54 protein-coding genes, 7 tRNA genes, 1 other RNA gene and 2 pseudogenes (2 of these 64 cut by a window edge) are annotated in these 55221 nt (G+C 63.3%); 52 read left to right on the top strand and 12 right to left on the bottom strand.

The annotated features are described in order from the left end of the window. The 25 genes from ACCQ07_RS05385 to ACCQ07_RS05505 all read left to right on the top strand — a co-directional run. Positions 1–1223, top strand: partial view of a phage portal protein gene (locus ACCQ07_RS05385; protein ID WP_372165350.1) — the 3' portion only. The gene continues 334 nt to the left of window position 1, outside the view; the window shows 1223 of its 1557 coding nt (coding positions 335–1557); its start codon lies beyond the left edge, outside the window; the stop codon is at positions 1221–1223. A 2-nt stretch (positions 1224–1225) separates the two neighbouring features. Beyond that, on the top strand, positions 1226–3433 hold the full coding sequence (locus ACCQ07_RS05390; protein ID WP_372363864.1) for a ClpP-like prohead protease/major capsid protein fusion protein: 2208 nt from the start codon (positions 1226–1228) through the stop codon (positions 3431–3433). Positions 3434–3490: 57 nt separating this feature from the next. Next, entirely contained in the window at positions 3491–3847 is a 357-nt protein-coding gene (locus ACCQ07_RS05395) for a DUF2190 family protein (RefSeq protein ID WP_372165354.1), read from the top strand. An 81-nt stretch (positions 3848–3928) separates the two neighbouring features. Then, positions 3929–4357, top strand: a complete 429-nt coding sequence (locus tag ACCQ07_RS05400) for a structural protein P5 (protein WP_372363865.1) — start codon at positions 3929–3931, stop codon at positions 4355–4357. Beyond that, positions 4357–4818, top strand: coding sequence for a hypothetical protein (locus tag ACCQ07_RS05405; protein WP_372363866.1), 462 nt, complete (start codon positions 4357–4359; stop codon positions 4816–4818). Before ACCQ07_RS05400 ends, ACCQ07_RS05405 begins: the two co-directional genes overlap by 1 nt. Positions 4819–4829: 11 nt before the next feature. Then, positions 4830–5093 carry a hypothetical protein gene (locus tag ACCQ07_RS05410; protein WP_372363867.1) on the top strand — a complete coding sequence of 88 codons (264 nt, stop codon included), beginning with the start codon at positions 4830–4832 and terminating at the stop codon, positions 5091–5093. Further along, complete coding sequence (locus tag ACCQ07_RS05415) at positions 5090–5590, top strand: hypothetical protein (RefSeq protein ID WP_372363868.1); 501 nt, start codon at positions 5090–5092, stop codon at positions 5588–5590. The genes ACCQ07_RS05410 and ACCQ07_RS05415 overlap by 4 nt, the downstream gene beginning before the upstream one ends. Further along, positions 5590–5901 carry a lipoprotein gene (locus ACCQ07_RS05420; RefSeq protein ID WP_372363869.1) on the top strand — a complete coding sequence of 104 codons (312 nt, stop codon included), beginning with the start codon at positions 5590–5592 and terminating at the stop codon, positions 5899–5901. Before ACCQ07_RS05415 ends, ACCQ07_RS05420 begins: the two co-directional genes overlap by 1 nt. Continuing rightward, positions 5898–6728 carry a hypothetical protein gene (locus ACCQ07_RS05425; protein WP_372363870.1) on the top strand — a complete coding sequence of 277 codons (831 nt, stop codon included), beginning with the start codon at positions 5898–5900 and terminating at the stop codon, positions 6726–6728. The genes ACCQ07_RS05420 and ACCQ07_RS05425 overlap by 4 nt, the downstream gene beginning before the upstream one ends. Further along, positions 6725–7048: a head-tail joining protein gene (locus ACCQ07_RS05430; RefSeq protein ID WP_372363871.1), complete on the top strand. Its 324-nt coding sequence runs from the start codon at positions 6725–6727 to the stop codon at positions 7046–7048. The genes ACCQ07_RS05425 and ACCQ07_RS05430 overlap by 4 nt, the downstream gene beginning before the upstream one ends. After that, positions 7041–7475 (top strand): hypothetical protein, encoded by a 435-nt coding sequence (locus ACCQ07_RS05435; protein WP_184420270.1) that lies wholly within the window; start codon positions 7041–7043, stop codon positions 7473–7475. Before ACCQ07_RS05430 ends, ACCQ07_RS05435 begins: the two co-directional genes overlap by 8 nt. A 30-nt stretch (positions 7476–7505) precedes the next feature. After that, on the top strand, positions 7506–8261 hold the full coding sequence (locus ACCQ07_RS05440) for a phage tail tube protein (protein ID WP_218551411.1): 756 nt from the start codon (positions 7506–7508) through the stop codon (positions 8259–8261). Then, a complete protein-coding gene (locus ACCQ07_RS05445; RefSeq protein ID WP_372363873.1) occupies positions 8261–8734 on the top strand; it encodes a hypothetical protein in 474 nt (157 codons plus the stop codon). Before ACCQ07_RS05440 ends, ACCQ07_RS05445 begins: the two co-directional genes overlap by 1 nt. After that, the gene (locus ACCQ07_RS05450; protein ID WP_167382237.1) at positions 8731–8895 is read left to right on the top strand and encodes a hypothetical protein; all 165 of its coding nucleotides are present in this window, start codon (positions 8731–8733) and stop codon (positions 8893–8895) included. Before ACCQ07_RS05445 ends, ACCQ07_RS05450 begins: the two co-directional genes overlap by 4 nt. Beyond that, positions 8896–11613, top strand: coding sequence for a phage tail tape measure protein (locus tag ACCQ07_RS05455; protein WP_372363874.1), 2718 nt, complete (start codon positions 8896–8898; stop codon positions 11611–11613). Next, positions 11613–11969, top strand: coding sequence for a hypothetical protein (locus ACCQ07_RS05460; protein WP_372165373.1), 357 nt, complete (start codon positions 11613–11615; stop codon positions 11967–11969). The genes ACCQ07_RS05455 and ACCQ07_RS05460 overlap by 1 nt, the downstream gene beginning before the upstream one ends. Beyond that, positions 11966–12433: a DUF1833 family protein gene (locus tag ACCQ07_RS05465; protein ID WP_372165375.1), complete on the top strand. Its 468-nt coding sequence runs from the start codon at positions 11966–11968 to the stop codon at positions 12431–12433. The genes ACCQ07_RS05460 and ACCQ07_RS05465 overlap by 4 nt, the downstream gene beginning before the upstream one ends. Then, positions 12433–12825, top strand: a complete 393-nt coding sequence (locus tag ACCQ07_RS05470) for an NlpC/P60 family protein (protein ID WP_372165377.1) — start codon at positions 12433–12435, stop codon at positions 12823–12825. The genes ACCQ07_RS05465 and ACCQ07_RS05470 overlap by 1 nt, the downstream gene beginning before the upstream one ends. Continuing rightward, positions 12816–17228, top strand: coding sequence for a host specificity factor TipJ family phage tail protein (locus tag ACCQ07_RS05475; protein WP_372363875.1), 4413 nt, complete (start codon positions 12816–12818; stop codon positions 17226–17228). Before ACCQ07_RS05470 ends, ACCQ07_RS05475 begins: the two co-directional genes overlap by 10 nt. Further along, positions 17225–17536 (top strand): hypothetical protein, encoded by a 312-nt coding sequence (locus ACCQ07_RS05480; RefSeq protein ID WP_371887098.1) that lies wholly within the window; start codon positions 17225–17227, stop codon positions 17534–17536. Before ACCQ07_RS05475 ends, ACCQ07_RS05480 begins: the two co-directional genes overlap by 4 nt. A 1-nt stretch (position 17537) precedes the next feature. After that, on the top strand, positions 17538–18215 hold the full coding sequence (locus ACCQ07_RS05485; protein WP_029996269.1) for a hypothetical protein: 678 nt from the start codon (positions 17538–17540) through the stop codon (positions 18213–18215). Positions 18216–18217: 2 nt separating this feature from the next. Then, positions 18218–18868 (top strand): hypothetical protein, encoded by a 651-nt coding sequence (locus ACCQ07_RS05490; RefSeq protein WP_372363876.1) that lies wholly within the window; start codon positions 18218–18220, stop codon positions 18866–18868. Positions 18869–18917: 49 nt separating this feature from the next. After that, positions 18918–19469, top strand: a complete 552-nt coding sequence (locus ACCQ07_RS05495) for a hypothetical protein (protein WP_371887101.1) — start codon at positions 18918–18920, stop codon at positions 19467–19469. Between the two features lie 911 nt (positions 19470–20380). Beyond that, on the top strand, positions 20381–21175 hold the full coding sequence (locus ACCQ07_RS05500) for a DNA adenine methylase (RefSeq protein WP_371887102.1): 795 nt from the start codon (positions 20381–20383) through the stop codon (positions 21173–21175). A gap of 281 nt (positions 21176–21456) precedes the next feature. Continuing rightward, a complete protein-coding gene (locus ACCQ07_RS05505) occupies positions 21457–22731 on the top strand; it encodes a ricin-type beta-trefoil lectin domain protein (RefSeq protein WP_372363877.1) in 1275 nt (424 codons plus the stop codon). Positions 22732–22807: 76 nt separating this feature from the next. Here the strand turns inward: ACCQ07_RS05505 and ACCQ07_RS05510 are convergent, their stop codons facing one another. From ACCQ07_RS05510 to ACCQ07_RS05525, 4 genes are all read right to left on the bottom strand, one after another. Further along, positions 22808–24094 carry a Y-family DNA polymerase gene (locus ACCQ07_RS05510; protein WP_372363878.1) on the bottom strand — a complete coding sequence of 429 codons (1287 nt, stop codon included), beginning with the start codon at positions 24092–24094 and terminating at the stop codon, positions 22808–22810. After that, positions 24094–24573, bottom strand: coding sequence for a LexA family protein (locus ACCQ07_RS05515; protein ID WP_371887105.1), 480 nt, complete (start codon positions 24571–24573; stop codon positions 24094–24096). Before ACCQ07_RS05515 ends, ACCQ07_RS05510 begins: the two co-directional genes overlap by 1 nt. Positions 24574–24856: 283 nt before the next feature. Continuing rightward, on the bottom strand, positions 24857–25063 hold the full coding sequence (locus ACCQ07_RS05520; protein ID WP_371887106.1) for a hypothetical protein: 207 nt from the start codon (positions 25061–25063) through the stop codon (positions 24857–24859). 87 nt (positions 25064–25150) lie between these two features. Next, complete coding sequence (locus ACCQ07_RS05525; RefSeq protein ID WP_372363879.1) at positions 25151–25279, bottom strand: hypothetical protein; 129 nt, start codon at positions 25277–25279, stop codon at positions 25151–25153. Positions 25280–25659: 380 nt separating this feature from the next. On the opposite strand from ACCQ07_RS05525, the gene ACCQ07_RS05530 reads away from it, so the two are divergent. Both ACCQ07_RS05530 and ACCQ07_RS05535 read left to right on the top strand, forming a co-directional pair. Then, positions 25660–25736 (top strand) — tRNA-His (locus tag ACCQ07_RS05530). Between the two features lie 93 nt (positions 25737–25829). After that, positions 25830–25905 (top strand) — tRNA-Lys (locus ACCQ07_RS05535). Positions 25906–26300: 395 nt separating this feature from the next. Here ACCQ07_RS05535 and ACCQ07_RS05540 read toward each other — a convergent pair. After that, entirely contained in the window at positions 26301–27569 is a 1269-nt protein-coding gene (locus ACCQ07_RS05540; RefSeq protein ID WP_372165455.1) for a PAS domain-containing sensor histidine kinase, read from the bottom strand. 247 nt (positions 27570–27816) lie between these two features. Between ACCQ07_RS05540 and ACCQ07_RS05545 the strand changes: the two genes are divergently transcribed. The 10 genes from ACCQ07_RS05545 to ACCQ07_RS05590 all read left to right on the top strand — a co-directional run bounded on the left by ACCQ07_RS05545 (position 27817) and on the right by ACCQ07_RS05590 (position 37237). Next, positions 27817–27901, top strand: a tRNA-Leu gene (locus ACCQ07_RS05545). Positions 27902–28102: 201 nt separating this feature from the next. After that, on the top strand, positions 28103–29395 hold the full coding sequence (gene tig, locus ACCQ07_RS05550; RefSeq protein WP_005913863.1) for a trigger factor: 1293 nt from the start codon (positions 28103–28105) through the stop codon (positions 29393–29395). Positions 29396–29487: 92 nt separating this feature from the next. Further along, positions 29488–30114 carry an ATP-dependent Clp endopeptidase proteolytic subunit ClpP gene (gene clpP / locus ACCQ07_RS05555; protein ID WP_002806026.1) on the top strand — a complete coding sequence of 209 codons (627 nt, stop codon included), beginning with the start codon at positions 29488–29490 and terminating at the stop codon, positions 30112–30114. A gap of 125 nt (positions 30115–30239) precedes the next feature. After that, positions 30240–31526, top strand: coding sequence for an ATP-dependent Clp protease ATP-binding subunit ClpX (gene clpX / locus ACCQ07_RS05560; protein WP_003483788.1), 1287 nt, complete (start codon positions 30240–30242; stop codon positions 31524–31526). A 144-nt stretch (positions 31527–31670) separates the two neighbouring features. Next, entirely contained in the window at positions 31671–34142 is a 2472-nt protein-coding gene (lon, locus tag ACCQ07_RS05565) for an endopeptidase La (RefSeq protein ID WP_014089513.1), read from the top strand. A gap of 213 nt (positions 34143–34355) precedes the next feature. Next, complete coding sequence (gene hbs, locus ACCQ07_RS05570) at positions 34356–34628, top strand: non-specific DNA-binding protein Hbs (RefSeq protein ID WP_002806049.1); 273 nt, start codon at positions 34356–34358, stop codon at positions 34626–34628. An 11-nt stretch (positions 34629–34639) separates the two neighbouring features. Continuing rightward, positions 34640–34714: transfer RNA gene (locus tag ACCQ07_RS05575), tRNA-Val, on the top strand. Between the two features lie 28 nt (positions 34715–34742). Next, positions 34743–34819: transfer RNA gene (locus ACCQ07_RS05580), tRNA-Asp, on the top strand. A 94-nt stretch (positions 34820–34913) separates the two neighbouring features. Then, positions 34914–34990, top strand: a tRNA-Asp gene (locus tag ACCQ07_RS05585). Positions 34991–35266: 276 nt separating this feature from the next. Further along, a complete protein-coding gene (locus ACCQ07_RS05590; protein ID WP_372363880.1) occupies positions 35267–37237 on the top strand; it encodes a peptidyl-prolyl cis-trans isomerase in 1971 nt (656 codons plus the stop codon). A 669-nt stretch (positions 37238–37906) separates the two neighbouring features. Here the strand turns inward: ACCQ07_RS05590 and ACCQ07_RS05595 are convergent. Continuing rightward, positions 37907–39085, bottom strand: a complete 1179-nt coding sequence (locus ACCQ07_RS05595; protein ID WP_008575009.1) for a lytic transglycosylase domain-containing protein — start codon at positions 39083–39085, stop codon at positions 37907–37909. Next, the gene (gene gloB, locus ACCQ07_RS05600; protein ID WP_008575010.1) at positions 39082–39849 is read right to left on the bottom strand and encodes a hydroxyacylglutathione hydrolase; all 768 of its coding nucleotides are present in this window, start codon (positions 39847–39849) and stop codon (positions 39082–39084) included. Before gloB ends, ACCQ07_RS05595 begins: the two co-directional genes overlap by 4 nt. A gap of 12 nt (positions 39850–39861) precedes the next feature. Here gloB and ACCQ07_RS05605 point away from each other — a divergent pair, with 12 nt between their 5' ends. From ACCQ07_RS05605 to dnaQ, 3 genes are read left to right on the top strand one after another with little or no spacing between them, the layout of a single operon-like run. Beyond that, entirely contained in the window at positions 39862–40518 is a 657-nt protein-coding gene (locus ACCQ07_RS05605; protein WP_003483816.1) for a class I SAM-dependent methyltransferase, read from the top strand. Positions 40519–40545: 27 nt separating this feature from the next. Then, positions 40546–40998: a ribonuclease HI gene (rnhA, locus tag ACCQ07_RS05610; protein ID WP_008571574.1), complete on the top strand. Its 453-nt coding sequence runs from the start codon at positions 40546–40548 to the stop codon at positions 40996–40998. 8 nt (positions 40999–41006) lie between these two features. Continuing rightward, positions 41007–41741 (top strand): DNA polymerase III subunit epsilon, encoded by a 735-nt coding sequence (gene dnaQ, locus ACCQ07_RS05615; protein ID WP_008571573.1) that lies wholly within the window; start codon positions 41007–41009, stop codon positions 41739–41741. Between the two features lie 41 nt (positions 41742–41782). Here dnaQ and ACCQ07_RS05620 read toward each other — a convergent pair whose 3' ends face one another. After that, positions 41783–42487, bottom strand: coding sequence for a PP2C family protein-serine/threonine phosphatase (locus tag ACCQ07_RS05620; RefSeq protein WP_003483822.1), 705 nt, complete (start codon positions 42485–42487; stop codon positions 41783–41785). A gap of 196 nt (positions 42488–42683) precedes the next feature. Between ACCQ07_RS05620 and ACCQ07_RS05625 the strand changes: the two genes are divergently transcribed. Both ACCQ07_RS05625 and ACCQ07_RS05630 read left to right on the top strand, forming a co-directional pair. After that, positions 42684–42774: transfer RNA gene (locus ACCQ07_RS05625), tRNA-Ser, on the top strand. Between the two features lie 256 nt (positions 42775–43030). Next, positions 43031–43435, top strand: coding sequence for a DUF6165 family protein (locus ACCQ07_RS05630; protein ID WP_008571564.1), 405 nt, complete (start codon positions 43031–43033; stop codon positions 43433–43435). Between the two features lie 371 nt (positions 43436–43806). On the opposite strand, the gene ACCQ07_RS05635 is transcribed toward ACCQ07_RS05630, so the two are convergent. Next, entirely contained in the window at positions 43807–44856 is a 1050-nt protein-coding gene (locus ACCQ07_RS05635; RefSeq protein WP_218555758.1) for a glycosyltransferase family 9 protein, read from the bottom strand. Positions 44857–44876: 20 nt separating this feature from the next. On the opposite strand from ACCQ07_RS05635, the gene ACCQ07_RS05640 reads away from it, so the two are divergent. From ACCQ07_RS05640 to ACCQ07_RS05670, 7 genes are read left to right on the top strand one after another with little or no spacing between them, the layout of a single operon-like run. Beyond that, entirely contained in the window at positions 44877–45626 is a 750-nt protein-coding gene (locus tag ACCQ07_RS05640) for a 3-deoxy-D-manno-octulosonic acid kinase (RefSeq protein WP_008571294.1), read from the top strand. Further along, positions 45626–46375: an MBL fold metallo-hydrolase gene (locus ACCQ07_RS05645; protein WP_014089519.1), complete on the top strand. Its 750-nt coding sequence runs from the start codon at positions 45626–45628 to the stop codon at positions 46373–46375. Before ACCQ07_RS05640 ends, ACCQ07_RS05645 begins: the two co-directional genes overlap by 1 nt. Then, positions 46375–47406 carry a GTP 3',8-cyclase MoaA gene (moaA, locus tag ACCQ07_RS05650; RefSeq protein ID WP_218495979.1) on the top strand — a complete coding sequence of 344 codons (1032 nt, stop codon included), beginning with the start codon at positions 46375–46377 and terminating at the stop codon, positions 47404–47406. The genes ACCQ07_RS05645 and moaA overlap by 1 nt, the downstream gene beginning before the upstream one ends. Further along, positions 47403–47783, top strand: a complete 381-nt coding sequence (locus ACCQ07_RS05655) for a nuclear transport factor 2 family protein (RefSeq protein WP_033837258.1) — start codon at positions 47403–47405, stop codon at positions 47781–47783. The genes moaA and ACCQ07_RS05655 overlap by 4 nt, the downstream gene beginning before the upstream one ends. Positions 47784–47807: 24 nt before the next feature. Further along, positions 47808–48305 (top strand): cyclic pyranopterin monophosphate synthase MoaC, encoded by a 498-nt coding sequence (moaC, locus tag ACCQ07_RS05660; RefSeq protein WP_008571290.1) that lies wholly within the window; start codon positions 47808–47810, stop codon positions 48303–48305. After that, entirely contained in the window at positions 48302–48547 is a 246-nt protein-coding gene (gene moaD, locus ACCQ07_RS05665) for a molybdopterin converting factor subunit 1 (protein WP_008571288.1), read from the top strand. Before moaC ends, moaD begins: the two co-directional genes overlap by 4 nt. Then, entirely contained in the window at positions 48544–48990 is a 447-nt protein-coding gene (locus tag ACCQ07_RS05670; RefSeq protein ID WP_029818813.1) for a molybdenum cofactor biosynthesis protein MoaE, read from the top strand. The genes moaD and ACCQ07_RS05670 overlap by 4 nt, the downstream gene beginning before the upstream one ends. Before the next feature lie 386 nt (positions 48991–49376). Here the strand turns inward: ACCQ07_RS05670 and ffs are convergent. After that, an RNA gene (gene ffs / locus ACCQ07_RS05675) (signal recognition particle sRNA small type) lies at positions 49377–49473 on the bottom strand. A gap of 391 nt (positions 49474–49864) precedes the next feature. Between ffs and ACCQ07_RS05680 the strand changes: the two genes are divergently transcribed. From ACCQ07_RS05680 to ACCQ07_RS05690, 3 genes and pseudogenes are all read left to right on the top strand, one after another. Next, positions 49865–50973, top strand: a protein-coding gene (locus ACCQ07_RS05680; RefSeq protein ID WP_087944180.1) for an IS3-like element ISXca2 family transposase whose coding sequence is annotated in 2 segments (ribosomal slippage) — positions 49865–50117 and positions 50117–50973 — 1110 coding nt in all. Because the reading frame shifts where the segments join, the coding sequence is not laid out codon by codon here. A 5-nt stretch (positions 50974–50978) separates the two neighbouring features. Continuing rightward, a pseudogene (locus ACCQ07_RS05685) lies at positions 50979–51512 on the top strand (RHS repeat-associated core domain-containing protein); the annotation flags it as partial. A 455-nt stretch (positions 51513–51967) separates the two neighbouring features. Continuing rightward, complete coding sequence (locus tag ACCQ07_RS05690) at positions 51968–52180, top strand: hypothetical protein (RefSeq protein WP_144080866.1); 213 nt, start codon at positions 51968–51970, stop codon at positions 52178–52180. Between the two features lie 339 nt (positions 52181–52519). On the opposite strand, the pseudogene ACCQ07_RS05695 reads toward ACCQ07_RS05690, so the two are convergent. Together ACCQ07_RS05695 and ACCQ07_RS05700 are read right to left on the bottom strand one after the other, a co-directional pair. Then, positions 52520–53482: pseudogene (locus ACCQ07_RS05695) on the bottom strand (IS1595-like element IS1595 family transposase). Positions 53483–53711: 229 nt separating this feature from the next. Beyond that, positions 53712–55221 carry the 3' portion of a site-specific integrase gene (locus ACCQ07_RS05700; protein ID WP_071118309.1) on the bottom strand. The gene runs 11 nt beyond the window's last position, so the window shows 1510 of its 1521 coding nt (coding positions 12–1521); the start codon falls outside the window, past its right edge; the stop codon is at positions 53712–53714.

Genomic DNA, 55221 nt, shown 5'->3' on the forward strand with positions numbered 1-55221 from the left:
AGCCCATCAACCGCGATCTCGCTCTGCAGCTGGATGAGCTGTGGGACGTATGGTGGGATGCGCCCGAAGTCACCCGCGCGCATGACTACGGCGCCTGCCAGCAGCTGCTGGCACGCAGCTGGCTGCGTGATGGCGAGGCGTTCTACCAAGACCTAAGCGGCGTTGTGCCATACCTGGAGCACGGCGGCGGCGTGCCCTACAGCATCGAAATGCTGGAGGCCGACCTGGTGCCGTTGGACTTCAACGACCCGGCCCGCAACATCTTGCAGGGCGTGGAGCGCAACGCGTGGGGCCGCCCGGTGGCCTACCACGTGTACAAGCAGCACCCCGGCGACCCGCTGGGCTGGACCACCGACACCAAGCGCGTGAGCGCCGAGGTGATGCACTGCATCGCCAACCTCAAGCGCCTGCACCAGGTGCGTGGCCTGAGCGTGTTTGCCAGCGCGATGTCGCGCTTTGAAGACGTGAAGGATTACGAAGAATCCGAGCGCATCGCGGCCAAAGTGGCGGCGTCGATGACGTTTCAGATCAAGAAAGGCTCGGGCGAGCTTTACCAACCGTCGGGCGAGGGACTTGGCGGCGTAGCCCTGGTGCAGGAGGGTGTGCCGAGGCGCGATCTTCGTATGGCGCCTGGCGCGATTTTCGACGACCTGCTGCCCGGCGAATCGATCGAGAGCCTGGGCAGCGATCGCCCGAACCCGAACGCAGCGACCTGGCGCAAAGAGCAGCTGCGCGCCGCGGCCGGCGGCATCGGCGTGAGCTACTCCAGCCTGTCGCTGGACTACAACGGCACGTACTCCGCACAGCGTCAGGAGCTGGTGGAGAAGTGGGGCAGCTACCTGATGCTGGCCGAGCGCTTTATTGCGCTGTTCGTGCGGCCAACGCGCCAGCGCTTTATTGAGGCGGCGGTGCTGTCCGGCAAGGTACGTATGCCGCGCGGGTGGACGCTGCGGCATCTGGCCGCCTCCACCTACGTGCGGCCGATCATGCCGTGGATCGACCCGCTCAAAGAGGCTTACGCCAAGGGCGAGGCCGAGGACCGCGGCTGGGTGAGCCCGCAGCAGAACACGCTGCAGTACGGCAACAACCCTGACGAAGTGCTGCGCCAGCGCCAGGACTGGCAGCAACAGCAGCAGCAATTGCAGCCGGCCGCGCCGGCACCTGTGGAAGCCCGCGCGCAGCTGCGCGCCGAGCTTTCGCGCGACATGTTGAGGGACATCTGACTATGCGAACCCACGCACTGACCGCGACGTTGGGCCGCGTGCTTGCCGATGCCGGCCCGGCGCTCGGCCCGTGCCTGCTCAAGATCGAAGCCCGTGCCGCCGATGTGGCCGAGGTCATGATCTACGGGACCATTGGCGACAGCCTGTGGTCTGAATCTGTCTCTCCGCTGCAGCTCGCGGAGCAGATTGGCCAGGTCACCGCCGGCACGATCCACGTGCGCATCAACAGCGGTGGCGGCGTGGTGGCCGATGGGATGGCCATCTACAACGCGCTCAAGCAGCACGCCGCGCACAAGGTGGTCTTCGTGGACGGCCAGGCCGCATCAATTGCCTCGCTGATCGCCATGGCCGGCGATGAGCTGGTGATGTACGCCAGCTCGCTGCTGATGGTGCATGCGCCGCACACGGTTGCTGCCGGCAATGCGTCCGCTTTCCGCCAATACGCGACCGCGCTGGATGCACATGCCGGTGCAATGTTGGAGGCGTACGCCACCAAGACCGGCAAGCGCTCGGAGGTTGAGCAACTGCTAACCGATGGCGCCGACCATTGGTACACCGGCGTGCAGGCGGTGGAGTTCGGCTTTGCAGACCGAGTCGCCGACACCCCTGCCATTGCCCGCGCCGAGGCCGCATCTGTCGTCGCGCTGACCGGCTACCTGCAGGCCATCACCCAAGCGCCGGCGCCGGTCGCCGCGCAGCTGCGCGGCCATATCGCCGCTGCGCTCAGCCCCAGCGTTTTTGCCTCACTTCCCGAGGTCACCCAAACGGCCGTCGTTGGCCACATCGAGGATCCTATGACCCAACAAACCTATCTTCGCATCCTCGCCAACGCCGGTGGCGGGCAGGGTGCTTCCACCACCACGGCTACGCCGCCTGCGCCGGCTCCGGCGCCGGTTGTCGCTGCTGCACCGGATGCCGCGGCCGCCGTGCAAGCGGCGCTGGTCGCCATGCGCGGCCGCAATGCGGACATCATGGCGATGGCCGAGCCGCACATGGGCAATGCGGAGATCCGCGCTTATGTGGACGGTGTCATCGCCGCTGCCGACCCTTCGGTGACCCCCGACAACGTGGGCCGCCACATCCTGGCGCTGATGGGCCGCAACGGCGAGCCGCTCAATGGCCGCGCTGGGGTTGTTGCTGGCGGCGACCAGCGCGACAACGTGCGCGCAGCGATGACCAACGCAATCGAGGCCCGCGTGGGCCTGGCCCAGGCCACCGGTGACAACCCGTACCGCGGCCACTCGCTCGCCGAGATGGCGCGCGAGTGCTTGGTGCAGGCTGGCGTCAATCCGCGCGGCATGGACCGGCGCGAGATCGTGGGCATGGCGTTCACCCATTCCGCCTCCGACTTCCCGGCGCTGCTGGGCGATGCCGCGCGCCGCTCGGTGTTGCAGGGCTACCAGGAAGTGGAAGAGCGCTTTAGCGAGTTCACCCGCGCGGTGAGCGTGCCGGATTTCAAGCCGACCAACCTGGTGGGTCTGGGCGCGTTCTCGGATTTGCTGCCGGTGCGGGAGGGCGGTGAGTACAAGCAGGGCACCTTCAGCGAGCAATCGCAGTCGATGCAGATCGTCACTTGGGGCCGACTGTTCACGATTACCCGCCAGGCCATCATCAATGACGATCTGGGCATCTTCAGCGATGTGCCGCGCAAGATGGGCCAGGCCGCCAAGCGCACGTTGGCCAAGGCGGTATTCGAGCTGATCATCAAGAACCCGCGGCTTGCCGATGGCAAGACGCTGTTCCACGCCGACCACGGCAACCTGCTGCCGGCCGCGACCATCACCACCGAGAGCGTCAGCGCCATGCAGGCGCGGATGGCGCTGCAGAAGGATGCGGACGGCAACGTGATCCGCGTGCCGATGAAAACGCTGCTGACGCCGGTGGCGCTTTCCGGCGCGGCGCTCACCGTGCGCGCTGCCGAGTTTGCCGTGGGTGGTGCCAACAACCAGACCACACCCAACATCGTGCGCAACACCTTCGAGGTGGAGAGCGATGGCCGTCTGGATGGTGCAGACCCGAAGGCGTGGTACGGCCTGGCTAATTCGGCCTACGTGGATGCGCTGGTGGTGGGCTACCTGGATGGCAACCAGACGCCGTATCTGGAGCAGCACGAGGGGTTCACCGTGGACGGTGTGGCCTGGAAGGTGCGCATGGACGCGGCACCGGCCATCGCCGACTACCGCGGCATCTACAAGAACCCCGGCCAGTAAGCCGCCTGCCGCACCGCGGGCGCGGTGCGGCGTCTCTTCGCATCTGGAGTACTCCCCATGAAAAACGGATATCAAGACGGCCGCGTGCTGGACGTGACCTTGACCACCGCTGTGACTAGCGGCGGTGTGATCGCTGACGGCAAATTGGTGGCTGTCGCCGTCACCGACGGCGCAGTTGGCGAAACGATTGCTGCGCACGTCGAAGGCGTGTTTGCACTGCCCAAGTTGGCGGCCGCGGTGTTCGCGCGTGGCGCCTCGGTCAACTGGGATACCGACACCAAGCAGGCCATCTCGGCTTCTGGTGGCGCTGGCGACATCAACAACATCGGCTACGCCATCGAAGCGTCCGGAAACGGCGCCGCAACGGTGCTGGTGCGCCTGACGCCTGGCACCGCCACCCCGGTGGCCGCCTAAGCCTTACCCATCATCGCACGCAGATGCCCGGGTGGCGCGTGCGGTGGTGGCTCTCTTCAACCTGACCTCAAGGATCAGCACATGGCCCCGCCGCGCGGCGTCCGCAACAACAATCCAGGCAACATCGATCGTACCGGCGTGGCTTGGCAGGGCGAAGACCGCACCGCCGCCGCACGCGCACGCGAGGCCCGCTTTGCGGTGTTCGATACGCCCGAATACGGCTTTCGTGCCCTGGTCAAAACGCTGCTGACCTACCAGCGCAAGCATGACCTGCGCACAGTGCGCGGGATCATCAACCGCTGGGCGCCGCCGGTGGAGAACGACACCGGCGCCTATGTGCGCGAAGTCGCCAAGGCACTGGGTGTGGAGCTGGACCAGCGCATCAATGTCGAAGCGCCGGCAACCGCATTTCAGCTGGCCAAGGCGATTGCCAAACACGAGAACGGCGGCAACTTCTGGGGCGATGCGGTCATCTGGGATGGCGTGGAGCTGGCGGGGATTGCCCGGTGATGGACGGCGGCGCCACGGTGGTGCTCAAGTCGGCCGCACTGCTGGTGGCGACCAGCGCGGGTAGTGCGGTGGTCACTGAGGTGATCACCGGCAGCGAGCATCTGTTTCTCGGCATCCCGCAATCGTGGTTTCTGGCCGCGGTGGCCGGCGCGCTGGTCGGATTGCTGCTGCTTAGCGAGATCGACGTGGGCAAGGTGTCTGCGCCCAGTGGCGGGCCGGGCGTGCAGTGGCTGACGCTGCTGCTGCGCGTGGGCCTGCTCGGCCTGTTCGTGCTGGGCTTCGCCTTGGCCGCCGGCTGGATCGTGGTGGCGCTGGCCAACTACTTTCCATCAGTGCACCGCATCGGCATTGCGGTGAGCGGGCTGAGCGGCTTCATCATCAAGCCGATGCTGCCGCACTACTTGGGTGCGCTGCAGAAGTGGTCCGACCGGTTGGCCGGGCGTGCCGGAGGTGCTGCATGAGCATCTATCTCGTGAGCCTGGTCAGCACGCTGGCCGTGTTTTGTGCGACGACATGGCAACTGCTGCACACCTTTCATGCCGGCGAGCGTGCGCGCGACCACGCTGCCTGGGCGCTGCGAGGCGCCTGCTTCATTGGTTTGGCTGTCGGCATGTTGGGCATCTTTCTGCGCGACCTGGCGCAGCACACACCCGCGCCTTGGTACGTGCTGCTGGTGCGCGTGTGCCTGACGGTTTTGCTGATTTACCCGTGGCGCCGGCGGGAGAGCGAGCGATGAATATCCTGGCCTTCCTCAAGGCGTTCGTTGCGTTGATATTCGGCTGGGCAGCTGATGCGCTGACCTGGCTGCGTAAGCCGGGCAGCCGGCTCAAGGTCATCTGCGCGTGTCTTGCCGCGCTGCTGTCGATTGCTGCGCTGACGTCCTACCGCAAGGGGCAGCAGGTGATCGTGGTGACGCGCCAGGTGGCGCAGTGCCAAAGCGACCGCACGGCAGCCCTGGAAGCGGCCCAGCTCAAACGCGCCGAGTTGGAGCGCAACAACGCCGACAAGGACGCCGCGCTGGCGACCATCGCCGCCAAGTTGCAGGCCGAGGCCGAAAAGCTGCGGATGCTGCAGGAGCGCAACGCCGGTCTGCGCGACAAGACCGAGATCGCCAAGGCAGCAGCTGACCGCAGCGCCAAGGCGTTCAAACAGGAATACGACCAACGCCCGGCCGAATGCAATGCGGCGCTGCAGGCGCTGGCTGCTGCGTGCCCCAGCCTGGGAGGCTACTGATGTTGCGTTCACTGTTCGTCATCGCTCTGGTCGTTGCCCTGGCTGGCTGCGGCAAGAAGGGCATCACGCGCGAAGATCCCGCGCGCCCAGTGGTCGTGGCGCCAGCGCCGGCCGTGATTGCCGTGCCGGTACGCACCTACGTGCAGATCGAGCCGCGCCTGACGCAGCGCTGCGCGTGGGTGAAGAGCGGCACGCTGGAGCAGGTGCTGGACGTCTCGCGTGGACGCAAGCGCTGCCTGGAGTTCTACGAGGCCAATCTGGGCGAGATCGAACAGTTGCAGGGCACGCCGGCGGGCGAGGGCAGCCCGTGAGCCAGCTCCGCATCGCCGTGGATGCCGACAACCTGCTGGGCCGTCAGTTCAGCGCGCTAGAGCGCGAGCAGCTGCCGTTTGCGATCGTGCAGGCGTGCAACGCCACAGCTTACGAGATCCGCGAGGTGTGGAAGCGCACCGCGCCGCGCGTGTTCGACCGACCGACGGCGCTCACCATCAACGCGGCGATGTACCGCAAGGCGACGCGCGAGCGCTTGTTCGCAGAGATCTTCCTGCGCGATGAAGCCTTCAAGGGCACGCCGCCGTCGAAGTACTTGCGCACTGAGGTGGAGGGCGGCCAGCGCCGGAAGAAAGGCTTTGAGGTATTGCTGCAGGCCAAGGGCCTGATGCCGGCCGGGCAATTTGCAGTCACTGGCCGCGGAGCGCGCACCGACCAATACGGCAACGTGCCCGGCGGCCAGGTGACAGCCATCCTGTCGCAGCTGGGCGCGCAGCGCGATGCCTATCAAAACGCCAGCAACGAGAAGGCCAAGCGACGCAGCAATGATCGCAGCCGCGCGGAATATCTGGGCCGCACACGACTGAACACTGTTGCAGTGATGCAGCGCACCGTGCGCCGCGGCGGTCGCTACTTCGCCCTGCAGCGCCAGCGCGGCAAGTTGGCGCCGGGCATCTATGAGCGCATCGGTACCGGTTTCGGCAGTGCGGTACGTAGCGTGTTCGTCTTCACCTCGCGTGCCAGCTACACGCCGCGCTACGACATCTTCGGACTGGCCCAGCGCACCTGGGACAAGCTGATGCCGTTCTACTTCAACCGCGAGCTGGACAAGGCGATCCGCAGCGCGATTGCGAAGGTGCAGGCATGAACCAGCGCAAGTTTATGCAGGCATTCGATGCGACCGCATTTGCTGCCTTTGCCGACGTCGGCTTGGCTGATGGCGCGCGCTATCAGGCACCCGGTGCGACGGAGACGGTGCCGTGCACTGTGCAGATCGACCGCGACGTGCGCGACTTCGGCAGCGACCTCGCACCGGTGAGCACTGGCTACACGCTTGTGACGCTGCAGCGTGCCGAAGTGGAGCCGGCCAAACGTGGGCGCGTGCTGCTGGATGGCGAAACTTTGGTGCTCACAGAGCGGGTGCGCGAGGACGAATCCGTCAGCCAGTGGGTGGCCGACCATGGCTAGCCCGCGCGAACACCTGCGCGCTGCAGTGGGCAGCTGCCTGCAGCGCATCAGCGTAGCGAACGGCTACCAGACCGATGCCGGCGCCAGCTTGACGCTGGAGCCGGGCCAGGTCGACGAAGACGCCAATGCCGTGTTGACCGTGCTGGTGGCCAAACAGCAGCGCGCAAGCGAGAGCGCACTGACGCGCACGCATCGCCTGACCACGTTGGTGGTCGTGGTTAAGGCGCCCGCGCCGCTGGACACCGCGCAGGCGCGGCTGGACGCGCTGGTGGCAGACATCGAGTTGGCCATGGCAGACCAGCAGTTCCGCTACCCCCCGGGCATCCAGTTCCCGCAGTACGTGTCCATGGAGCCGGTGAAGCCCGAGGCGGGCATGAGCTGGGTTGGCGCGCTGCTCACCTACCAAACGCACATCCCCATTACCTGACGCCGCACGCGGCACCTACAAGGAGCACCCATGCCCATCAATTCCCCCGACTACAGCTACCTGGGTAGCGGCGAGCTGCATCTGCGTAAGCGCGGCGCGGCCAAGCCGTTCCGCGGTGTTGGTAACTGCTCGGCCTTCAGCTTTTCGCCGCAGACCAACCGCATCAACCTGCTCGACAGCACGCAGCCCGGCGGTGGCAACCGGAATTCGGTCGATCGCATCACCGAGGTGCAGGTGAGCTTCACCATGCACGATTTCAGCGCGGAGAACTTCGCCGACGTGTTGCGCGGCACCGCCACGACCATCGTGGCCGGCAATGCAGCCGATGAGGCCGTTGTGGCTTACAAGGATGGCGTGACCCCGCTGGCCAATTTGGCGGCCGACATCACCGCGGTGAAGCCGGTCACCGGTGATGCGGTGTACGAAAAAGGCAAGGACTGGGATATCAAGAACGGCGCGCTCTACGTGCCGGCAGACTCGAAGATCGCCATCCCGGCCGATGGCGCTGCCAACATCAAGGTCACTTACAGCTTCGGCGCGGCCGAGCGCCTACAAGCGCTGGTCAACCCCAACGAAGAGTATGAGCTGCTGTTCCTGGGCTTCAACGAAGCGCGTAGCGGCAAGAAGGTTCGCGCCCAGGCCTACCGCGTGTCCGGTGGCGTGATCGGCGAGCTGGCGTTGATCGGCGAGCAGTACGGTGCTGGCACGGTCACCGGCACGCTCAGCAAAGACACCAGCAAGCCGGCCGGCGTGTCGCAGTACTTCACCTGGGATGCGGAGAAGTGATGGACGACCTCGACGTGCTGAGTCCGCCGACGCAAACGGTCACCTACCGCGGCGAGCCGCTGGTGCTGTCGCCTCTGACGTTGGCGCAGATCGGTCCCTTTATCATTGCCACGCGGCCGATCATCGGCCGCGTGCTGATCGCCGCAAGCCTGGCGAATGCTGGCGCATCGATCGAGGTGGCCGCCCTACTGATGGACGTGCTGGAGCAGGATGGGCAAGCGTTCGCGAAGGGCGGTGCTCTTGTCACCGGCAAGCCGGAAGCCTGGATTGCCGGTGGCAGCTTGGCCGATGCGGCCACGCTGGTGGAGGCAGTGGTGGAGCTCAACCAGGATTTTTTCGGCCAACGCCTGCCGAGCCTGATGCAGGCGGCAGGCAAGGCGATCCCCGCGATGGTGGCGACGCAGGCACCGCCGGGTGGGCCGACGTCGTCCACTTCCTTATCGCCCGCGGCCACCAACGCCGAGACGTCATGACCTACACCCTGGCGCAAGCCAGGGCGTTCGCCGCTGCTGCGGCGCGTGATGAGCGCATGCAGCGACGCCAGCAACAAGCCGCAACGGCAGAAGCCGTCCGCATGGCGATGGGCGCCGAGCCTGCCGCCTTTACCAAGTACCTCAACGACCTGAGCAGGTAGATGGCCGAACCTTCTGCAAACTTGCGCGTCCGCATTAGTGCGGACGTCAACGACATCAAGCAGGGCCTCGCATTGCTGCGCGGGCAGCTGGCCGACGTGCGCAAGCAGGCGGGCACTCCCTTGCCTGCAAACGACCCGATCAAGCAGCTGGGCATTTCCGCGGGACAGACCAGCAATGCCATGCGGCAGTTGCCGGCGCAGTTCACGGACATCTTTACCAGCCTTCAAGGTGGCATGCCCTGGTTCACGGTGCTGGTGCAGCAAGGTGGCCAGATCAAGGACAGCTTCGGCGGGGTGGGACCTGCACTGTCTGGCGTGTCGACTGCCTTGGTGGGAATGCTCAATCCGCTCTCGATCACTGCAGCGGCCGTCGCTGCCGTGGCGCTGGCATGGAAGTTGGGCAGCGATGAGGCGACCGACTACCAACAGGCCTTGATCCTGACGGGCAACCAATCTGGGCAGACGGCTGCGCGCCTGGCGGAAGTGGCAGCGCAGATGGATGGCATCGCCGGTGTGACAACCTCCAGTGCCGCAGCGGCCCTGACGGAGGTTGCGGCCACCGGCAAGTTCACCGCCGAGCAGCTGGAGACCGTGGCGATCGCTGCCGAAACGATGCGCGCCGGCACGGGCAAGGCCGTGAATGAGACGGTCGCCGAGTTCGCCAAGATCAAGGCAGACCCGGTCGCTGCGTTGCTTGAGCTCAACGAGACAATGCACTTCCTGGACCAGACCCAGCTGGCCAACATCAAGACGCTGATCGAGCAGGGCAACCAGGTCCAGGCAGTCGCGGCGGCGTTCAAGATCTACGCCGACACGCTCAAGGATCGGGCTGCCGATGTGCAGGAAAACCTGGGCTACATGGAACGCGCTTGGCGCGCGGTCAAAGGTGCCGCCTCTGAGGCTTGGGACACCATGCTCGGCGTTGGCCGGCCCGACACCGCAACGGAGAAGATCAAGCAGCTGCAGTCCAACATCGACGGCATCAACCGCGGCAGTGGGTTCTATCAAGATCTGAGCGATGCCAACCGCACCAGGCTGGTCAAGCAATTCCAGCAACAGATCGACGATCTACAGAAGGCGGCCAACAAGAAGCCGGTCAAGGTCATCATGGCTGGCATCTACTCAGAGGTTGACAGCAAGCAAGAGCAGGCGCGCACCAAGTTCCAAGAAGAGGGCGTGCAGTATCTGAGCAAGCAGGCGCAGCTCGAAGAGCGCATCAAGGATATGCGCACCCTGGCCGCGCAGGCAGGAATCACCGACACCAAGGTGCTGCAGCAGCGCGAGCGTGCAATGCGCGACACCGCAGCTGCAGCCGGTGCAAAGGGCGCAGCGAGTATCGCAACGTCTGGCCGATCGGCTGGGCTGCAGGCACTCAAGGATGCGCTGACCACCGAGCAGGCGCAGATCGCAACCAGCACCAAGGTGCTGCAGGCCCAGTACCAGGCGCGCGAGCTGTCGGCCGAGAACTACTATCAGCGTCTTCGCGAACTGACTGAGCGCGGCACCAACGCTGAGGCGCAGTCGCTGCAGAAGCAGATCGACTATCTCAAGGGCCGCGGTGTCGCAGGCAAGGATGCGATCGACGTCGGCAAGCAGGTCGGCGAGATGGAGGCGCAGCTGGCCAAGGTGCGCACCGAGGGCGCCGCGGCCCTTGAGTTGTTGTCCACCGAAGAGGGCAAGCTGAAGAAGCAGCGCGAGGACGCGCTTGCCTCCTACAAGGCGGCGCTGGACGCCAGCACCGATGCGCTTCAGGAAGACATGGACGCCATGATCGGCCGTGTCGGCGCGGGCGATCGCGAGTTCGAGATCCAGCAGCGCCTCAACGGCGTCTACCGGGAGCAAGCGCAGCGCCTCACCGAGCTTGCCCTTCAGAACAACACCGGCCGTATTGACGAGGCCACCGCCGCTGCGGAGGAGCAGGCCGTGCGCGCTGCGACTGAGCGCCGTGTCCAGGTCATCCGCGACGGCTATGAGCGCATGTCCAAAGCGCAGGCCGATTGGGGTAATGGCGCGTCTGCGGCGTGGACGAAATACGTGGATGAGGCGCGCAATGCCGCAGGTCAGGTGGAGTCTGCCATCGGGTCTGCCCTGGGCGGTCTGGAAGATGTGTTTGTCAAGTTCGTGACCACCGGCAAGATGAGCTTCAGTGATCTGGCTAATTCGATCATTGCCGACTTGGCGCGTATTGCTGCAAAGCAGGCGATTTCGGGTGCTCTGGGGGCGCTATTCGGTCAGCTCGGTGGTGGAGCCTCGGCTGGAGCCGTTTCCGGAACGATGGGGACGTTCGGCAACAACATCGACCAATTTATTCGCGGTAAGGCCTCAGGCGGCTACACGGGGCCGGGTGGGGTGTACGAGCCAGCGGGCATTGTGCACAAGGGCGAGGGCGTGCTGAGTCAACGCGATATCGCCTCGATTGGCGGGCCGGGCGCGTTCCTTTCGCTGCTCAGTACGATCCGCAGCGGACGAGGTTATGCCGCCGGCGGATTTGTCGGCGGCGGCGGTGCCGTGCCAGTAGCCGGGGGTGGCAACAACGTAAGCATCGAGATCCAGAATTACAGTGGGCAGCCCGCCACGCAAGAGCGGCGGACCCAGCGCATGCCGGATGGGCAGGAACTGGAAAAGTGGTTCATCCGCATTGGTGCCACGAACATCGCCCAGGGTGGGGAAATGGCTGGCGCCATTGAAAGCCGCTTTGAAACGCGGAGGCGCCGCTGATGGCCGTCTTCCCGTCTTATGCGAGCGTGCTGTACGACACCGTTCGCCGCTCGTTTGATCCTGCTGTGTCGCGGACCGAGATGGAGCGCGGCGTGCCCAAGCAGCGCGTGCTCAACACGGGTGTGCTGGTGAAGCTTGCGATGACCTTGGACTTTGCCACGCCGGCAGACGCTATCGCATTCGAGAATTGGTATTTCGACGATATCCGCCGCATAGGTTGGTTCGCCTTCGTGCATCCACTTAGCGGCGCAGCACTTCAGGTGCGCTTCGAGAATGGTGGCATCGGTGAGCTCCGTCCTGTCGAAGGCGCGGATCGCCCGTGGCAATGCGATGTCACGGTGGAGTACTTGCGATGAGCTCCTTTCAGGAGCGCCGGCAGCGCGTCACCGACGACGATACCACGGCACCGCTGGAACTGCTGGAAATGACCGCGCCTTCGTTCGGTGCAGTGCTGCGCATTTGCAACGACACGCGCGATTGGGTGAGCAACGGAAACACCTACAAGGGGTATCCGTTCCGATTCACCCCGCCCAAAGATGCGGCCGGGCAGACGCCTCGGGCGCAGCTGGAGGTGGACAACGTCGGGCGCGGCATCACAGAGGATCTGGAGCGGGTGCAGCCCAATGAGCTGGTGATGTGCCGCTATCTGATCACAGATCGCGCCCAGCCCGACGTCATCGCCCGCCGCTTCTATCTGCCTTTGACGCAGGTGCGTGCCGCGGGCCCGCTCATTACCGCGCAGATCGGGGTGGATTTCTTCATGGGCCAACAGGCGGTGAAGCTCCGTGGCAATCCGCACGTCCTACCGGGGATTTTCTGATGCGCGCCAGCGAGGTCGAACGGTTCCTCAACATCCCGTACGACGCCGACACCTACGACTGCGCAGACCTGGTGGTGCAGGTGCAGCGCGAGCTGTTCGGTCGCGAGGTGCAGATGCCGGCGCGGCGCCCTCGCGGTGCCGCAGGGCAGGCGGCCCTTGGCGAGCTGTCGCGGGCCTACGCGGTGCCGACGGCTTCACCGGTCGACGGCGACCTGGTGCTGATGTTTGACAAGGGCCAGAGCCGGCCCGGACACGTGGGCATCTTTTTCTACCTGGCCCATGAGGGTTGGGTGCTTCACACAACCAGCGCTCTCGGCAGCAGCTGGCTGCACCGCGTGCGCGAGCTGCCGGATTACGGCGCAAGGATCGAGGGGTATTACACATGGGTCTGATGACCACGCCTGCGAGTGACGGCCAGCTGGTGCTGACGCCGCACCCGGTGACGCTGGAGGGGCAGCGCCACATTGCGATGGACCTGCAGCCGGGCGAGCGCCTGTGCGAGTTCCTGCACCGGCACGTGATCGACCTGGATCAGGGCGATTGGACGGTGTCCATCGGCGGCCGAGTTGTGCCGCGGCGTCTATGGGCCTACGTCTATCCGAAAGATGGCCAGGTCATCGAGGTGCGCGGCGCGGTCGGCAGGAACGCGCTGTACATCGTGGCGATGATTGCGCTGACCTACTTCACCTTCGGCATTGCGGGTGCTGGCGGTGCGGCTGCTGCAGCCTTTGGCGGTGGCACTGCGGGCGCAATTTTCGCCTCGGCGGTGTTCGTCGCTGGCTCACTGGTGATTAACAAGGTGCTGGGTCCGAAGGTCGAGAGTCCAACCGGCCCGAGTACCGCGGGTACGGTGTACAGCCTGGCAGCGCCGCGGAATCGGCTGCGCCCCTACGAGCCTGTTGGCCTGCTGTTCGGCCGCATGCCGATCGCACCGGACTTGGCCAGTAAGCCTTACACCTTCTACGAGGGCGACAACCAGTACATCGGCATGGTGCTCACGCCAGGCATCGGCGTGGGCCGCGTCGGCACGTTCACCAATGCCGGCACGCCGCTGTCGAGCTACGAGGGCGTGAGCGTCTACCACTCCGGCTACAGCCAGATGCCGGATGAAACTATCCCGCTCTACAGCAACGTGGACACCACCGACGGTGGCGAGCTGCCGGATACGGCCGACTTCGTGACCCGCACCACCAGCGCCGACACCGTGCGCATCCAGATCAACCTGGAATACGTGCTGGGAGGCGTGGGCACGTCCGGCAAGAAGTACAACGTGTCGGAGACGGTACAAGTGCAATACGCACCTGCCGGAACCGGAATCTGGGCCACGCTGGCCACGCAGACGTTCACCGGCGACAAGCTGGACGTCAGCAAGCGCGCCACGGTGTCGGCGGATGTGGCCAAGGGTCAGTACGACGTGCGCGTGCGCATCTTGGGGCAGGGCAACTACACGGGCGACAACACCCAGCGCAACGACTTCCAGTGGTCGACGATGGGCAGTGTGCAGGCGGATACCGCGACCTACGCCGGCCTCGCGCGTAGCGGCATCCTGATGAAGGCCACTGGCCAGATCAATGGTCAGCCCGATGAGTTGGTGGCCGAGCACATCGCCGCGCCGATCCCGGTGTGGCGCAATGGCTCCTGGGTCAACGAAGAGACCAGCAACAACGGTGCCCACATCCTCAAGTACGCCCGCGGCTATTACGACCAGAACGGCAGACTCATCGGCGGAATGGGCAAGAGCGATGAGGAGATCGATATCGAGTCGTTGCAGGGCTTCATGGCGCACTGCCAAGCGAACGGCTACACCTACGACTACTGGCTGACCGAAGAGCGTAGCCACGACGAAGTGCTGCAGGCGATCGCTTTGGCTGGCATGGGACAGGTCACCTGGGCCGGTGGCCGCCTGTCGGTGGTGTGGGCCGCAGACGAGCAGCCGCTCTCCGGCGTGGTCAACATGGCGGAGATGAAGAAAGGCAGTTTCAGCGTGGACTACACGCTGGCCACTGCAGCCGATGGCATCGAGTACAGCTATTTCGATAGCACGACCAAGAAGGTCGAGACCCTGCGCGTGCCGGCGCCGGGCGTGGAGACGATGCTTAACCCTGCGCGGCTCACCGGTGAGGGCATCGGGCGAGAGGCACATGCGGCCGAGATGGCGCGCTACCACCTTGCCCAGAGCCTGTTTCAGTACAAGGACATCGGCTTTGCGCAAGATCTGCAGTACCTGTCCTACCGTCGCATGTCGATGCTGTCGATCTCGCACGACCTTACGCAGTGGGGATTCGGCGGGCGCATCGTCGCGGCAGAGCGCAGCCCGCTACTTGGCACCGTCACGCTGACACTGGACGAGCCTGTGCCGCCGCCAGATGCGCGCAGCGCCTTTATCGGCCTGCGCATCCCGGGTGAGGCGGTCTATCGCACGTTCCGTGTGCGCAACTTCACCGAGTCAACGGACACCATCCAATTGGTCGAGGAATGGCCGGACGATGCGCCGCTGCCCGGCGAGGGCTATGCCGATTCGATGGTGCAGGGCGGCTGGCAGGACAACCCAGCCCACGACACCGTGTGGATCTACGATTTCAAGGCCACGCCGGGGCTGCGTGTGCGCGTGGTGGCGATCGAGCCGGAGAGCGATCTGAAGGGCGCCAGCATCAGCGTGGTGCCGGAGTCGCCGGAGTTCTGGACCTACGTCAAGACAGGCCAGTACATCCCGCCGGAGAGCGGCTCGTCGTTGGCCACACGCCCGATCGTCAGCAACCTTGCGATCAGCGAAGACCAGGTCACTACCGGCGATGTCACCGCGACGGACCTGGTGGCCACGTTCGACATCAGTGGCCCGTTCGATCACGCGCTGGTGTACGCCTCGGCGTCGGACGGCAATGGCGAGTTGGTGGAAGTGGCGCGGACGCGCACCCGCACGGCGCGGTGGCGCATCCCGCGCGCCGGCACCTACACGATCAACGTGCGTCCGTTCGGTCCGGATGGGCAGATGGGCATCGGCGCCTCCCTGATCTTTACGACCATCGGCGCCGACGCACCTCCAGTCAACTACGACCTGTTCGACGTGGAGGAGGTCGGCGGCGGCATCCGGCGCTACACCTGGGGCTTCTGGACCGACACCATCCAGTCGGCCAACCTGGCCGGTGCGGAGATCCGCTACACCCAGGCACCGGAGCAGAGTGCGCCGATGCCGTCGTGGGATGCCATGACGCCCGTGGGTGATAGCGGATACCACACCGGTGCGTTCGACTCGCCCATCCCGGCCTCGGGCACGTGGGTCTTCGCGATCCGCGCGCGCAACACCAACGGCACGCTGTCGGTGGCGGCGAAGTACATCACCAAGACCCTCGGCAAGAATCTGGCGGAGCTGCAGCAGGAGATGCAGCAGGCTATCGATCAGACCACCGAAGAGATCCGGCAGGGTTTTCTCGAAGCGGCGGCGCGCGATCAAGAGCTCGCTGACAAGCTCTTTCAACAAGCGCAGGACTTGGCGAACCTGCAGGCGCTTGTCGAGGCTCCGGAGTGGGTGGACCAAGCGTGGCCGGCCGGCTCGATCGTCAAGCACGCCGGCGGGCTCTATGTGGCCAAGCAGGACGTGCCGGTGGGCACGGCGATCACCGACACGGCGTATTGGTCCTTCATCGGGCAGTACGCAAGCCTGGCCGAGGCGGTGGGCGCCATCGGCGTGGCGATGCAGCAGGTCACCACCGAGGTGCAGCAAGTGGATCAAGAGCTGCAGATCCTTGCGCAGGATGTGAGCGGGGTGCGGTCCAGCCTCGCGGGTAAAGCGGATGCGTCGGCGGTGCAGGCGATGAACACGCGCCTGACGCAGGCCGAGAACAACATCTCGTCCCTGTCGCAGCTGATCAGCACCGTGCAATCCACGCTGTCGGGTAAGGCGGACACCAGTGCGCTACAGGCCTTGCAATCCCAGGTGAGCCAGCAGGGCAACGAGATCAACGCGCAGAGCACAGCCATCACCTCGGTGACGTCGAAGCTCGGTGGTCGCCCGAACATCCTGCCGAATGGCGGGTTTGAGAGCGGCATCTGGACCAATGGTTCTGCGAGCGGCTTTATCGTGTCCGATGGGGCATGGGGACGCATCATGACCCACACTTCGCCGTGGAACATTGGCAGTGGTGGGCAGGCAGTTGCCTCAGCCCGCTTTCCAATCAACGCGGGCGAGACGCTGACCGTTTCTTGGGACAGTGTGCTATACGCCCAGGCGGGGCAAGTCAGCATGGACATTGAGTGGTTCCGCGCGGATGGCACCTACATCAGCAGTTCGACGCGTAGTCCAATCATCAGGGCGACGCACAACTTCATGGATGGGGATGCACGGCGTCAGGAGCGTGCCTTTACGCGGACGCCGCCGACCGGATGCACGCAGGCCCAGGTGCGGCTCATCTGGGAAAGCATCAGTGGGTGCACCGCACTGGGCTTTCGTCGGGTCAAGATCGAATACGGCGCGCTTCCCGCAACGCCCTATAGCGCAGACGCAACCGTCGTTGGTCAGGCCTCCGCCACTCAGTCGCTGACCACTCGTGTCACGCGGGCCGAGAATGGAGTTGCCAGCTACGAGGCATCCGCAACCCTTGCGCTGGACGTCAACGGCCGCGTGGCCGGCTGGCGCTCGGTAAATAATGGGGCGAGCGCAACACTGGATTTCGCGTTCGACAAAGTGCGCTTCATCGGTGTGGATGCGGGGCAGGGCCGCAGTGAAATCATCAACGGTAGGATCTACTGCTACGCGCCCAATGGCGTGCAGGTGGTAGCCATCGGAGCGGGCGTATGACGACGTTCCTGCGGGTCACGGATGAGGCGACCAATGTGGTGCTGCTGCAGGTTACCGACCAGTCTGATTCGGATTTGCTCACGCAGCACATGGGTGCGATCGGGATCGCCAGTGGCAGCAGCGGTTCGGTGGCGGTGCCGATCACCGGCAGCGCCAACCAGCTGTACTACTGGTTCGTGGCCGACAGCGGTGCAGGCAATGCGCTGCTGCCCTACATCACTGACGACGGCAACACGATTATGTGGACGGCACCGTCGACGAACTCGAGTGCCCGCGCCGGTGGCACGTTGTTCTACGGGAGGTTTTGACGTGGCATTCGTTCGTATCAATGCCGGCCCCAATCGGGTGGTGATCTCGGAGGACTGGAAGAATCTGGCGCTAGCATCAAAGCAAACCATTACACCCAGTGGCAGCGGCGTGCTGAAGACGTGGAGTCTGACCGTGGCCGGGACTAACCCGGCGCTGGCGTTTCTGGGCGAGAGTAACGCTGTGCTCGCCCAGCGCTCTCAGAGCGGCAATAGCTTCACGTTTACCGGTTGGACGACAAGCGGCAGCTTCACCGCGTACGTGTTCGATGAACCCAACTTCGGGCGCATGAAGTACTTCTGTGTCCGCAATCCTGCGAACAATCAGGTCGTGTTCGACGCAACACTCAAGTACATGAAGGTGCGCGGGTTGCTGCAGGGAAATGCCAACCAGGGAGGATCGATCACGCTGCCTGCTGGCCGGACCTACGCTGCGCTGGCCGGCTCCACCGGCAACATCATGCTGGTCATCGGTGGCTTGATAGGCGGTGGGCCGGGGTGGCAGGTGCAGATCATATGGCGCAAGGGCGTGGTCAACATCAACGGCAACGTCGCATCCATTGCCACTGTCGACACTGCACAGGACCTGCGTAGCGGCAGCAGCGGTACCCCACAGCCACCCCCTGGCAATTACGGCCAGGCCTGGGTGCGCGCTCCCATCCTCGACGTCACTGGATACTGACCATGCTTATCAGCGAAAACCCAACCTTCGGCACGCAGACAAAGATCGTGTCGCCACGCATCGAGATCCGATGGAACCCGGCCACCAACGACGGGCCGGTCGAGTTCCACCTCGAGCAGATGACCACCAAGCCGCATCCCGATGGCTGGACGCAGACGCTTGAGCGGTTTTTCCTGCGCGTGCTCACCGTACAGATCAGCGACCTGATCGGCCGCAGCTACGAAATCACTGCGCCGGCCACCACTGAAGTCGACCCAGCCACCGGCGAGTCCATCCAGGTGTCGGGCGAGACAGTTACCGAGCCGGGTGTGCATCTGCTGCTGGGCATCAAGGCGGCCACGCGCGCGGCCTACGACTCAAACGTGGTGATGCCTGACCCGAATGCAGACCCGATTGCGCATCAGATCACGATCATCTGGAATCCGATCAACGACACCGGCACCGTCACGTTCCAGGTCGAGGACCGCGGCATTGCACTCGGCGTGCTGGCGTCGCCAATTGCCGAACTGACGGCGCCGACTTACGCCATCCGCTATCCCGGCGCGGAGGCGACGCAGGAGCTCGCAGGCTGGAAGCTCAAGGCGCTGATAAAGGCGGCAACGGACATTTCGATCGCAGCGAGTCTGCCAAAAGCGGAGCAGGCAGCAGCGTGAGTGAAACGTCGCGGCGCACGCTGCGGCGGCATGCATAAACACTTGAAGTATGAACAATGCTCGATTGACGATCGATGCCTATCAAGGAAGAATGCGCGCCGCCGCAGGACCGCGGTGCTTTCCTTGCTCGGGTATCGAGATGCAATCGCACAAAACTCGCTTCAAGATCATCGCTGCACTCTGCTTCGCCATAACTATTGGCAGCGCAATCTCATATCTGGGGCAGCCTTCGGAGGTACCGAGTGGCCTCAAAGAAGCGAGCGGCCCAGTCCAAGATGTTGAGGCGACTCAACGGAAGATGCGTCTTCAAAGCGTTCGCTTCACCCTCAAATCGAATCCGTCCGAATTCGAGTACTCGAGCGTGCTACCCAACATCGATGGGTTGTGGCATGAGATGAAGGTAGGTGATGTGGCCCATGTAACCTACAGTGGCGAGCAGACAGATCCAGAGCTTTGGGGACTTGAGCTCAATGGGAAAGCAGTCGTAACCCCGCAAGGCGCGCTTCAAGCACGGCGAGACAATGGCCAGATAGGTCTGTACGTCGGCCTAGCAGCTCTACTTGCAGCCGGCTATTTCTTCATGCGCGCCCGTCGAGCGTAGGCGATCAGGGCGCTCTATTCAGTACACGGCACGCGACGCCACGGTCCTGGAGCTTTATCCTCCAGGAAGCAGCAGATAGACCGGCCGGCGGTAGTAGACGCCCGGCATGTGATCTTCGTGGGCATCTCTTGCGCTGCCGTTGATCGACACTTGGGGCGCCGCTTTCTGCATTACCTCGCACCAATCCCAGTGCCAGAGCTGGTGCGCACCGATGCAGCGCGTGCGATTAAGGAAATTCCGACCCCGATGTGCGGTTCAGCCGGATACTTGAAATCTAATGCCGGTGACAATCTATTCATGTCGGACGTGGGGCCACAGGCCGCTCACCCGCGTGGCGCCTGAGCAGCGCCTGGCCGGCTCTTGCGCATATCGGCCGCCCAATCGGACGCGGCTACAGGGTCACTTCCTCCCCTTCGCCGAGCCAGGCGTGAATCTGCTGTAGGTATTAAGGTGGTTGAGTTCACGGCCAACGACGTAAACGTAGTGACGTCCGATTCAGATACCGATCTGCTTGCATAGCACAGCACGACCAGCTGAAGTCCGATCAACGACACCGGCAATGGACCTTCCAGATTGAGTATTGAAGCGCTACCCTGGGACTGTTGGCAGCACTAATTACGGATTTAATCGCACCGTGTACGTTACCCGCTATCCAGGCGCGCGACAGGCGCAGATCTTTCAGGCCTGAAGGCTACGGATCCTGATCAAGCCCACCAACGATGCAGCAATGTCCGCAAGTTTGCGCCTGCCCGCCACTAGTGGAATGAAACAGGGTACCGGCCGTGCAGCTGTCACTGTACGGTCGGTGCCGCAACACAGGTGTTCTCACCACCTGGCATTGGCCTAGACCCTGCGCCCTCGCGAGAGCAGCCGCAGTGTCGGCTACCGACATCGCAAAAGCTGAGAACCCAATGACCCGACCCATGATTCCCTGGCCTGGCGGCAAGCGTCGCCTGATCAAGCACCTCTATCCCCACTTTCCTGCGCACGAAACCTATGTCGAAGCCTTCGCCGGTGGCGCGGCCGCACTATTGATGCGGCCACGTCCGGCGCCGCTGGAAGTGCTCAACGACATCAACAGCGATCTAGTCTGCCTGTACCGCTGCGTGCGGCATCACCTCGACGAATTTGTGCGAATGTTCCGCTGGTCTCTAGTCTCACGCGAGATGTTCGAGTGGGCGCAGATGGAGCGGCCCGAGACCTTGACCGACATCCAGCGCGCCGCCCGGTTCTACTACCTGCAGAAGCTGGCATTCGGTGGCAAGGTCCAAGGTCAGACTTTCGGTGTAGTGGCCGGCGGCGTGGGGCCGCGACTGAATCTGCTGCGCATCGAGGAAGAGTTGAGCGCAGTCCATTTGCGATTGGCTAATGTGGTAATTGAGCATTTGCCTTGGCACGAATGCGTTGTGCGCTACGACCGATCTGACACTCTTTTCTACCTTGATCCGCCATATTGGCAGACCGAGGGCTACGGTGTCGATTTTCCGTTCTCTGAGTACCAGCGTATTGCTGCGCTCATGCGTGGCGGGCGAGGTAAGATTATCGTTTCCGTAAATGACCACCCTGACATGCGAAGAGTCTTTGCAGAATTCCAAGTGGTTCCGCTGCAGCTGAGCTACTCGATTGGAAGTGCGCCCAGCCGGAGCAGGCACTTTGGCGAGCTCATCGTCAAGTCATGGGACGACAGCGCAGCCGCCCTGTTCTGAAGAGGAAATTTCGGGCTGTTGTCTAGATTACCGGTTGGGCTGAATTGCTTTTCGATAGAGATCATGGGCAGGTCGCAGCAGGGAAGTGACGCTTGCGGACTCAATACGGTATTGCTTGTGTTGAAAGTAATGTCATGATGGGCGGGCCAATTTGGGGGCGCTTGCCGCATCACTTAGCACATCCACATGCAAAAGGCATTTTTTCTGCCATGCGTGCGGAGCTTCGTGTGCTTGGGTTCTCAGCTTGAGCTTTGACAATTAATCAACCTAGTGGAGCAACAATGAAAGGAATAGTCGGCATAGCTTTCGCCGCGCTTGCTGCGGTATCGTTCCAAGCGTCCGCAGTGGGGTCGCGGTATTACAACTTCGACACCACTACGACAGTGACCTCATCTAACCCCTTTCCATCGGGCGGTGAGACGATAACCCTCACTGCCAAAGTGACCGCGCCGGCGCTCGGTGTCACGGTCGGGAATCCCGCAGCTGGCGAGGATATTGGTGGGCGTATTAATTTATTCGCTAACGGCACATCAATTGGTCAAATCCGCATCGGTCGCGCCAACACGCCAGTAGTTGGCCAGATAACAGATTTTGACCCGGTGTGCTTCGGCGTCACTGGTGAGCGAGCGCGTTGTACTTACTATTTCTTTTACGCGCGTGAGGCAAATCTATCTGTTCGCTATACGCTTCCCAGCCAGTACAGCAGCGTCACGATCACGGCCTCCTTCTCTGGTGACTCCAATTTCTCGAAGGCATCCTCGTCTGCCCCGGTCACGCTAAAGGCTCTACCGGCTTTCGGCCTTATCAAGGGAATGGGAAATAAGTGCCTAGATGCAGTAGCGGGTGGTGCGGTTAACGGAACGGAAATTCAGCAGTACTCTTGCAACGAGAATGTGCAGCAAATGTGGAGTATCATCTCCGGTTCGGGCTACATTCGAGGCGTGCCAAGTGGTCTGGTTCTGGATGCTAAGGATCTTGGAACCACGAATGGAACTAAACTGCAACTCTGGAGTGGGTTGGGTGCGGCAAATCAGCAATGGTGGTTTACGAGTGCCGCAATTGTTGGTATCGGTGGAAAAGTTCTTGATGCAGTAGGTCAGTCCAGTACTAACGGCACGAAGTTGCAGATCTTCTCGCCACTTTCGAATGCTGGTCAAACTTGGAACTACGATCCAATTTCTGGACGGATCACGGGCATTGGCGGGAAATGCTTAGACGTAGAGGGTGCTTCTACTGCCAACGGGACCTTGGTCCAACTATGGGACTGCAGTGGTGTGCCACAGCAGCGCTGGGAAGTGGGGGAGCGTGGAAGTCTTCGTTACGCCGGAAAGTGCCTCGAATCGGCGAATGGCAGTGCGCAAGACGGGAATATCGTCCGCATTTGGGACTGTAACGGCGGCGCCCATCAGGCTTGGCACTTCCTAGGTGAAATTCGCAATATTGGGAGCAATCGTTGCTTAGCGGATCCTGGACGGGGCGTGACTGACGGAGCACGAACCTACATATGGGACTGCACCGGTGATGTGAATCAGAAGTGGGACTTTTCGTCCTATTGAATAGAGGCAAGGCCCGGCTAGTCCGGGCCTTGTTCTTAGTCGTTTCTGAAATCTCCAGCGCGATTACATCCCGCTATCAGCACCTGGCTCTTGGCAGATCTTCAAGCGAGGTAGTGAAATGACCGGAGAGCATGTCTTGACGCGATGCCCAGGGTGGCGACTTCTGCCAGCCGCTTGCTCCAAGTCCCGCTGAGCCCTTTCCGAAGCGTCGGTTGATAGCGTCTAGAGTGCTCATTAGCTTGTCGTCGCCGACACGTGTCGGCGTTAACAGGTCGCCCTGCAATTCATCAGGCTTAGCCAGGTCCGCCAGCAAAACGCCGGCCCTCTTGTAGGAATAGCCCTCGCGCATGAAGCCTTGGAAGAGACGTCGTACCGTCGTCAGGACAATCCTGCTGTCGGACGTCGCCGAGGCCAGCGGCGCAGTGCGCGACGGATTGTGCTGCGGCATGCCAGGCTTGAACGAGTCGGTCTCGGCAAAGATGCCGATCGCGCATGTGGTCAGTCCGCGCACGCGCAGCTTCTCGGTGGCACGCATGGCGAAGGTGGCCAGCGCCTCGGCCATATCCTGCGGATCGGACACCCAGGCGCCGAACGATCGGCTGACCATGATCTGCTGTCGGTCTGGCTCAATTTCCTCGAGCTCCAGGCAGGCATGGCCCTGCAGTTCGCGCTGAGTGCGCGCAATTACAACCCCGAACTCTGCCAATAGGTCGTCTGCAGGCGCATCACGTAGATCTGCAGCCGTCGCTACACCACGTTCCTGCAGGCGAGCACCCCAGCGCCGCCCTATGCCCCATATATCGCCGACAGCGGTCGCACGGAGTACGGCATCTAACTCGCCGGGGTTGAGTGCCGCCAGATCGCACACGCCGGCCAGGTCGGCCGGGTAGCTGCCCGGCTTGCGTGCCGCATTCTTGGCGACCCGGTTGGCGAGTTTGGCCAACGTTTTGGTCGGCGCGATGCCGATGCAGTTGGGAATGCCTGTCCATTGGTGAACGCGTTCGCGCAGGTCGACCGCCAGCTCCCTGCGATCGCGGATGCCTGCGAGGTCGAGAAATGATTCGTCGATCGAATAGACCTCCACGCGCGGGACGGCCTGGCGAAGGATTACGCTGATGCGGGCGGCAATGTCGCCATACAGACCGAAGTTTGCGGAGCGAAGGGCGAGCCGGCGGCGCACCGGCGTTGGCACCTTATGGATCGGCTGGCCCATGGCCACGCCAAGTGCCTTGGCCTCATCTGACCTTGCAATGGCGCAGCCATCGTTGTTGCTCAATACGACCAGCGGCCTGCCACGCAGTTCGGGCTGGAACACCCGCTCGCAGCTGGCGTAGAAGTTGTTGCCGTCGATCAAGGCAAACATCAGCGGCCGGCGCGTGCGTGGGTCCGGGTCACCTGGCGGACGACTCCGACCACGGCAAATACCTCAACCTCCGTGCCTGGCGCCAGGATGATTGGCGCGCAATGAGGGCTGCGGCTGTGCAGCTCAATGTGGTCGGAAGCGACCTTCAGGATCTTGCAGACCGGCTGATTGCCGTCCCAGATGGCCAGCACCATGTCGCCACTGATCGGTCGCGCCGACCGGTCGACGACCAGGATGTCGCCGTCGCAGACACCGGCAAGAAGCATGCTCCAGCCCTCAGCGCGGTAGAGAAACGTGGCCGGCGGATTGCGGATCAGCACCTGGTTCAGATCGATCTCGTCGTCCTGGAAATCCTCGGCGGGCGAGGGGAAGCCGAGCCGGATCCGTAAGGCACTGAGTGGCAACCCGAGCGGCAAAGGGTCTAGGCACGCTGGGCCAATCAGGCGCGCATAGGTGTGAGGTGGCGGAAGAGACAACATGGCGCGAACTCTCGCGGGACGAAGTCTCAAAGGTCGAGACGGCTTGCCAAGTTAGCAAAATTACTAAAATTAAGTACTCTCACTTGCTGACGGGTTCAGTGCGATGCCGGTCCTGCGACCCGTGGTCTTCAGCCTTACTAGCGGAAGAGGAGTTCCCCTACGTGCAAAACGGCGTAAGCCGAGTTCGCAGAGCGCGAGAAGCAGGCAATCTATTTGTGTCGGGCGCGGGGCCAAGATGGCCGCTCAACCCGTGAGGCGTATGAGCAGCGCCGACCCCGGCACATCAGATGTACCCATTCAGGTCTTGTCGCTCAAGCACGCTAAGACGGTAGCCCCAAGAACCGATCAGTTCCGCAACGGCCGCGGCTTCGCTGGGAAACGCAAACAGCAACTCGGCTTCAAATTCCTCAAGAACTTTGAGTGGTTCAGACGCAGCTGCGAGGCGCTGCTGCAATTGCTCAAAAAGGCTTGCTGGCTGTGTCTCGTCCATGTGCGCGAGTCTACGGTGCACTGTCTCAAGCATTGAGACGCTCGGGCCGATACTGGCCGGATGGACAGAGCCGCACTTAGAACCCATCTAGAAAACCTCGATGCGGCGGTGCCGGCACTGCTGAAAAGCAGCCCCGACCGTTGCCACTTCTGGCAGGTTTTCGCCGGTATGGCTGATGTCATCGAGGACAGCGCCATCACGGATGACGATGCTCAATTTGTTCTCCGGCGGGTTGATGAGATCTTGGCATGGCCTTGAGGATCCCGACCGCGATTGCTGAGGGACCGCTATGTGCTACTCCGCACGAGGCGCTGATGCATGCTCGCCTGGGGCGGTTGGCTGACCTGGTTAAAGCGCTGTCGGTGCAGGCCAAGATCCCATGCTGAAAACGAACGCTTGCATTCCGCGCGCCGCTCCTGAAAAATAGCGGACTTGCTTCGAGGTGGTGCGGCTTTCGGGACGCCCACTCCTGAAAAAAAATTGAAGCAAGTTGTTGATTTTTCGGCTTAGTTGTCCTGACTTCTAAGCCGGCGGTTACAGGTTCGAGTCCTGTCGGGCGCGCCATCGGCGGTACGGTAGGGAGCAGGTTTTCAGTGGTGGCTGTAGCTCAGCTGGTTAGAGTACTGGATTGTGATTCCAGATGTCGGGGGTTCGAGTCCCCTCAGCCACCCCACTGATGACGAGCGATTGCAGGAATGTTCGACCCGATGTGTCACGGGGTGTTGCAACGAAGCAAAAATGCACATACAATGTGCGACCAGTTTCAGGGCCGTTAGCTCAGTTGGTAGAGCAGTTGACTCTTAATCAATAGGTCCAAGGTTCGAATCCTTGACGGCCCACCAAACAAAAGCACTTAGGCGTCTGCCTAGGTGCTTTTCTTTTTCCCGGACTGAAAACAGAGGCGCGCTCGTTGGCCTGCTGTGAACGCATCGAGGCCGCGATAGGTTGGCGTCGCCCGCGCAAGATCCGGCTGGATACCGATGGCTTTACAACGCCCTTGGGTAACGCTCGCTATCGAATGCTTTGGCTGGTGGAGCGCGCTTGCCGCAGCCGCGGTCAGCGATCGAACCCCGGTGAGATCGTCGGCGATGCCAGAAGTAGCGCCGTGCGCCACTCCTGCACCACGTCGTTGCCTGTGCTGAGCGCGTGCGCAAACTGCTCTGCGCGATCTGCAAGCAGTTGCAGGAAGCAGCCATGTCACTCATAAGCGCGTCCGTGCAACACCTGCAACAGGCCTCTAGCTTCGCTGCACGCGCGGAAATGCCAGCACGAAGCGCGCACCCTGGCCCGGCGCCGAGAAGACGTCTATAAAACCGCCGGCCTGGCGCACGGCGCTGTAGACCTGCGCCAATCCCAGGCCAGCGCCCTTATTGGCGTGCTTGGTGGTGAAGTACGCCTCGAATAACCGCGCCTGCACCACGCTGTCCATGCCGTGCCCGGTATCGGCAACCGCGATGGTCATGTAGTGCCCGGCCGGTTTGGCCAGTCGCGCCTGCTCCTCGGTGACGAAGGTTTCGCCGGTTTCCACACTGATGCAGTCGCCGCTGGTGCAGGCATCGCGCGCATTGATCACCAGGTTCAAGATGGCGCGCTCCACGGTGTGGCGGTCGACCATCGCGCAGCATCCGCCCTCTGCGGTGCGCAGCTGCAACCGCAGGTCTGCGCCGACCACCTGTTCCAGTAACGGGCTGAGCTGTTCTGCCAGTTCGGCCAGGTCCACCGCTTCGGGGCTGTAGGGGTACTGACGCGAGAAGCCGACCAGGCGCTGCGCCATCACCGAGCCATGTTGAAGCGCCGCGTCGGCCACGCTTAGCAACTTGGCGTCGTGCGCGTCGATCTGCGCGCGCTGCACGACCAGGTCGATCGCCGATGTGGCAGCCTGCAGCACGTTGTTCAAGTCGTGGACCACGCCGGCCAGCAGTTGTCCTACCGCTTCGCCTTTCTGCGCCTGCTCGGAGATCTTCTCGGCGGCGTTCTGCGCGGCGCGCGCGATGTCCAGGTCGCCTTCGATGCGCTCGTGCAAGTCGCGCAGGCTGTGCAGCTCGGTCGACAGCGAGGTTTCGCGCGCGCGCGCCAGCATCAGGGCACTGGTGGAAAACGCGCGTTCTGCCGACAGGGTGCTGTCCAGGGTGTGACAGGCTGCCTCCAGCGCACGGCGGTCGGAGACATTCCTGCTGACCGCCAGGATGGCCTCGACCTTGCCCAGCTCGTCGAACAATGGGCTGGTGACGACCTGCCAGGTCTGGCGCACGCCGGCCAGGTTCACGCAGCTGGCCTCGAATTCCCGGGTTGCGCCTTTGGCCGCCTCGGCCATGGCCGCATCCACCATGGCCGCCGCCTCGAGTGGCCACAGCTCGCGCCAGGGGCGGGCAACAACCTGATCCGCAGAACTGGCCCCAAGTCCGACCAGGCCGTTGCGGTTGACCGACGTGATTCGCCCATCCAGGTCGATCTCTTTGATGCAATCGCGCGACAGTGCCACAATCTGGCGATATCGGTCTGTCATTGCAATTGCTGCCCCCGGAATGGAATTAACGGAATTTTCGCAAATCCGGTTGCTGCAAAGTGCCGGTAGCGAACATGGGCTTTGTCTGGATTCAGGCGGGCTGGCCGCTGCCGCCCCTCTGCAGTGCGTGAGCCTCAAGTCACCGCGCCAAGCAGCCCATGCCCACTGCAGTCATCACGCGCCCAGGCCTCGCAGCGCTTTTTCTTTACCGGCATCCCTGCAACAATAGCCGGGCATCTACGGCATTGCGAAAGTGGCGGAATTGGTAGACGCACCAGATTTAGGTTCTGACGCCGCAAGGCGTGGGGGTTCGAGTCCCCCCTTTCGCACCAACGCCGCGCGGCCGTGTGGGTTCCGGCCGCTGCATTTCCTGCAAACCAGTCGCTTCTGTCCGTGAGGCCGCTGCACGCATGCCGCTGGCAGCGGCCGCCGTTATCGGCGAAACTACAAGGCTCGGCGGCATTCTCGCCATCCGTCAACCCGCATCTTCCATCTCGTGCCGACGCTGTGCGCTGTCGGTGGCAGGAGTCAACATGCAAGCATCGATCGAATCCACCGGCAATCTGGAACGCCGCCTGACCTTCACCCTGCCGCAGGAGCGCCTGGAGACGCACGTCGGTGGCCGCCTGCGCGAGCTTGCGCGGACCACGCGCATCAAGGGCTTCCGTCCCGGCAAGGTGCCGACCAAGGTGATCGAGCAGCGCTTCGGTCAGCAGGTGCGTGCCGAGGCGATGGAAGGCCTGCTGCGCGAGACCTTCGATTCGGCCGTGCGCGAGCATTCGCTGCGCCTGGCCGGCAACCCGCGTATCGATCAGGGCGAGACCGATTTCGACTTCGTCGCCACCTTCGAAGTGGTGCCGGATTTCGGCGACATCGATGTGACCAAGCTGTCGGTGGTGCGCGCGACCGCTGAAGTGACCGATGCCGACATCGACCAGATGATCGAAAACCTGCGCCTGCAGCGCCGCACCTGGAATCCGGTCGAGCGCGGTGCGCAGGTCGGCGACCTGGTGGCGCTGGAGACCTGGTCGCAGGCCGGCGACGAGCGTCTGCCCGCCGAAGGCGTGGAGACCGGCAGCAGCGTGCTGGGTTCGGGCGTGATGTTCGACCAGATCGAAAAGGGCCTGGAAGGCCTCACCAAGGGTGAAGAAAAGACCCTGACCGTCGATTTCCCCGCCGAATGGCGCGTGCCGCAGCTGGCCGGCAAGACCGTGCAGGTGCACGTCAAGGCGGTCGAAGTCTCCGAGCCGGTGTTGCCGGCAGTGGACAAGGAGTTCATCAAGAGCTTCGGCGTGAAGAGTGGCGATGCCGAGCAGTTCCGCGCCGATATCCGTACCAACCTGGAGCGCGAGCTCAAGGGTGCGCTGATGAACCGCCTGCGCCGCGAAGTGGGCGAACAGCTGATTGCCGCCTACGCGCATGTCGAAATGCCGCCGCGCCTGGTCGAGAACGAAGCGCGTTCGATGCTGGCCCAGCAGGTCGAGCAGGTCCGCCGCAGCGGTCGCGATCCGGGTCAGGTGCCGGCCGACGCGCACCAGGGATTCATGGATGCCGCCGCCAAGCGCGTGCTGGTCGGCCTGCTCGTGGGCGAGGTGGCGCGCCGCAACGAATTGCGCCTGGAATCCAAGCGCGTCAGCGAAACGCTGCGTCTGATCGCTTCGACCTACGAAGAGCCGGAACAGGTCATTGAGATGTACCGCAACGACCCCCAACTGATGAACGGGCTGCAGAGCCGCGTGATGGAAGAGCAGGTGATCGACTGGATCGCCGAGCGCGCCCAGCACACCGAGCAGTCGCTGTCGTTCCAGGACGCCATCCGCGTCTGATCCGGCAGTAAGAGAAGAACCGCGCCCGCAGTCTGGGGTGCGGATGTCGAACACGGGCAGCGGCACAGGCCGCTGCCACAACGGGAAGACTGATGAGCATTGTGACCAAAGCCCTGAACCTGGTGCCCATGGTGGTCGAGCAGACCAGCCGTGGCGAGCGTGCGTACGACATCTACTCGCGTCTGCTGAAGGAGCGTCTGATCTTCCTGGTCGGTCCGATCGACGACCATATGGCCAACGTGATCGTGGCCCAGCTGTTGTTCCTGGAAGCGGATAACCCGGAAAAGGACATCAGCATCTACATCAATTCGCCCGGTGGTGTGGTCACCGCCGGCATGGCCATCTACGACACCATGCAGTACATCAAGCCGGACGTCAGCACCATCTGCGTCGGCCAGGCCGCCTCGATGGGCGCGTTGCTGCTGGCGTCGGGTGCGGCGGGCAAGCGTTACGCGCTGCCGAATTCGCGCGTGATGATCCATCAGCCGCTGGGTGGCTTCCAGGGCCAGGCGACCGATATCGACATCCACGCGCGCGAGATCCTGACCCTGCGTTCGCGCTTGAACGAGATCCTGGCCAAGCACACCGGCCAATCGCTGGAGACCATCGCGCGCGACACCGAACGCGACAACTTCAAGAGCGCGGTCGATGCGCAGGCCTACGGCTTGGTGGATCAGGTGCTCGAGCGTCGTCCGGAAGAGTCGATCCAGCCGTCTTGATCGTCAAGTCACTGAAATTGTAGGAAAAACCGGCAGGGTCGGGCGGGGCGAATGTCCTCCCGACCCTGTGCTATTCTCGAAATCGAACCCCCGTGCATCGGGTGGGGTAACTGGGTAACAGAAGCATGAGCGAAGACCGCCAAGGTCGTTCCGGCGACAGCAACAAGATTCTCTACTGCTCGTTCTGCGGTAAGAGTCAGCATGAAGTCCGTAAGCTGATTGCCGGTCCCAGCGTATTCATCTGCGATGAGTGCGTTGAGCTGTGCAACGACATCATCCGCGAGGAACTCGAAGAGAAGGCGCAGTCGGCACGTTCCAGCCTGCCCAAGCCGCGCGAGATTCTCGAGGTGCTGGATCAATACGTGATCGGGCAGCTGCGCGCCAAGCGCACGCTCGCCGTAGCGGTGTACAACCACTACAAGCGTATCGAGAGCCGCAGCAAGAACGATGACGTCGAGCTGGCGAAATCCAACATCCTGCTGGTCGGCCCGACCGGTTCGGGCAAGACGTTGCTGGCCGAAACGCTGGCGCGCCTGCTCAATGTGCCGTTCACGATCGCCGATGCCACCACGCTCACTGAAGCCGGCTATGTCGGCGAGGACGTGGAAAACATCATCCAGAAGCTGTTGCAGAAGTGCGATTACGACGTCGAAAAGGCGCAGCAGGGTATCGTCTACATCGACGAAATCGACAAGATCTCGCGCAAGAGCGAGAACCCGTCGATCACCCGTGATGTGTCCGGCGAAGGCGTGCAGCAGGCGCTGTTGAAGCTGATCGAGGGCACGGTTGCCTCGGTGCCGCCGCAGGGTGGCCGCAAGCATCCGCAGCAGGAATTCCTGCAGGTGGACACCAAGAACATCCTGTTCATCTGCGGCGGCGCGTTCGCTGGGCTGGACAAGGTGATTCAGCAGCGTTCCAACGATGCCGGCGGCATTGGCTTCGGCGCCAAGGTCAAGAGCAGCGAGCGCAAGCAGGAAGTGGGCAAGATCCTGGCCGAAGTCGAGCCGGAAGATCTGATCAAGTTCGGCCTGATTCCCGAGTTCGTCGGCCGTCTGCCGGTGGTCGCCACGCTGGAAGAGCTGGACGAGCCGGCGCTGATCAAGATCCTGACCGAGCCCAAGAACGCCATCACCAAGCAGTTCAAGAAGCTGTTCGACATGGAAGGCGTGGAGCTGGAGTTCCGCCCCGATGCCCTGTCTGCGATCGCCAAGAAGGCGCTCAAGCGCAAGACCGGCGCCCGCGGCCTGCGCACCATCGTCGAATCGGTGCTGCTGGACACGATGTACGAGCTGCCGTCGCAGGAAAATGTCAGCAAGGTCGTGGTGGACGAGTCGGTGATCGAGCATAAATCCGAGCCGTATCTGATCTACCAGGCGCAACCGGCGCCCGCCAAGGCTGCGTCCGGAGACTGAGTCCGTTGGCCGCCTCGCCAGGCCTCGGCCTCGCTGGTGGATAACCGCTTTCCGAACGCTACTTGCAACACCTCGCCGATGGCCCCATAACGGGGCCATCGGCTTTTTACTGCCCCAAAAACCCCCATTCCTGCGGAGTGCCCCATGGCCCAGTCCCAACCAGAAATTCTCGATCTGCCAGTGTTGCCGCTGCGCGACGTGGTGGTGTTTCCGCACATGGTGATCCCGCTGTTCGTCGGCCGCGACAAGTCGATGCGTGCGCTGGAAAAAGCGATGGAGGCGGACAAGCGCATCCTGCTCGTTGCGCAAAAGTCGGCCGAGACCGACGACCCGGCTGCCGGCGATCTGTATACCGTCGGCACCCTGGCGCAGGTGCTGCAACTGCTCAAGCTCCCCGATGGCACCATCAAGGTGCTGGTCGAGGGTCTGTCGCGGGTCACCGTGGACAAGGTGGTCGAGCAGGACGGCGCGTTGCAGGGGCAGGGCACCGAAATCGAAGCCAGCGATGCGCGTGAGCCGCGCGAGGTGGAAGCGATTGCGCGGTCGCTGATGTCGCTGTTCGAACAGTACGTCAAGACCAATCGCAAGCTGCCGCCGGAGCTGCTGCAGACCTTGGCCGGCATCGATGAGCCGGGCCGCCTGGCAGACACCATCGCCGCCCACATCGGTGTGCGTCTGGCCGACAAGCAGCGCCTGCTGGAGATCACCGACATCGGCGAGCGGCTGGAATTGCTGGTCGGCCTGGTCGATGGCGAAATCGACGTGCAGCAGCTGGAAAAGCGCATCCGCGGCCGCGTGAAGTCGCAGATGGAAAAGAGCCAGCGCGAGTACTACCTCAACGAGCAGATGAAGGCGATCCAGAAGGAATTGGGCGACCTGGACGATGCGCCCGGCGAGCTGGAAGAGCTGGCGCGCAAGATCGCCGAGGCGGGCATGCCCAAGCCGGTCGAAACCAAGGCCAAGGCCGAGCTCAACAAACTCAAGCAGATGTCGCCGATGTCCGCCGAGGCGGCCGTGGTGCGCAACTACCTGGACTGGCTGCTGGGCGTGCCGTGGAGAAAGCGCACCAAGGTGCGCAAGGACCTCAAGGTTGCCGAAGACACGCTGGACGCCGATCACTACGGCCTGGACAAGGTCAAGGAACGCATCCTCGAGTACTTGGCCGTGCAGTCGCGCGTGAAGCAGATGAAGGGGCCGATCCTGTGCCTGGTTGGGCCGCCGGGCGTGGGCAAGACCTCGCTCGGGCAGTCGATCGCCAAGGCGACCAACCGCAAGTTCGTGCGCATGAGCCTGGGCGGCATTCGCGACGAGGCCGAAATTCGGGGCCACCGCCGGACCTATGTCGGTTCGATGCCGGGCCGCCTGGTGCAGAACCTCAACAAGGTCGGCAGCAAGAACCCGCTGTTCCTGCTGGACGAGATCGACAAGATGTCGATGGACTTCCGTGGCGACCCGTCGTCGGCATTGCTGGAGGTGCTCGATCCGGAGCAGAACAACTCGTTCAACGACCACTATCTGGAAGTCGATCTTGACCTGTCGGAGGTAATGTTCGTCGCCACCTCCAACTCGCTCAATATTCCCGGTCCGTTGCTGGACCGCATGGAAGTGATCCGCATCCCCGGCTACACCGAGGACGAGAAGCTCAACATCGCCACGCGCTACCTGGTGCCCAAGCAGATCAAGGCCAACGGCCTGAAGCCGGAAGAGATCGAAATCGCCAGCGACGCGATCCAGGACATCGTGCGCTACTACACGCGTGAGTCGGGTGTGCGTAATCTCGAACGCGAAGTGGCCAAGATCTGCCGCAAGGTGGTCAAGGAGATTGCGCTCGCAGGTCCGCAGCCGGCGGCAAAAAAGGCGGTTGCCAAGAAGGGCAAGCCGAAGGCACTGGTCACCGTCAACGCGAAGAATCTCGACAAGTATCTGGGCGTGCGTCGCTTCGACTTCGGCCGTGCCGAAGAAGAAAACGAGATCGGTCTGGTCACGGGTCTGGCATGGACCGAAGTCGGCGGCGAACTGCTGCAGGTCGAGTCCACCTTGGTGCCGGGCAAGGGCAACCTGATCCTCACCGGCCAGCTCGGCAATGTCATGAAAGAATCGGCATCGGCTGCATTGTCGGTGGTGCGTTCGCGCGCCGAGCGGCTTGGCATCGATGTGGATTTCCTGCAGAAGCAGGACGTGCATGTGCATGTGCCTGACGGCGCCACGCCCAAAGACGGTCCAAGCGCAGGTATCGCGATGGTGACCTCGCTGGTGTCGATACTGACCCGGGTGCCGATCCGCGCCGACGTGGCGATGACCGGCGAGATCACCCTGCGTGGGCGGGTATCGGCGATCGGTGGCTTGAAAGAGAAGTTGCTGGCGGCCCTGCGCGGTGGCATCCGCACCGTGCTGATCCCCGACGAGAACCGCAAGGATCTGGCCGACATCCCGCCGAACGTGACCCGCGATCTGAAGATCGTGCCGGTGAAGTGGATCGACGAGGTACTCGATCTGGCGCTGGAACGTCCGCTCGCGCCGAAGAAGGCCGGCAAGGAAAAGGCACGCAAGGCGGCCTCGCGCGTGACCGTGCGCGGCAAGTCGCGTAGCACGCCGGGTACCCGCGTCAAGCACTAACGAGGGCTGTCTGAGCCTCGCCAAAACAAGCCAAAACCCGCGTCGTTATTGGGTTTTGGCTTGCGTGCTGTTGGGGGCGCTGGTATAAATGCACGACTCGTGGGCGCGGCAAATGTGATGCGTCATGCGATACCACTTGTGTCGGGTTCTTCGCTTACGGCAAGAGCGCCGATTGTCGATTCCGCGGCATCTGCCGCAAAGGGAGTTTCAAGAATGAATAAAACCGAATTGATCGATGGCGTTGCCGCTGCCGCTGACATCTCCAAGGCTGAAGCTGGCCGTGCTGTTGACGCGGTTGTGAGCGAAATCACCAAGGCACTGAAGAAGGGCGACGCCGTCACCCTCGTTGGCTTCGGTACCTTCCAGGTCCGCGAGCGCGCCGAGCGCACCGGCCGCAATCCGAAGACCGGCGACAGCATCAAGATCGCTGCTTCGAAGAATCCTGCATTCAAGGCTGGTAAAGCCCTGAAGGATGCAGTAAACTAATCGACTCGCTAGGGTGCTTAGCTCAGCGGTAGAGCGTCTCCCTTACACGGAGAGGGTCGGGGGTTCGAAACCCTCAGCACCCACCATTAAGCACCAGGCAAATGTTTCAAGCGCGGAGCGGTAGTTCAGCTGGTTAGAATGCTGGCCTGTCACGCCGGAGGTCGCGGGTTCGAGTCCCGTCCGCTCCGCCAGTTACACGCGAAGCCCCTGAGCAATTGGGGGCTTCGTTTTCTCCACGAAATTCGTCATGCGAATGGGGTGGGGGCAGATGTCCAAGTTTAAAGCGGAGCGGTAGTTCAGCTGGTTAGAATGCTGGCCTGTCACGCCGGAGGTCGCGGGTTCGAGTCCCGTCCGCTCCGCCAGTTATACAAAGCCCTCGGCCCTGTGCCGGGGGCTTTTTTTTTGGATGTCGGTTGATGGGTGTGGGTCCATGCAGGCATGCCGGTGCGGCGTATTGCAGCGCATCCGGCAGCGGCGCGTTCTGCTGCGTCTGAAGGTACTCGGGTATCTGGCCCGAGCTGGCGCCGTTCGCCCTGGACCGATGAATGCGCACGACGCCATCGTCACGGGCATTGGGCTGGGTGCCTGGCGTCAAGCGCGTTACACTGCGCGGCTCGCCCACAGGCCGTGATTTGCCAATGCTGCAGAAACTTCGCGACAAGACGTCAGGCTGGATCGCTACCGCCATCCTGGGGTTGCTGATGATTCCGTTCCTGTTCGTCATCGACAACAGCTACCTCGGCGGCATTGGCGCCAACAACGTGGCCAAGGTGCAGGCGCCGCCGACCTGGTGGAAATCGGCACCGTCGTGGTGGCCGGTCTCTTTGCTGTGGCAGCACCATGAAATCAGCACGCAGGATTTCCGCGCGCGCTTTGAGCAGGCGCGCATGCAGGAGCGTCAGCGTCAGGGCGAGAAATTCGATCCGCGCACCTTCGAGTCCCGCGAAAACAAGCTGCAGGTGCTCGACCAACTGGTCGACGAACAGGTGGTGCGATTGGGGGCGGAAGACGCTGGAATCGTCATCGGCGATGCGACCGTGCGCGATTACATCGCCAACATTCCCGCATTCCAGGTCGATGGCAAGTTCAGTCCCGACCAGTACCGCGCCACACTCGCGCAGGGCACGCCGCCGCGCACGCCAGCGCAGTTCGATGCGCTGGTGCGCGATAGCCTGCAGCAGTCGGTCATCCCGCAGGCGGTGGCGGAGTCCGGCTTTGCCACCAAGTCCGAGTTCGAGCGCCTGCTCAAGCTGATGGGCGAAACGCGCGATGTGGAGCTGGCGATGCTGCCGCCACCGGCCGCAGATACCGCGCCGGTGAGCGATGCGCAGATCAAGCAGTGGTACGACGGGCACGCGCAGGATTTCCGTCAGCCGGAAACCGTGATGATCGAATACGTGGAGCTCAACGCCGCCACGATGCCGCCAGCCACTGCGGCCGACGAGGCCACGCTGCGCAAGCGCTATGAAGACGAGAAGGCACGTTTCGTCGAGCCGGAGCAGCGTCTTGCGTCGCACATCCTGATCAGCGCCGGCGCCGATGCCGCCGCGCAAAAGGCTGCCGAGGCAAAGGCTGCCAAGCTCGCTGCCGAGGCCAAGCAGCCGGGTGCCGACTTTGCTGCGCTGGCCAAAGCCAATTCGCAGGACCCCGGCTCCAAGGATGCCGGCGGCGACCTGGGCTGGGTGGAGAAGGGCACGATGGTCAAGCCGTTCGAGGACGCGCTGTTCTCGATGAAGGCTGGCGAGGTAGTCGGCCCGATCAAGAGCGAATTCGGCTACCACGTGATCCAGCTGCGTGAGGTCAAGGGCGGCCAGGGCAAGTCGTTCGAGCAGGTGCGCGACCAACTGGCGGCCGAGCAGCTCAAGGCTGACGCAGACAAGGCCTTTGCCGATGTCAGTGGCAAGTTGGTGGACCAGGTTTACAAGAACCCCACCGCGCTGGAGCCGGCGGCCAAGCAGGTCGGCTTGCCGGTGCAGACCTTGGGGCCGTTCTCGCGCAGTGATGCCAGCGGTGTTGCTGCCAACCCGGCTGTGCTGCGCGCGGCGTTCTCAGAAACGCTGGTGCAGGACGGTACGGTGAGCGATCCCATCACCATCGCGCCGAACCATAGCGTGGTGTTGCGTGTCACCAACCACACCGCCGAACAGGCCTTGCCGTTGGACAAGGTGCGCGACAAGGTGACCGCGGCAATCCGTGCGGACCGTGCCGAGAAGGCCGCCGCGGCGGCTGCCGATGCCTTGCTGGCACGCTTGCAGAAGGGTGAGACGCTGCAGGCGCTGGCCGCCAGCGAGAAGCTGCAGGTGCAGCCGATCCCGGGGCTACCGCGGACGGCACCGATCCCGACCCCGGCTGCGAACCGTGCGATCTTCAGCGCGCCGCGACCGACCGAAGGCAAGCCGTCGGTTGGCAAGGTGGAGCTGGATGGCGGGCGCTTTGCTGTCTTTGTCATCAGCAAGGCGACGCCGGGCGATCTGAAGCAGATGCCGGCCGAGCAGCAGACGATGCTGCGCGAGCAGTTGAGCCAGATCGACGGAAACAACGCTGCGCAGGCTTACGTCAAGGAAATGCGCAAGCGCTACAAGATCCAGATCGAAGAAGCCCAGCTGTAAGGCTGGATAATCGATTGGTGAGAAAAGCCCGGGCAACCGGGCTTTTTCTTTGGGCGTTTGTCGTGGAGAACACCGGCCGGCTGGCGCGCAGTCGCCGTCGATCTTCCGCGGCGCATGTCGATTTGCCGGCGGTGTCTGCGCGCTGCATGGCTGCCGGGAGCTGCGATTCCTGGGCGCCAATCGCCGGTTGTCGGCTAGTCGCCTGACGATCTGGCAGTCGTCGCTGACGCTCGATTGGGCGACGGCGCGCGCCGGGAGCGCTCCTGACAGACATGCCAGGTGTCCCGCTGATGATCTCCGGTGGCCGGGTCAGCTGAATGGCTCGGCGTATTGACTCGCCGGGGAGCACCGCTAACGTCGTGGCGCGCATTGCAGAGAGGCCTGCAAGCTTCGAGTTTTGCCGGAGCTCGGCTCGCACGTACAGCGCCAAGTCGATTCCCCGGCGCGACGCGCAGCAGACGCTAACTGTGCCTTTGCACCCCGGCAACGCTCAAGATCCATCTTTCGCGACCGAAGCGGCCTGACGAGAAGGCTGGGTTGGTGAGCGAAGTTCAGGATCGGCGCGATCATGCCGCCTACCGCCTACCGCCTACCGCCTACCGCCTACCGCCTACTGCCTGCCTGTGCCCACGACAACGTCCAAGGTGCGTCGCACCTTGGCGCGTCACTTTAGGGCGAGTCGTCGAACGACAGCACCATGCCAGGCTTCAGAATGGCGCTTTTGTCCAGGCCATTGGTGGCGAGCAGCGTCGTCACGGTGATGCCATAGCGGCGTGCGATCGCCCAGGCCGATTCGCCATTGCGCACGGTGTGGGTACGTGCTGGCGAGGTCGACGCTTTGCTGGCTGCAGAGGCAACGGCGGTCGGTGCGGGAGTGCTGCTGGCGGCGCCAGTTCCCACCTCGGCAGAGGCGACCATGGCGCTATTTGCACCGGGCTGCGGCGGCGCAAGCGGCGCAAGCACGTGCACGCCGCGCGGCGCAGCGCGCGCGCCAGCGAGGGCGGGATTCAGGCGCGCGAGCAGTTGCGGCTCGATCGCGCGCTGTCCGGCCCAGGCGTTGAGGCTGGTGCCTGCCGGCAACGCATGTTCGGTGAGGACGGGCACCTGGCGATCCAGCGACGTCAGCAGGTTGCCCTGCTGTTGCGCGTGATCCAGCACGCAGGCAAGTGCGTGCAGTTTCTCCACATAGTCGTAGGTAACCTTGGACATGCCCGGCAATTCGGAGGGGCGTGCGTTTTGCGCGTTCATCCCGGCGCTGCGCATTGCCTGCAGCACGCGGTACTCGCCGGCGTTGTAGGCCATCAGGGCCAGGCGCCAGTCTCCGCCGAACATGCCGTAAAGGGTTTTGAGATAGCGCACCGCCGCAGTGGTGGAGTCCACTGCCGACAGGCGTCCGTCGTATTGCGCACCGACCGGCACCTGGTGGTTGCGCGCGGTGGTCGCGATGAACTGCCACAGGCCGGCAGGGCCGCTGCCGTTGCGGGCCCCGGGGCGGTAGCCGCTTTCCACGAACGGGATCAGCGCAAATTCGGTCGGCATGTCGGCCTTACGCAACTCGTCGACGACATAACCGAATAACGGCAGGACATCCTGCGCATCGTCTGCCAGACGTGCCGGGGCGCGCGAAAAATGCTGTTCCCAGCGGGCATCGCTATGGGCGCTGTCGCAGCCCGGGTCGGCGCGACCGTCGAGGAAGGCCGAAAAAATCTCGCGCCCGTTGCGGAGGCTTGGCGCGCTGGCTTGCGCGGTCTGGCTACTGGCGGGGGCGGAGCTTGCGTCATTGGGCGATGCGGCTGCCGGTGCGATGGCCGAACAGACGGCCAGCACTGTCAAAACCAGGCGCCTCATGCGCGAAATTCGTCTTTCCAGCGCCGAAGTTCGGCGAAAACATCGACTTCAGAGGAAAGCTCGCCGGCTGCGCGCGGTGCCACTGCAGCGCGGATCTCGGGGCGGCCGGTGCGTAAGAACGGATTGGTGGCCAGTTCACTCTTGAGCGAAATCGGCAGGGTAGGACGGGCTGCATGACGCATGGCCTGGGCTTCCTGTTGACGGCGCTGCAAGGCAGCGTTGGTGGGATCGACGTGCAGCGCGAAGGCCGCATTGGCCAAGGTGTATTCGTGGCCGCAACACACAAGCGTTTCGCCAGGCAGGGAGGCCAGGCGCTGCAACGAGTCGAACATCTGGGGAGCGGTACCTTCGAACATCCGCCCACAGCCTAGGCTGAACAGGGTATCACCGCTGAACAGGTAGCCGTCAGCGACGAAGGCGATGTGGCTGCGGGTGTGGCCGGGCACCTGGAGCACCTGGAACTCGACATCGAGCAGGCGCAGGCGCTCGCCCTGGCCTACCTGATGCGCGTGGGCCGGGATGCGTTCGTCGGCCGGGCCGAACAACGCCAGGTTCGGCCAGCGCTGCTGGAGCTCGGCAACGCCGCCGATATGGTCGCCGTGGTGGTGGGTGAGCAGGACGGCGCTCGGCACCAGGCCCTGGTGCTGCGCGGCAGCCAGGACCGGCTCGGCCTGACCGGGGTCGACAATGATGGCGCGGCCATCTGCAGCGATCAGCGCCCAGATGTAGTTGTCGTCGAATGCGGGCAGGGCGATCAGTCGCATAGAATTGGGACCATGCCTGCCCCGCCATTCTCACGTCAAGCTGGCGTCTCATCCTGGTTTGAAACCGGCGCGGGGCGCGGCCTGCTTCAGCTGGAGCGTCGTCTGGCGTTGGAAGCGCTACAGACACGGCCGTCGCAGCCGTGGTTGTGGCTGACGCCGACCGCCGACATGCCTGCGCGCGAGTTGCTGCAAGGGCGCGGTTTGCGCCTGCATCGCAGTGCCGGGCGCTTTGCCGGCGACGCACGCTGCGCGCTGCCGTTTCCGCTGCCGACCGAGAGCCTGCAGGCGATCGTGGCGCAACATGCGGTAGTTGGCGGGGCAGCGGACTTTCTGGCCGAATGCGAGCGTCTGCTGATGCCCGGCGGCCGTCTGTGGCTGTTCACGCTCAATCCGATGAGCCCCTACCGCTTCCGCTGGGCGCGGCGCGGGCCGGTCGCGTTGCGCCCGGATCGCTGGCGCCTCCTGGCCCAGCGTGCCGGTCTGCACAGCGTGCAGGCCGAGCGCTACCTGGGGCCGATCTGGCGCCCCAGCGGCGAGTCCACCGACCCCGGCCGGGCACCCTGGCGCGCGGTGTATCTGCTGGAAGTGGAAAAGCGTGCTGCCGCGGCGATCGGGCCGACGCCGATCGCCCTGCCTGCCCGCTGGCCACAGCCGGTGGCCACGATCTGACCTGTTTACGTTCAACTCTGGAACCTGATGAAATCCATTGAAGTGCATACCGATGGCTCCTGCCTCGGCAACCCCGGCCCGGGCGGCTGGGCGGCCTTGCTGCGTTACAACGGCCGCGAAAAGGAGCTGGCCGGCGGCGAGGCGGTATCGACGAACAACCGCATGGAATTGATGGCGGCGATCATGGCGCTGGAAACGCTGACCGAGCCGTGCCAGATCGTGTTGCATACCGATTCGCAGTACGTGCGCCAGGGCATCACCGAATGGATGCCGGGGTGGGTGCGACGCAACTGGAAGACCGCCGGTGGCGATCCGGTCAAAAATCGCGAGTTGTGGGAGCGGTTGCACGCGGCCACGCAGCGCCATCGCATCGATTGGCGTTGGGTGAAAGGCCACAATGGCGACCCGGACAACGAGCGCGTCGACGTGCTCGCCCGCAATCAGGCCATCGCCCAGCGCGATGGTCTTGCGACATCGTAAGAGGACACATGCGTCAGATCATTCTCGATACCGAAACCACCGGCCTGGAATGGCGCAAGGGCAACCGCGTCGTCGAAATCGGCGCGGTGGAGCTGCTGGAGCGGCGCCCGAGCGGCAACAATTTCCATCGTTACCTGAAGCCGGACTGCGACTTCGAGCCGGGCGCGCAGGAGGTGACCGGGCTGACCCTGGAATTTCTTGCCGATAAACCGCTGTTCGGCGAGGTGGTGGATGAGTTTCTCGCCTATATCGACGGCGCGGAACTGATCATCCACAACGCTGCGTTCGACCTGGGGTTTCTGGACAACGAACTGGCGCTGCTGGGCGATCACTACGGGCGCATCGTCGAGCGCGCCACGGTGGTCGATACCTTGATGATGGCGCGCGAACGCTATCCGGGGCAGCGCAATTCCCTGGATGCCCTGTGCAAGCGTCTGGGCGTGGACAACTCGCATCGCCAGCTGCACGGCGCGTTGCTCGATGCCCAGATCCTGGCCGATGTGTATATCGCGCTGACCTCGGGCCAGGAGGAAATCGGGTTTGCCAGTGCCGATGCCGGTCAGCAGACCGATGCGGCGAGCGGCGTGATTGCGTTCGACCCGGCGCTGCTGTTGCCGCGTCCGCGCATTGCGGTGACCGCTTCCGAATTGCAGGCCCACGAGGCACGCTTGGCGCAGCTGCGCAAGAAGGCAGGGCGTGCGTTGTGGGATCCGCCGGTCGAGGAGATTGCGGTCGCCGGGTGAGGCGTCTGGCCGGAGGTACTTTGCTCGCGCGCCGCGCTACGTCAGTAACTGCGCACCAGGATCGCGGTGATGTTGTCCGAACCGCCGCCATCCAGTGCGGCGGCGACCAGGCATTCCACGCATTCCTGCGCGCTGCAATCGGCCTGCGACAACGTGGCCGCGATGGCGGCATCGTCCACCTCTTCGGTCAGGCCGTCGCTGCACAGCAACAGTTGCATGCCGGATTTGAGTTCGCCTTGCATGATGGCGACATTCAGATGCGCCGGGTCGGTCACGCCGAGTGCCTGGGTCACCACGTTGCGATGGGGGTGCGCGCGTGCCTGCTCGCTGGTCAGCGTGCCCTGGGCGATGAGCTCCTGCACATAGCTGTGGTCCTGGCTCAGCTGCGCCAGCCGGCCATCGCGCCACAGGTAGGCGCGGCTGTCGCCAACCCAGGCCACTTCGAAACGCTGGCCGAGTACGCGCGCGGCGACCACGGTGGTGCCCATCGGCAAGGTGTCGTTGCAGCGGCGCGAGGTCTTGATGATCTCTTCGTCGGCGATGCGTACCGCCTGCGCCAGCGGGGTACCGGCGCGGACTTCGCGCACGATGGTTTCGCGGGCCAGTGCGCTGGCCACTTCCCCGCAGGCATGCCCCCCCATGCCATCGGCGACCAGCCACAATCCCAGCTCGCTGTCGCCGTAGTAGGTGTCCTCGTTGAGGTCACGGCGCAGGCCGACATGGGTGAGGTGTCCGAATTCGAGCATGGGGCCGGGTCGCCAAGGAGAAGATGCGCCACCATCATCGCGGCCCGGCCGGTTAGCGGCAACACGCCACGCATAGGCGCCGCAGCACCGGTTCACGCCTGGACGCGCGCTGGCCCTGCCTGCGCCGGCCCGGGCCGCTTGTGGCGCGGGCCATGTGCCCGTATGATGCACGGCCCCAGGACACTGGGGACCATCTGGAGAGGTGGCAGAGCGGTTGAATGTACCTGACTCGAAATCAGGCAGGCGTTTATAGCGCCTCGGGGGTTCGAATCCCCCCCTCTCCGCCAGATTGAGGCGAGTAGGTGCGCCAGTGCCGCGTGAGTTTCGCCGGCGGCATTGGGGGGTGAGAATCCCCGGGTTCGACAGGCAGCGCAGCTGTCTGCACGGCGAAGCCGCCCGTAGGGCGAAGGCACGAAGTGCCGAGTGAATCCCCACTCTCCGCCAGATTCGCATCAGCCCCCGCAAGGGGGCTTTTGTTTATGTGTGGCAGTCGCCGGCCGCGGCGATGACTACAATCCGCCCGATCCCCGTTGGAGGCCTGTCATGTCCGAGATCCTGGTGCCCGTGTCTTTTGGTGAACTGCTCGACAAGATCGCGATCCTGCAGATCAAGTCCGAGCGCATGCGCGATGCGGCCAAGTTGACCAATGTGCGCAACGAGCTGTCTGCGCTGGAAACCAGCTGGATGGCGCATCCGGCCGCCGGCCACGACATCGTGCGCCTGCGCGCCGAGCTCAAGGCCGTCAATGAGCGGCTGTGGGTGATCGAGGACGACATCCGCCTCAAGGAGCAGGCGCAGAGCTTCGACGATGCCTTCGTGCAGCTGGCGCGCAGCGTGTATATCGAGAACGACGAGCGCGCGCGCATCAAGAAGGAGATCAACCTGGCGCTGGGTTCTTCGTATGTGGAAGAAAAGTCCTATCAGGACTATCGCGCCACTGGCGGCTGAGCGCATTGACGTGGTGATTGCGCGGGTGGTCTGAACGGCGCGATTGGTTGCAGGACGCGTTCGCTCGATCTCAGCCCACTTGCGCAGGCGCCGCTGCAACTTGCTCGGCGCTGGATTGCCGAGCCACATACAGCGGCTGATGAAATGACTGCACGGCAACGAGGCGCGCGTAGTCGGTGCGTAGGCGTTGCATGTCACGCGTCGACTCGGGTGGTGAGCGCCCGCCGTCCACGCCACCCGGCAACTGCCGTGGTCAGTCTTGCTCGATCCTGTAGCGAGTGCGTCGTGGTGCTGCGCGCGGTGTCTGCCGCACCAACTATGCGGCGCTGTGGCTGTGGCGGCGATCGATTGCCGATCGCCGGTGCCGAGAATCAGCGTGAGTGGTCGGCGCGATAACGCTCGAAGGCGGCGATCGCATCGTCCACGGTGATCAGCGCCATCACCTCGTCGAATTCGATCTTCGTTCCCCAGCGTAGCTGGTCGGCTGGCTTGTGCAGGAATTTGCGCGCGGCGGCGTCGTAGCGGTCCACGCAATAGCGCACGTCCGAATACGGGCCGCTTCGTCGCGGGTTGCTGGCCGCATGCAGGCCGAGCACCTTGGTGCCCATGGCGTTGGCGATATGCATCGGCCCGGAATCCGGCGTGACCACCAGGTCCGCGCGCGCGAGCAGTGCGGGCAGTTGCTTGAGGGTGTCCTTGCCAACCAGATCCAGCACCGGCGTGCGTGCGGCCGCAACGATGGCATCGGCAGTGCTGCGTTCCAGGTCGCTGCGGCCGCCGCACAGCACGATCCGCCAGCCCTGCGCGGCGGCATGATCGGCCAGCGCGGCGAGGCGATCGGGATACCAGTTGCGACGCGGGTGGCTGGAGCAGGGCGAGATCATCAGTACCGGGCGGCCATCGTCGTCCCATTGCGCGCGTGCCCAGGCATGCGCCTGGTCGGGCACCGGCAGGTCCCAGCGCACCTGGGTCTGGCGCAGGCCCAGCGGCTCGGCAAAGCTGCCGATGACGTCGAGCACGTGGATGCCGGGGCGATCGGCGATGCGCTCGTTGACGAACAGGCCGTGCAGGTCCTTGGAGCGGCTGCGGTCGTAGCCGATGCGTCGCCGCGCCGGCACGAAGGCCGACAGCACATTGGCCCGAAAGGCCACCTGCATCTGCAGCAAGGCATCGAAGCGGCCCAGCGGTGCCAGCGACCGGCGTAGTGCGCGCATGCCGGCCACCCCGCTGCGTTTGTCGTAGGCGTGGAATTGCACGCCGGGCAGACCCTCGAGCAATTTCAGCCCGGCCTTGTCGATGACCCAATGCAGTTGGGTTTCAGGAAACCCGGCCTGCAACGTCCGTACCAGCGGCACCACGTGCGTGACATCGCCCAGGGCGGACAAGCGCAGCAAACACAGCGATGCGGGCGTTACAGCCATGGTGTTGTTAGACTCGATAGATGGTTTCTTTCGATGCCACCGAAGCGCTGGCGCCGTACCGCGAAGGTCGCGGGTATGGCGCCATTCTGTTCGACCGCGAACGGCTGCGGCAAGCCGATGCCAGCCTGTTTTCGCCGCAATCATGGGGCGACAGGGCGCGGCCGGTGGACGCGGGCGGGCGTGGCGGCGCGTGGTTCGTGGATGCGCCATTCGGGCATAGCGTGTTGCGGCAGTACCTGCGCGGCGGCATGGCCGCACGCGTGAGCCGCGATCGCTACCTGTGGAAAGGGGCAGGGCGCACGCGCAGTTTTGCCGAGTTCCGGCTGATGCGCGAACTGATCAAACGCAAGTTGCCGGTGCCGCGCCCGTTGGCCGCCTGCTATCTGCGCGAAGGCGTGGGCTATCGCGCTGCGCTGTTGATGGAGCGGCTGGAAAACGTGCGCTCATTGGCCGACCACGCCCAGGTGGCCGGTCGCGGTGCGCCGTGGGAGGCGACCGGCCAGCTGATTGCACGCTTCCATCGCGCTGGCCTGGATCACGCCGATCTCAACGCGCACAACATCCTGTTCGATGCCGGCGGGCATGGCTGGCTGATCGATTTCGACCGCGGCGTGCTGCGCATTCCGGCCACGCGCTGGCGCGAGCGCAACCTTAGGCGGCTGCATCGCTCGCTGTTGAAGCTGCGCGGCAACCGCAGCCGCGAGGACGTCGACAAGGACTATGCGCGCCTGCATCGGGCCTACGAACTGGCCTGGGGCCGGGGCTACTGATGGACTGGGGCTTGCGGGTGCAGGGAGTCGGCAATGCGTCGGCGGTGGCCCTTGGCTCGCCGATGGCCACGCTCGAGCGCGCCGGTGCGCCCTGGCTGACCATCGATTGCGGCAGCGAGGGGCTGACCGCCTATCAGGCCCACTATGGCCAGCTGCCACAGGCAATCTTCATCACCCACGTGCATCTGGACCATGTCGGTGGCCTGGAACGGGTGTTCGTCGACAGTTATTTTTCCGAGCGCCGCGGGCGCACGCGCCTGTACGTGCCGGCGCCGGTCGTGCCGCTGCTGCAGCGGCGCATCGCCGATTACCCGAATGTGCTGGCCGAGGGCGGGGCGAACTTCTGGGACGCATTCCAGCTGGTGCCGGTCGGCGATGCGTTCTGGCACGACGGCGTGCGGCTGGAAGTGTTCCCGGTACGCCACCACTGGCCCGAGACGGCATACGGATTGCGTTTGAAGGGGGCGCTGGTCTGGACTGGCGATACCCGACCGATCCCCGAAATGCTGAAGCGTTATGCGGACGACAGCGAGCTCATCGCGCATGACTGCGGCGTTCACGGCAACCCGTCGCATACTGGCGTGGACGATTTGGAGCGGGAATACCCGCAGGACCTGTTGAACCGCATGCTGCTGTACCACTACGCCAGCGACGCCGACGGCGATGTGCTGCGTGCACGTGGCCACCGCGTCGCCGTGCCCGGCCAATACCTTGCGCTGGCGAACCCGACCGCAGCGACGGTGCCCTGATGGGCGCCTTGCTGCTGCCGGATCTTGCCACGGCGCCGATGCAGGACCGCTACGGCCGTCCGCTGCGCGATCTGCGCCTGTCGGTGATCGAGGCCTGCAATTTCCGCTGCGGGTATTGCATGCCGGCCGATCGCGTGCCAGACGATTACGGCTTCGACTCGCAGCAGCGGTTGAGTTTCGATCAGCTGGAAACCCTGGTGCGTGCCTTCGTTTCGGTCGGGGTGACCAAGGTGCGCCTGACCGGCGGCGAGCCGCTGCTACGGCGCGACTTACCGAGCCTGATCGCACGGCTGACCGCGATCGAGGGCATCGAAGATCTGGCGCTGACCACCAACGGCACCTTGCTTGGGCGCCAGGCCGTCGCGCTGCGACAGGCCGGGCTGCGCCGCATCACCGTCAGCATGGATGCGCTGGAACCGGCGTTGTTCAGGCGCATGAGCGGCGACCGCGGCGAAATTGCGCAGGTGCTGGCTGGCATTGCCGCCGCCGAGCAGGCCGGTTTCCAGCGGCTGAAGATCAACTGCGTGGTGCAGCGTGGCGTCAACGAAGATCAGGTGCTGCCGTTGGTGGAGCACTTCCGCGGCACCGGGCACGTGCTGCGCTTCATCGAATTCATGGATGTGGGCAGTTGCAATGGCTGGACGGCGGATGCGGTGGTGACCTCGGCGCAATTGCACGAACGCATCCATGCACGCTGGCCGTTGGTGGCGCTGGACGCCAATTACACCGGTGAAGTGGCGCAGCGCCACGCGTTTTCGGATGGCGCTGGCGAAGTGGGCTTCGTCAGTTCGGTCAGCGTGCCGTTCTGCGGCGATTGCCAGCGTGCGCGCGTCTCGGCCGACGGGCATCTGTATACCTGCCTGTTCGCCAGTCAGGGCCACGACCTCAAGCCGGCCCTGGCCAACGGCGAGTCTGCGCTGGCGATGCATCTGCGCCAGCGCTGGAGCGTGCGTGGCGACCGCTACAGCGAAGTGCGCGCCTCGGTGCCACGGCGCGGCAAGCCGGTCGAGATGTTCTTGATCGGCGGATGAGCGAGGACGCGCTGCTGGTGCAGCTGCGCACGCTGGAGCTGCGTCTGCTCGATCCGCAGCAGCGTGCCGATGTGCAGGTGTTGGAAGCGCTGCTCGATCCGGCCTTTGTCGAGTTCGGTACGTCGGGCCGCCGGTACACGCGGAGCGAGGTGATCGCGGCCCTGCGCGCCCCCGGTGTCGCTGCCGAGTACTGCGCAGAAGACTTCGAATGCGCGCGGCTGGCACCGGATCTTGCGCAGGTGCGCTATCGGTCGGTGGATCGCCGTCAGGGTGTTGAACGGCAGGCCTTGCGCAGCTCGTTGTGGCGCAGCAATGCTGCCGGATGGCAGCTGCTGTTCCATCAAGGCACCTTGTTCACCGAGAATGCCGCATCCTGAGTGCCTGTCTTCGCGTCACTTCCCATGCCTGCAAATTCCCGCTCCGCCCGCCTGACCCATCTGGACGATGCCGGGCTCCCCACCATGGTGGATGTCTCGGACAAGGCGGTTACCGCCCGTAGCGCCACTGCGGAAAGCCGCGTGCGCTTTCCGGCGGCCGTGGCCGCACAGTTGCGCGCCAACGGCTTGCGTAGTGCCAAGGGCGGCATCGTGGAGACGGCGGTGATTGCCGGCACCATGGCGGTCAAGCGCACGCACGAATTGATTCCGTTCTGCCATCCATTGCCGATCGATGCCTGCCGTTTCGAGATCGACTGGGCGGGCGAGCAGCTGCTGGATATCCGTTGCACGGTGCGCTGCGTGCATCGTACCGGCGTGGAAATGGAGGCGCTTACCGGTGCCAGCGTGGCGGCGCTGACGGTGTATGACATGTGCAAGGCGTTGTCGCACAGCATGAGCATTGGTCCGACCAAATTGGTGTCCAAGCGCGGCGGCAAGCGCGACATCGGAGCGGCACAATGACCGCCACGGTGACGGTGCTGTATTTCGCCAGCCTGCGCGAGGCCGCAGGAATTGCCGACGAGCGCGTGCAGAGCGGCGCACAGGATCTGCGCAGCCTGTACGCGGAACTCGATGCGCGGCATGGCCTGCGCTGGACGCCTGCGCAGTTGCGTGTGGCCGTGGATGGCGCATTCGCGCGCTGGGAGGATGCGCTGCGCGATGGCAGCGAAGTGGTGTTCATTCCGCCAGTGTCGGGAGGTTGAGCGTGAGCGAACAGGTTGCAGCGATCTTTGCGCTTTCCGAGGTGCCGTTGCCGATCGATCGGCTGCGTGCGGGGGCGGAACATCCGCATGCCGGCGCGTTCGCCAGCTTCGAAGGCTGGGTGCGCAATCACAACGAAGGCCGCGGCGTGGCCGGCTTGCGCTACGAAGCCTATGCCGCGCTCGCACAGGCCGAAGGGCAGCGTGTGCTGGACGAAGCAATGCAGCGATACGCCATCGTGCACGCGCATTGCGTGCACCGCGTGGGCGAGCTGCGTATCGGCGACATGGCGGTGTGGGTCGGCGTCAGTGCGGCGCACCGTGGCGCCGCATTCGATGCGTGCCGCTACATCATCGATGAGGTCAAGGCGCGCGTGCCGATCTGGAAGCACGAGCATTACCTGGAAGGCGACGCGGATTGGTTGCATCCCCAATCGCAACCGTAGCAGGCGGATGCGGGTCCGGCGCGCACCTGCGCGCGAGCCGGCGCCGGCCTTGCATAGCCGCGCGGCGCAGCACGAGCTGACTGCCGCTTTTTGCTGGATCGATCGTGCGCAAGTCGATGCTCCGGGTAGCTCGCCTGGAGTCTTGCGAAGTTGGGGTGGTGTCCCCGCCGGTTGACCTCGGCGCCCGCATCGCGCCGTGGGAAACACTCACGTTGCGGGGATGGGGGCGCCGTCGCCACGGCGGGTACGAATGACTGGTCAGCTTTTCGCCTCGGCTTTGCGCATGCGCGCAGCGCTGCACGTGATGATCGTAGTTGTTCGATCAATCGCGCCCAAGCCAGAGGTTCCAGCTAGTTCGCCTGGCATTGCCGAAAGTTGGGGTGGTGTCCCCGCCGGTTGACCTCGGCGCCCGCATCAATCGATACCGTTGCTGCCTTCCGGCCCTGGCGGGATTTTCGATCTAGCGTCGCGAGGGACCGACGGGGCCACCATAAGACGTGGGCCATTGGCATGGCCCTGCGATTTGCGACATGGGTGTCATTGCGCAAATCATGAAACTGGCGGAGAGAGGGGGAGGGGGCTGATCCCGCCCGAACGTCCTGATTCTCCTGCAGCCACGCAAACCAGGAAGGCGTCCTGTTTTTTATGGTTCGCCATTGTAGCGGGTCTGGCATGCTCGCCGCTAGCCTAGAATGGTGATGAGGTCTGGCTCAGAGTCTGTACCAGTGAGCTGATGACTGACCCACTCCGAAAAACCGTGCCGACGTAAAGTAGAGACTTCGCCCCGCATGGGCCCCGTGTGTCGACTCCCCGTAAACTTGATCCAGCCATAACTAGAGGTCTCCGGGCACACTAGCCATCAAGGAGACCACCAATGCGCAAGAGCAAGTTCACCGATAGCCAGATCGTCGCCACGCTGAAGCAGGTCGAGGGTGGCCGCCAAGTCAAGGATGTGTGTCGTGAGCTAGGGATTTCCGATGCGACGTACTACGTCTGGAAATCCAAGTACGGCGGCATGGAGGCCGCTGATGTGCAGCGCCTTCGCGACCTGGAGACCGAGCACAACAAGCTCAAACGCATGTACGCCGAGCTGGCGATGGAAAACCATGCATTGAAGGATGTCATCGCAAAAAAACTGTAGACCCGGCGCACAAGCGCCCGCTTCTGGCCTGGCTCATCGAGCAGCATGGCTGGAGCGAGCGCCGGGCCTGTTCGGTGGTTGGCGTGGCGCGCTCGACGATGCGCTATCAGCGTCGTCCCGATCGGGATGATGAGGTTATCGCGCTGTTGTCCGAGTTGGCCGAGCGTTTTCCTGAGCGTGGATTTGGAAAACTTTTTCAAATCATCCGCCGTCGCGGACATGTGTGGAACCACAAGAGGGTCTGGCGCGTGTATTGCCTGATGAAGCTCAATCAACGTCGTCGCAGCAGGCGCCGGGTACCGACGCGTCATCCACAGCCGCTGGCCTGCGGTGATCGCCCCAATGCTGGATGGTCGATCGACTTCATGTCCGATGCGTTATGGGACGGTCGGCGTTTTCGCACGTTCAATGTCATCGACGATTTCAGTCGGGAAGCCTTGGCGATCGAAGTGGACCTGAATCTTCCGGCCGCCCGCGTCATCCGCACGTTGGAACGCATCGCAGCTTGGCGCGGCTATCCGAACAAGCTACGTTTGGACAACGGGCCGGAATTTGTCGCGCTGGCCTTGTCCGAGTGGGCCGAGCGTAAGGGCATCGCCTTGGACTTCATTGAACCGGGGCGTCCGATGCAGAACGGTTTTATCGAACGCTTCAACGGCAGCTACAGGCGCGGCGTGCTGGACATGCATCTCTTCCGCACGCTGAGCGAGGTCCGCGAACAGACCGAACACTGGCTTGCCGACTACAACCAACAGATCCCGCACGACAGCCTGGGCGGACTAACGCCCGCTGAGTTCCGTGATCAACATCAACCGCAGACCTCTAGTTTTAGCTGGCATTGAATTGCGGGGAGTCGACAATGAATTATCGCTACAACGGTAAAGGCGAGCAGGTGCGCCGCTTCCTCGGCACCACCAACACCTACACGCTTTATGACGAATCAGGCCATTGGCTGGGCGACTACGATAACAACGGCGTGCCTAAGCAACAGGTGATCTGGCTGGACGACCTCCCGGTCGGCCTGCTTGCTAACGCCAACAAGCTGCACTACATCGAACCCGATCACTTGGGCAGCCCGCGCGTGGTGGTTGACCCGGTTCGTAACGTGGCGGTGTGGAGCTGGAGCCTAAAGGGCGAGGCCTTCGGCAACACGGCGCCGAATCAGGATCCGGATGGCGATGGAGCGGCGTTGGTGTTGGATATGCGGTTCCCAGGGCAGCGGTTTGATGCGGCCAGTGGACTGAATCAAAATTACTTCCGGGACTACGACTCTGCTACCGGGCGGTATGGGCAGAGTGATCCTCTCGGCTTAAGAGGTGGAATTAGCACATACGCCTATGTAGGCCTAAACCCCTTCTATGCCAGTGACCTTTTCGGGCTTGAATCGCCTGGTTGGTGGTCTTTCCCTCCTGGAAAGCAACGAGAGGACTGGCGGAGAGCCCAAACATCTGGTTATAAAGGGGAGCTCAATGCTCAGTTTGGCGTTGCAGCTTCTTACGGTAATTTTGCTGCGGGCGGGGGCGGCGAGGCAGGTGTTGCTCTCGATACGGCTCTAACAGTGTGCGTTTACGTGAAGGGTTGCGGGGCATCCCCGGTAGCCGCCGGGTTCATTGGGGGGCTGGCGGGCTCAGTTAGCGGTTCCTGCGGAACTGGCGAATTGTCTTCTGGTAAAAGCCAATCAATGCAACTCCAGCTTGGTGCTTTTGAAGGGGGCGGTTTGAAGGGGTCCGTGGAAATTGGGAAAAGTGGTGGGGCGAGCGTGGGTTTAAACGGTGGCGTGGGAGCCCAAGCTTCAGGCGGACTACAACAATGCGCAACTAAAATGTGGTGCACTAAATGAAATACAAATCCGTAAGAGGCGATAAGGCTCTGCTGGCCGGCGCCGGCACATTTTGTGTTTGCCTGATAATAGCGCTACTCCTGTTTTTTTTGAAATATCAAAAAATAATTGATGTTCCTTTTATATTTTTTGGATTCCTTTCTATAGTAATGGCGGTGGCAGTAATCTTCACTGCCCAGCATGGGTTAAATAATTACTTAAGGAAGTGAATTAGTGTCGATGAAGTATTTAACCAACTGTCATGCGCTCCTTGTGACGATTTAGCTAAGTGCGCCGAGCTGTGAAGAGGGCGGTGATCGGCGAGTGAAAATTTAATCTTGCTGATGTGCTTGTCGTTGGCATTATTCGTGGATTTTTGGTCATGGTGATTTCGAGTGCGAAAAGACGAGTGATGTCTCTGTCGCAATTTTCAGTCGATAGCGAAGGGAGACGTTTACCTAGGATGGGTCATTGTCAGTAGTTCCCAGTGAGTAGCTTTTTATTTAGAGGATTCCATTGCGAGCTCAAAAGTCCATTGCCTCCTAAAATTTCCTGATTAGCCCTGACTCTCAGCCATGAAAATTGCTCGCTGCACGCAGGACCGGCTCTGGACATGGGTTGGATTGCATCATGGCCGTGGCAAGTCGCGGCAGCATCTCGCGCAAGCGGAATCGACGATTAAAACGATAGGCCGCTTCTCCCAGGTAGCGCCTTGCGTATTTGCCTTGCGCGATAGCGTGATACACGCCGCTGATGGCGCGTTTGAGATTGCCCAGCACCACGTTGAGCCAACGTGCACCGGCCGTTTCGGTCGCGGCACGACCACCGCCAGTGTCCAGCGTGGTGTGCGCGTGGCCGGCGTCTTCCAGCCGGCGGAAGCAGGCCAGCCCATCGGTGTAGACCTCGCATTCGGGCGCCAGGCGACGGGCAATCCAGTCCTGCAGCGAGGTGTTGTCGAAGCTGCGCACCGGCTCAATCACCACAAAGCGCGGCGCGGTGAAGGTGGCATCGGTCTGCACCGCAATCAGGAACGCTTGTTTGTTCTCTGATCCGCGTCCGGCCTTGCCACCGTTACGCTCGCCGCCGAGATAGGCATCGTCGATCTGCACGAAACCCGCCAATTTCCGCGTGGCTTCACGCTCGGCCATGACCTGCATGATCTTGTGCTTCATCCGTCAGGCCGTCTTGTAGTTAACCCCCAGATGACGCATCAGCTCCAGTGCGGCCATGTTGGTTTTGGTCGAGGTCAACAGGTGCAAGGCCAGCATCCAGGTGCGCAGCGGCAGTTTGGTGCCTTCGAACATCGTGCCTGCCATCAGACTGGTCTGATGCCGGCACGCGCTGCATTGGTAGTAGATCGCAGCACGCCGCTTGAAACGCGAGCGCACGCGCCCGGCACAAACAGGGCAACGAAAGCCCTGCGGCCAACGCCACGTGTAGAGCGCGCGATAGCACTTGGCCTCGGTGCCGTAGAACGCGAAGAACTCAGGCATCGACAATCCAGCCTGGAACTGCACCGCATTGATGCTCATCACGTCACCTCGTTGGCTTCAGAGTGACAGCAGCATCCACCCAGCGCGGCGCAGATCCTGCGACTGGCGGCTGAAGGTCAGGGCTAATCAGGTAAAATTTTTGATCAATCCCTCGATTAGAACGTTCCTCGTAAAGGCTCTAGACCTTCACATCGAGCGGCAGGTCGATGGACTTTGTCGCAATCTGCCATCACGGCGGCGCGGGATTCGTGCGGAAGTCTGGGTGTGCTCATGTGGATTGCTTCCTTGGCTTCGAGGGTTTCTTGCTCGGCGGTGGTTCTTTGAGCAACGGTAGGAGGGCAGGAAGACCGAGGCCGTAGGCCAACACCGAGAGCCCCGGCGATACGCTCCCCAGGCCATTGAGTTTCTCCTTGGCGGTGAACGCCCGGCTGTAAGTGACGTGGTGCTCGTCGTCCAACTCGTGGCCGACCAACTGAGCCCGGAGCTCGGACACCACGCCCGCGCCCTGCAACTCTTGAATCAAGGTCTTGCGGAGCGAGTGGAAGCCGCGCTTGGCCGTGGGCCAGTTCTTGCCCACCTCGGCCAGGTGTCGGCTGAAGGCTTTGGAAATCCAGTTGCCTTGACCGTTCTTGGCGTCGGCTTTGGCCGCTGGGAACAAACGTTCCTGTCCTTGGGCGCGCGCATGCTCGACCCAGTCCAGGAAGCCCAACGCGAGTAGGTCAGGGTGGACCGGCACCGTCCTCAAGCTCACATCCGTTTTCACCTTCTGATGTTCGCCCTCGTCCGAAATCTGGATGCAAGGGATACTGCCGTCCTCCACCACATCGGCGGTCAGCAGTTGGCCGACCTCCGACGCGCGGGCACCGGTATACAAGCCAATGAGGGAGGCCCACCGCGCAGCCAAGGGCAGACCTTCGAAGGCGGCCGGCGCGAACAGGGCCTGGACCTGGTGGGCGTCGTAGGCTTTGAAGGCGAACTTGCGCCGGGCCCGCTTCTCGCGGGTGGAGTAGCTCACGTGCCCAGACGCAGGGTTGTCGCCACGGGGGTAGTGGCCGGAGGCTTGGGCCCACTCGAAGAACCCGCCCTTGCCGCCGATGTAGGACTGCTTGTTGGTGAGCGTGGGTGTAGAGGCGCCTTTTTCCCGCATGTCCTGATACCAACGCGCCAAGTCCGAGCGGGTGACCGTGTGCAGCTTGGTCTTCTCGCCCAAGAAGCTGGTCAACAGCTCGATGGCGGTCCGCTTGATGGTCCAGGTCTTGGGCAGGGTGCTGCCCTTGAGGCTGTTCAGCCAGGCGTCTCGGGCCTTCCCGAGCATGATTGATTCGAGGGAAGGTTTGGTTACCCGCCTCGGCGTGGGGAGAGGCGGCACGTGCTGTTGAATCAGCTCCCCCAGCGCGCTGGGCTGCGGGGCGGTGAGCGCCATCAGCTGCTGGAAGAGTGTGACGTCCTCTGGGGTGTCGATCTGCCATTGCTCGGTGATCGACCCGTCCGCCGAGCGCGTCCGATTCAAGGTCAGCTCCTGCGGGCGTTGGGTGCCGGTCAGGCGCGCCAGAAGCGCGTCCAGGTCGTCGTCTCGGCTTTGCATGCGTCGTTCCTTCAACACAGTGAAGACCTGAGCATAGCGGGCGGCCAGGGTCAGCGCGCGCAGTCTTGCCTCGCGCATGTCGTAGGTGTGCAGGGTGCGTTTGAAGGTCTGGCGACCCACGATGGGCTGCAAATCGACCGGCACACGCTGTCGGTAGGACCAGAGTCCGGAGGGGGCTCGAACAAGATGATGA

It is taken from the genome of Xanthomonas sp. NCPPB 3583 (genome assembly GCF_041475715.2).
GTDB lineage: Bacteria > Pseudomonadota > Gammaproteobacteria > Xanthomonadales > Xanthomonadaceae > Xanthomonas > Xanthomonas euvesicatoria.

Coding starts and splice junctions, on each gene's coding strand:
- ACCQ07_RS05400 (WP_372363865.1), top strand. CDS start 3,929: ATGGCCCCGCCGCGCGGCGTCCGCAACAACAATCCAGGCAACATCGAT.
- moaA (WP_218495979.1), top strand. CDS start 46,375: ATGGGCGCCTTGCTGCTGCCGGATCTTGCCACGGCGCCGATGCAGGAC.
- ACCQ07_RS05440 (WP_218551411.1), top strand. CDS start 7,506: ATGCCCATCAATTCCCCCGACTACAGCTACCTGGGTAGCGGCGAGCTG.
- clpP (WP_002806026.1), top strand. CDS start 29,488: ATGAGCATTGTGACCAAAGCCCTGAACCTGGTGCCCATGGTGGTCGAG.
- hbs (WP_002806049.1), top strand. CDS start 34,356: ATGAATAAAACCGAATTGATCGATGGCGTTGCCGCTGCCGCTGACATC.
- tig (WP_005913863.1), top strand. CDS start 28,103: ATGCAAGCATCGATCGAATCCACCGGCAATCTGGAACGCCGCCTGACC.
- ACCQ07_RS05645 (WP_014089519.1), top strand. CDS start 45,626: ATGGACTGGGGCTTGCGGGTGCAGGGAGTCGGCAATGCGTCGGCGGTG.
- ACCQ07_RS05450 (WP_167382237.1), top strand. CDS start 8,731: ATGACCTACACCCTGGCGCAAGCCAGGGCGTTCGCCGCTGCTGCGGCG.
- ACCQ07_RS05495 (WP_371887101.1), top strand. CDS start 18,918: ATGAACAATGCTCGATTGACGATCGATGCCTATCAAGGAAGAATGCGC.
- ACCQ07_RS05415 (WP_372363868.1), top strand. CDS start 5,090: ATGAATATCCTGGCCTTCCTCAAGGCGTTCGTTGCGTTGATATTCGGC.
- dnaQ (WP_008571573.1), top strand. CDS start 41,007: ATGCGTCAGATCATTCTCGATACCGAAACCACCGGCCTGGAATGGCGC.
- gloB (WP_008575010.1), bottom strand. CDS start 39,849: ATGCGACTGATCGCCCTGCCCGCATTCGACGACAACTACATCTGGGCG.
- ACCQ07_RS05470 (WP_372165377.1), top strand. CDS start 12,433: ATGCGCGCCAGCGAGGTCGAACGGTTCCTCAACATCCCGTACGACGCC.
- ACCQ07_RS05490 (WP_372363876.1), top strand. CDS start 18,218: ATGCTTATCAGCGAAAACCCAACCTTCGGCACGCAGACAAAGATCGTG.
- ACCQ07_RS05595 (WP_008575009.1), bottom strand. CDS start 39,085: ATGAGGCGCCTGGTTTTGACAGTGCTGGCCGTCTGTTCGGCCATCGCA.
- ACCQ07_RS05605 (WP_003483816.1), top strand. CDS start 39,862: ATGCCTGCCCCGCCATTCTCACGTCAAGCTGGCGTCTCATCCTGGTTT.
- ACCQ07_RS05690 (WP_144080866.1), top strand. CDS start 51,968: ATGAAATACAAATCCGTAAGAGGCGATAAGGCTCTGCTGGCCGGCGCC.
- ACCQ07_RS05505 (WP_372363877.1), top strand. CDS start 21,457: ATGAAAGGAATAGTCGGCATAGCTTTCGCCGCGCTTGCTGCGGTATCG.
- ACCQ07_RS05405 (WP_372363866.1), top strand. CDS start 4,357: ATGGACGGCGGCGCCACGGTGGTGCTCAAGTCGGCCGCACTGCTGGTG.
- ACCQ07_RS05515 (WP_371887105.1), bottom strand. CDS start 24,573: ATGTTGTCTCTTCCGCCACCTCACACCTATGCGCGCCTGATTGGCCCA.
- ACCQ07_RS05480 (WP_371887098.1), top strand. CDS start 17,225: ATGACGACGTTCCTGCGGGTCACGGATGAGGCGACCAATGTGGTGCTG.
- ACCQ07_RS05500 (WP_371887102.1), top strand. CDS start 20,381: ATGACCCGACCCATGATTCCCTGGCCTGGCGGCAAGCGTCGCCTGATC.
- clpX (WP_003483788.1), top strand. CDS start 30,240: ATGAGCGAAGACCGCCAAGGTCGTTCCGGCGACAGCAACAAGATTCTC.
- moaD (WP_008571288.1), top strand. CDS start 48,302: ATGACCGCCACGGTGACGGTGCTGTATTTCGCCAGCCTGCGCGAGGCC.
- ACCQ07_RS05620 (WP_003483822.1), bottom strand. CDS start 42,487: ATGCTCGAATTCGGACACCTCACCCATGTCGGCCTGCGCCGTGACCTC.
- ACCQ07_RS05390 (WP_372363864.1), top strand. CDS start 1,226: ATGCGAACCCACGCACTGACCGCGACGTTGGGCCGCGTGCTTGCCGAT.
- rnhA (WP_008571574.1), top strand. CDS start 40,546: ATGAAATCCATTGAAGTGCATACCGATGGCTCCTGCCTCGGCAACCCC.
- ACCQ07_RS05635 (WP_218555758.1), bottom strand. CDS start 44,856: ATGGCTGTAACGCCCGCATCGCTGTGTTTGCTGCGCTTGTCCGCCCTG.
- ACCQ07_RS05640 (WP_008571294.1), top strand. CDS start 44,877: ATGGTTTCTTTCGATGCCACCGAAGCGCTGGCGCCGTACCGCGAAGGT.
- ACCQ07_RS05430 (WP_372363871.1), top strand. CDS start 6,725: ATGAACCAGCGCAAGTTTATGCAGGCATTCGATGCGACCGCATTTGCT.
- ACCQ07_RS05630 (WP_008571564.1), top strand. CDS start 43,031: ATGTCCGAGATCCTGGTGCCCGTGTCTTTTGGTGAACTGCTCGACAAG.
- ACCQ07_RS05420 (WP_372363869.1), top strand. CDS start 5,590: ATGTTGCGTTCACTGTTCGTCATCGCTCTGGTCGTTGCCCTGGCTGGC.
- ACCQ07_RS05510 (WP_372363878.1), bottom strand. CDS start 24,094: ATGTTTGCCTTGATCGACGGCAACAACTTCTACGCCAGCTGCGAGCGG.
- ACCQ07_RS05445 (WP_372363873.1), top strand. CDS start 8,261: ATGGACGACCTCGACGTGCTGAGTCCGCCGACGCAAACGGTCACCTAC.
- lon (WP_014089513.1), top strand. CDS start 31,671: ATGGCCCAGTCCCAACCAGAAATTCTCGATCTGCCAGTGTTGCCGCTG.
- ACCQ07_RS05465 (WP_372165375.1), top strand. CDS start 11,966: ATGAGCTCCTTTCAGGAGCGCCGGCAGCGCGTCACCGACGACGATACC.
- ACCQ07_RS05460 (WP_372165373.1), top strand. CDS start 11,613: ATGGCCGTCTTCCCGTCTTATGCGAGCGTGCTGTACGACACCGTTCGC.
- ACCQ07_RS05435 (WP_184420270.1), top strand. CDS start 7,041: ATGGCTAGCCCGCGCGAACACCTGCGCGCTGCAGTGGGCAGCTGCCTG.
- ACCQ07_RS05520 (WP_371887106.1), bottom strand. CDS start 25,063: ATGGACGAGACACAGCCAGCAAGCCTTTTTGAGCAATTGCAGCAGCGC.
- ACCQ07_RS05455 (WP_372363874.1), top strand. CDS start 8,896: ATGGCCGAACCTTCTGCAAACTTGCGCGTCCGCATTAGTGCGGACGTC.
- moaC (WP_008571290.1), top strand. CDS start 47,808: ATGCCTGCAAATTCCCGCTCCGCCCGCCTGACCCATCTGGACGATGCC.
- ACCQ07_RS05655 (WP_033837258.1), top strand. CDS start 47,403: ATGAGCGAGGACGCGCTGCTGGTGCAGCTGCGCACGCTGGAGCTGCGT.
- ACCQ07_RS05475 (WP_372363875.1), top strand. CDS start 12,816: ATGGGTCTGATGACCACGCCTGCGAGTGACGGCCAGCTGGTGCTGACG.
- ACCQ07_RS05590 (WP_372363880.1), top strand. CDS start 35,267: ATGCTGCAGAAACTTCGCGACAAGACGTCAGGCTGGATCGCTACCGCC.
- ACCQ07_RS05540 (WP_372165455.1), bottom strand. CDS start 27,569: ATGACAGACCGATATCGCCAGATTGTGGCACTGTCGCGCGATTGCATC.
- ACCQ07_RS05395 (WP_372165354.1), top strand. CDS start 3,491: ATGAAAAACGGATATCAAGACGGCCGCGTGCTGGACGTGACCTTGACC.